The sequence below is a fragment of the Fictibacillus sp. Mic-4 genome (assembly GCF_049843615.1).
In the GTDB taxonomy this organism is placed as follows: domain Bacteria; phylum Bacillota; class Bacilli; order Bacillales; family Fictibacillaceae; genus Fictibacillus_A; species Fictibacillus_A gelatini.
Window position 1 is genome coordinate 1 of sequence record NZ_JBBHZM010000029.1, and the last position, 47,347, is coordinate 47,347.

General features: G+C 41.9%; 43 protein-coding genes and 4 pseudogenes. 32 read left to right on the forward strand and 15 right to left on the reverse strand.

Annotated features, from left to right (window positions below; all coding sequences use genetic code 11):
- The first annotated feature begins 352 nt into the window (after positions 1-352).
- The 4 genes from WD019_RS16310 to yhfH all read left to right on the forward strand — a co-directional run bounded on the left by WD019_RS16310 (position 353) and on the right by yhfH (position 2,405).
- On the forward strand, positions 353-532 hold the full coding sequence (locus WD019_RS16310) for a hypothetical protein (RefSeq protein ID WP_425712183.1): 180 nt from the start codon (positions 353-355) through the stop codon (positions 530-532).
- A 16-nt stretch (positions 533-548) separates the two neighbouring features.
- Entirely contained in the window at positions 549-1,034 is a 486-nt protein-coding gene (locus WD019_RS16315) for an SRPBCC family protein (RefSeq protein WP_026679541.1), read from the forward strand.
- Between the two features lie 176 nt (positions 1,035-1,210).
- On the forward strand, positions 1,211-2,074 hold the full coding sequence (locus WD019_RS16320; protein WP_026679540.1) for an AraC family transcriptional regulator: 864 nt from the start codon (positions 1,211-1,213) through the stop codon (positions 2,072-2,074).
- 202 nt (positions 2,075-2,276) lie between these two features.
- Positions 2,277-2,405 (forward strand): protein YhfH, encoded by a 129-nt coding sequence (yhfH, locus tag WD019_RS16325; RefSeq protein WP_081412789.1) that lies wholly within the window; start codon positions 2,277-2,279, stop codon positions 2,403-2,405.
- A 74-nt stretch (positions 2,406-2,479) separates the two neighbouring features.
- Here the strand turns inward: yhfH and WD019_RS16330 are convergent, their stop codons facing one another.
- Positions 2,480-2,809, reverse strand: coding sequence for a DUF3870 domain-containing protein (locus WD019_RS16330; RefSeq protein WP_035352078.1), 330 nt, complete (start codon positions 2,807-2,809; stop codon positions 2,480-2,482).
- 134 nt (positions 2,810-2,943) lie between these two features.
- Between WD019_RS16330 and WD019_RS16335 the strand changes: the two genes are divergently transcribed.
- The 3 genes from WD019_RS16335 (at position 2,944) to WD019_RS16345 (ending at position 5,525) form a co-directional block, all read left to right on the forward strand.
- Entirely contained in the window at positions 2,944-3,219 is a 276-nt protein-coding gene (locus WD019_RS16335) for a hypothetical protein (protein ID WP_026679538.1), read from the forward strand.
- A gap of 119 nt (positions 3,220-3,338) precedes the next feature.
- The gene (locus WD019_RS16340; RefSeq protein WP_425712184.1) at positions 3,339-4,601 is read left to right on the forward strand and encodes an alkaline phosphatase; all 1,263 of its coding nucleotides are present in this window, start codon (positions 3,339-3,341) and stop codon (positions 4,599-4,601) included.
- 147 nt (positions 4,602-4,748) lie between these two features.
- Positions 4,749-5,525 (forward strand): class I SAM-dependent methyltransferase, encoded by a 777-nt coding sequence (locus WD019_RS16345; RefSeq protein ID WP_425712185.1) that lies wholly within the window; start codon positions 4,749-4,751, stop codon positions 5,523-5,525.
- 204 nt (positions 5,526-5,729) lie between these two features.
- Here the strand turns inward: WD019_RS16345 and WD019_RS16350 are convergent, their stop codons facing one another.
- The gene (locus tag WD019_RS16350) at positions 5,730-6,722 is read right to left on the reverse strand and encodes a WD40/YVTN/BNR-like repeat-containing protein (protein ID WP_425712186.1); all 993 of its coding nucleotides are present in this window, start codon (positions 6,720-6,722) and stop codon (positions 5,730-5,732) included.
- A gap of 222 nt (positions 6,723-6,944) precedes the next feature.
- Between WD019_RS16350 and WD019_RS16355 the strand changes: the two are divergent.
- The 8 genes and pseudogenes from WD019_RS16355 to WD019_RS16390 all read left to right on the forward strand — a co-directional run.
- Positions 6,945-8,027 (forward strand): annotated as a pseudogene (locus tag WD019_RS16355) (glycosyltransferase family 2 protein); the annotation flags it as partial.
- Positions 8,028-8,477: 450 nt separating this feature from the next.
- A pseudogene (locus WD019_RS16360) lies at positions 8,478-9,710 on the forward strand (nucleotide sugar dehydrogenase); the annotation flags it as partial.
- Positions 9,711-9,832: 122 nt separating this feature from the next.
- Complete coding sequence (locus WD019_RS16365) at positions 9,833-11,359, forward strand: glycosyltransferase family 2 protein (RefSeq protein ID WP_035352074.1); 1,527 nt, start codon at positions 9,833-9,835, stop codon at positions 11,357-11,359.
- 96 nt (positions 11,360-11,455) lie between these two features.
- Positions 11,456-11,695 carry a hypothetical protein gene (locus tag WD019_RS16370; RefSeq protein WP_026679533.1) on the forward strand — a complete coding sequence of 80 codons (240 nt, stop codon included), beginning with the start codon at positions 11,456-11,458 and terminating at the stop codon, positions 11,693-11,695.
- Between the two features lie 213 nt (positions 11,696-11,908).
- Positions 11,909-12,307: a hypothetical protein gene (locus tag WD019_RS16375; RefSeq protein ID WP_026679532.1), complete on the forward strand. Its 399-nt coding sequence runs from the start codon at positions 11,909-11,911 to the stop codon at positions 12,305-12,307.
- A gap of 466 nt (positions 12,308-12,773) precedes the next feature.
- Positions 12,774-14,393 carry a spore germination protein gene (locus tag WD019_RS16380; protein ID WP_026679530.1) on the forward strand — a complete coding sequence of 540 codons (1,620 nt, stop codon included), beginning with the start codon at positions 12,774-12,776 and terminating at the stop codon, positions 14,391-14,393.
- The gene (locus WD019_RS16385; RefSeq protein ID WP_026679529.1) at positions 14,383-15,603 is read left to right on the forward strand and encodes a Ger(x)C family spore germination protein; all 1,221 of its coding nucleotides are present in this window, start codon (positions 14,383-14,385) and stop codon (positions 15,601-15,603) included. Before WD019_RS16380 ends, WD019_RS16385 begins: the two co-directional genes overlap by 11 nt.
- A 30-nt stretch (positions 15,604-15,633) precedes the next feature.
- Positions 15,634-16,731, forward strand: coding sequence for a GerAB/ArcD/ProY family transporter (locus WD019_RS16390; protein ID WP_425712187.1), 1,098 nt, complete (start codon positions 15,634-15,636; stop codon positions 16,729-16,731).
- 72 nt (positions 16,732-16,803) lie between these two features.
- Here WD019_RS16390 and WD019_RS16395 read toward each other — a convergent pair.
- Positions 16,804-18,203 (reverse strand): annotated as a pseudogene (locus tag WD019_RS16395) (amino acid permease).
- Positions 18,204-18,380: 177 nt separating this feature from the next.
- Positions 18,381-19,682, reverse strand: a complete 1,302-nt coding sequence (locus tag WD019_RS16400; RefSeq protein ID WP_026679526.1) for a S8 family peptidase — start codon at positions 19,680-19,682, stop codon at positions 18,381-18,383.
- Between the two features lie 344 nt (positions 19,683-20,026).
- On the opposite strand from WD019_RS16400, the gene WD019_RS16405 reads away from it, so the two are divergent.
- From WD019_RS16405 to WD019_RS16425, 5 genes are all read left to right on the forward strand, one after another.
- Complete coding sequence (locus WD019_RS16405; RefSeq protein WP_425712188.1) at positions 20,027-21,013, forward strand: SIS domain-containing protein; 987 nt, start codon at positions 20,027-20,029, stop codon at positions 21,011-21,013.
- Positions 21,014-21,183: 170 nt separating this feature from the next.
- On the forward strand, positions 21,184-22,470 hold the full coding sequence (locus tag WD019_RS16410; protein ID WP_425712189.1) for an ABC transporter substrate-binding protein: 1,287 nt from the start codon (positions 21,184-21,186) through the stop codon (positions 22,468-22,470).
- Between the two features lie 49 nt (positions 22,471-22,519).
- Positions 22,520-23,401, forward strand: a complete 882-nt coding sequence (locus WD019_RS16415) for a carbohydrate ABC transporter permease (protein WP_425712190.1) — start codon at positions 22,520-22,522, stop codon at positions 23,399-23,401.
- A 3-nt stretch (positions 23,402-23,404) separates the two neighbouring features.
- A complete protein-coding gene (locus WD019_RS16420; RefSeq protein WP_051291649.1) occupies positions 23,405-24,292 on the forward strand; it encodes a carbohydrate ABC transporter permease in 888 nt (295 codons plus the stop codon).
- A gap of 15 nt (positions 24,293-24,307) precedes the next feature.
- Positions 24,308-25,150 carry a fructoselysine 6-kinase gene (locus tag WD019_RS16425; protein ID WP_425712208.1) on the forward strand — a complete coding sequence of 281 codons (843 nt, stop codon included), beginning with the start codon at positions 24,308-24,310 and terminating at the stop codon, positions 25,148-25,150.
- 131 nt (positions 25,151-25,281) lie between these two features.
- Here the strand turns inward: WD019_RS16425 and WD019_RS16430 are convergent, their stop codons facing one another.
- The 4 genes from WD019_RS16430 to WD019_RS16445 all read right to left on the reverse strand — a co-directional run bounded on the left by WD019_RS16430 (position 25,282) and on the right by WD019_RS16445 (position 28,590).
- Positions 25,282-25,914, reverse strand: a complete 633-nt coding sequence (locus WD019_RS16430) for a FusB/FusC family EF-G-binding protein (RefSeq protein WP_425712191.1) — start codon at positions 25,912-25,914, stop codon at positions 25,282-25,284.
- A gap of 156 nt (positions 25,915-26,070) precedes the next feature.
- Positions 26,071-26,334, reverse strand: coding sequence for a CD3324 family protein (locus tag WD019_RS16435; RefSeq protein WP_026679519.1), 264 nt, complete (start codon positions 26,332-26,334; stop codon positions 26,071-26,073).
- 419 nt (positions 26,335-26,753) lie between these two features.
- The gene (locus tag WD019_RS16440) at positions 26,754-27,644 is read right to left on the reverse strand and encodes a hypothetical protein (RefSeq protein ID WP_425712192.1); all 891 of its coding nucleotides are present in this window, start codon (positions 27,642-27,644) and stop codon (positions 26,754-26,756) included.
- Between the two features lie 205 nt (positions 27,645-27,849).
- Positions 27,850-28,590, reverse strand: coding sequence for a GntR family transcriptional regulator (locus WD019_RS16445; RefSeq protein ID WP_425712193.1), 741 nt, complete (start codon positions 28,588-28,590; stop codon positions 27,850-27,852).
- A 298-nt stretch (positions 28,591-28,888) separates the two neighbouring features.
- Between WD019_RS16445 and WD019_RS16450 the strand changes: the two genes are divergently transcribed.
- Both WD019_RS16450 and WD019_RS16455 read left to right on the forward strand, forming a co-directional pair.
- Positions 28,889-29,506: a Crp/Fnr family transcriptional regulator gene (locus WD019_RS16450; protein ID WP_425712194.1), complete on the forward strand. Its 618-nt coding sequence runs from the start codon at positions 28,889-28,891 to the stop codon at positions 29,504-29,506.
- Positions 29,507-29,527: 21 nt separating this feature from the next.
- On the forward strand, positions 29,528-29,677 hold the full coding sequence (locus WD019_RS16455) for a hypothetical protein (protein WP_425712195.1): 150 nt from the start codon (positions 29,528-29,530) through the stop codon (positions 29,675-29,677).
- 328 nt (positions 29,678-30,005) lie between these two features.
- Here WD019_RS16455 and cyoD read toward each other — a convergent pair whose 3' ends face one another.
- From cyoD to WD019_RS16480, 5 genes are all read right to left on the reverse strand, one after another.
- Positions 30,006-30,311, reverse strand: coding sequence for a cytochrome o ubiquinol oxidase subunit IV (cyoD, locus tag WD019_RS16460; protein WP_026679516.1), 306 nt, complete (start codon positions 30,309-30,311; stop codon positions 30,006-30,008).
- Positions 30,312-30,905: a cytochrome o ubiquinol oxidase subunit III gene (gene cyoC, locus WD019_RS16465; protein ID WP_425712196.1), complete on the reverse strand. Its 594-nt coding sequence runs from the start codon at positions 30,903-30,905 to the stop codon at positions 30,312-30,314.
- Between the two features lie 2 nt (positions 30,906-30,907).
- On the reverse strand, positions 30,908-32,842 hold the full coding sequence (locus tag WD019_RS16470) for a cbb3-type cytochrome c oxidase subunit I (RefSeq protein ID WP_425712197.1): 1,935 nt from the start codon (positions 32,840-32,842) through the stop codon (positions 30,908-30,910).
- A 19-nt stretch (positions 32,843-32,861) separates the two neighbouring features.
- The gene (locus WD019_RS16475; protein ID WP_425712198.1) at positions 32,862-33,761 is read right to left on the reverse strand and encodes a ubiquinol oxidase subunit II; all 900 of its coding nucleotides are present in this window, start codon (positions 33,759-33,761) and stop codon (positions 32,862-32,864) included.
- A 199-nt stretch (positions 33,762-33,960) separates the two neighbouring features.
- Positions 33,961-34,380: a hypothetical protein gene (locus tag WD019_RS16480; protein ID WP_425712199.1), complete on the reverse strand. Its 420-nt coding sequence runs from the start codon at positions 34,378-34,380 to the stop codon at positions 33,961-33,963.
- 184 nt (positions 34,381-34,564) lie between these two features.
- Here WD019_RS16480 and WD019_RS16485 point away from each other — a divergent pair, with 184 nt between their 5' ends.
- The 4 genes from WD019_RS16485 to WD019_RS16500 all read left to right on the forward strand — a co-directional run bounded on the left by WD019_RS16485 (position 34,565) and on the right by WD019_RS16500 (position 41,007).
- Positions 34,565-37,771 (forward strand): SNF2 helicase associated domain-containing protein, encoded by a 3,207-nt coding sequence (locus tag WD019_RS16485; RefSeq protein WP_425712200.1) that lies wholly within the window; start codon positions 34,565-34,567, stop codon positions 37,769-37,771.
- A 31-nt stretch (positions 37,772-37,802) separates the two neighbouring features.
- A complete protein-coding gene (locus WD019_RS16490) occupies positions 37,803-38,780 on the forward strand; it encodes a helix-turn-helix transcriptional regulator (protein ID WP_425712201.1) in 978 nt (325 codons plus the stop codon).
- 115 nt (positions 38,781-38,895) lie between these two features.
- The gene (locus tag WD019_RS16495; RefSeq protein WP_425712202.1) at positions 38,896-40,071 is read left to right on the forward strand and encodes a macrolide family glycosyltransferase; all 1,176 of its coding nucleotides are present in this window, start codon (positions 38,896-38,898) and stop codon (positions 40,069-40,071) included.
- A gap of 324 nt (positions 40,072-40,395) precedes the next feature.
- Positions 40,396-41,007 carry a class I SAM-dependent methyltransferase gene (locus WD019_RS16500; protein ID WP_425712209.1) on the forward strand — a complete coding sequence of 204 codons (612 nt, stop codon included), beginning with the start codon at positions 40,396-40,398 and terminating at the stop codon, positions 41,005-41,007.
- A 226-nt stretch (positions 41,008-41,233) separates the two neighbouring features.
- Here WD019_RS16500 and WD019_RS16505 read toward each other — a convergent pair.
- Positions 41,234-41,783 (reverse strand): annotated as a pseudogene (locus WD019_RS16505) (IS1595 family transposase); the annotation flags it as partial.
- Positions 41,784-42,226: 443 nt separating this feature from the next.
- Here WD019_RS16505 and WD019_RS16510 point away from each other — a divergent pair.
- From WD019_RS16510 to WD019_RS16530, 5 genes are all read left to right on the forward strand, one after another.
- Complete coding sequence (locus WD019_RS16510; protein WP_425712210.1) at positions 42,227-42,577, forward strand: YwqH-like family protein; 351 nt, start codon at positions 42,227-42,229, stop codon at positions 42,575-42,577.
- Positions 42,578-42,610: 33 nt separating this feature from the next.
- Complete coding sequence (locus WD019_RS16515) at positions 42,611-42,892, forward strand: YwqI/YxiC family protein (protein WP_425712203.1); 282 nt, start codon at positions 42,611-42,613, stop codon at positions 42,890-42,892.
- A gap of 18 nt (positions 42,893-42,910) precedes the next feature.
- Positions 42,911-44,323, forward strand: a complete 1,413-nt coding sequence (locus WD019_RS16520; protein WP_425712204.1) for a ribonuclease YeeF family protein — start codon at positions 42,911-42,913, stop codon at positions 44,321-44,323.
- Between the two features lie 273 nt (positions 44,324-44,596).
- A complete protein-coding gene (locus WD019_RS16525) occupies positions 44,597-44,965 on the forward strand; it encodes a DUF4176 domain-containing protein (RefSeq protein WP_425712205.1) in 369 nt (122 codons plus the stop codon).
- Between the two features lie 11 nt (positions 44,966-44,976).
- Positions 44,977-45,186 (forward strand): hypothetical protein, encoded by a 210-nt coding sequence (locus tag WD019_RS16530; protein ID WP_425712206.1) that lies wholly within the window; start codon positions 44,977-44,979, stop codon positions 45,184-45,186.
- Positions 45,187-45,270: 84 nt separating this feature from the next.
- Here WD019_RS16530 and WD019_RS16535 read toward each other — a convergent pair whose 3' ends face one another.
- Positions 45,271-45,756 (reverse strand): DUF2798 domain-containing protein, encoded by a 486-nt coding sequence (locus WD019_RS16535; RefSeq protein WP_425712207.1) that lies wholly within the window; start codon positions 45,754-45,756, stop codon positions 45,271-45,273.
- 307 nt (positions 45,757-46,063) lie between these two features.
- On the opposite strand from WD019_RS16535, the gene WD019_RS16540 reads away from it, so the two are divergent.
- Positions 46,064-47,263, forward strand: a complete 1,200-nt coding sequence (locus WD019_RS16540; protein ID WP_425712211.1) for a S1C family serine protease — start codon at positions 46,064-46,066, stop codon at positions 47,261-47,263.
- Positions 47,264-47,347 lie beyond the last annotated feature (84 nt).

The window sequence follows — 47,347 nt, forward strand, 5'->3', positions numbered from 1 at the left end:
GTGGAATTTATCCAGGTTAGTTTGGTATTGCCTTTTTTACGAGAGAATCTGCACGGACCATAATTTATTTTCAGGATAGAACATTTACAAGAAGCCCTGATGTAGAACTATTTTCATATTTTCAATACAATAGAAGGTAATTGGGCTCTGGCACTATTCAAATGGGTTATTAGCAATTTGTCATTTTCGTCAGGAAAGAGTGAAATGAAAAAGACGAATGACTTGATCCAAAACAGGCGATAAAAGAGAGTGCGACTTTCGGCCGCCCATAGCAATAAGCTTGATGTACTCCTATATGAAAACAATCGCGTGAAGGACTTTTTATTCTTCAGTTGCCGACAAGGTCGATGACGTGAATCAACAGGTGAAACCCGGATCGGTCATTTTGCTTCATCCGATATATGGTCAACCAGGAAACGAATTGAAAACGATTGAAGGAATCTTAAGTTTTTTATCGAAAAAGGAGTATCAGTTTGTGACGGATAATGGAGATGCTAAAGAGGTAATACCGATCGTTGGCAAGCTTTCTTAAAAGGAGGAAGATGAAAATGCTAGCAACAATTGAAAAAGTTGAAGATGGGTATATTGCCCGCTTTGAACGGCTATTCGAGCATCCGGTCGAACAAGTTTGGGCAGCTTTAACGGAGAATGAAATACTGGAAAAATGGATGCCGAATCTGCAAGTGAAGGATCTTCGAAAGGGAGGAACCATTCACTTTGATATGAAAGATGGGTCGGGAACATTAATTGATATGGAAATTTTGGATTTCAAGCCCTTATCTGTCCTCGAATTCATCTGGGGTGCAGATCGGGTTCGCTTTGAACTATCGGAAAAACCAGACGGATGCCTGCTCGTTTTGAATGAATGGATCGGCACATTAACTGACCATACTCCAAAAGATTTAGCAGGTTGGCATGTTTGCCTGGATGTTTTGAAGGCTTTGCTCAATGGTCATGTAATGGACTTTCCAAAAGGTGAATGGGAAGAATGGCACAAAAAGTATGTAATGACAATAAATCGGATTCAAAACTAACTTCTGCTACACACTGCAAGGGGCTGTCACAAAAAGTCACGTTTCAATGACTTTCTGGACAGCCCTTTTCCTTTTCCAAAAACGACGGATTTGAAATGAAAAATTAGCCAATAGCACAAAAAATCAAAAAAGAGGCTAAATCGTAATGTATGATGAAAACAAGGACGGTGAACATTTTGGATTATTATAAACGCATTCAAGCGGGAGTGGATTTGATCGAAGAAAAGTTGAAAGAACCGTTGGCCATTCAAGAAATCGCTCTGGAAGCAGGATTTTCTCCCTTTTATTTTCAACGATTGTTCCAAGCGATCAGCGGGTTTTCCACGCAAGGTTATATTCGAAAAAGGCGGTTAAGCGAGGCGGCGAAACGCCTGGCACAATCCGATGAAAGAATCATTGATATCGCTTTTGATTATCAATATCAGTCACAGGAAGCGTTTACCCGTGCATTTACAGATCTTTTTGGAATCACTCCGGCGAAGTATAGAAAAAATCCCGGGTGCATTTCATTTCAAAACAAATTGAATTTTTTAGATTTCAATAAACGAAAAGGAGATGATTTGATGATTCCTAAACCAGTTTTTAAAGAATTGGAAACTAGACACATTTACGGATGCGAATATAAAACCAACTTGAACGATGGCCGGCATTATAAAGAGATCCCGGGTTTTTATGAAGATTTTAGAGTAAATGAGCATTATTTGAAAGTTCCTGATAAAACCCCCGATCAAGCGTATGGCGTCGCATGCCGTTTCCAGGATGAGGGAGAATTCTCTTTTGTAATAGGAGGGGAGGTCGACCGAGATACCAGAGTAACTGTGGAAGGATTCACTATTGTGGAATTGCCGGCCGGATTATATGCAACCTTTCCGAATACGGATGAAGTGCCTTCCATCAGGGACTATATTTATGGAGTATGGCTGCCGAATAGCCAGTATGAAAGAAGGGAAGGCCCTGATTTTGAAATAACCGATCTTACAAAAAGCATGGAGCAACAGCGTGTGGTAATGACAATTTATATCCCCATAAAAAATAAATAGTCCGTACAAAAGGTGAACCAGCTTGATCTGATTCGCCTTTTTGTGCTTTGGTTATAGGGCTTGAGTTCAGCCTTTGATTTGATCTACGCTGCTAAAAATCAAGTTTTCTAAATTTTTTTTAAAAAATAGTGTAACAGGTATTGAATTGTCAAAGTTGTTATAGTACAATGAGTGCAACAACGAAACAGAGGAGGAATCAAACATGGTGACATTGGAATTTTACCGTAACTTGCCAAAGAAAGTTTGTCGGGAATGTGGGTGTGAGATCGAAGAGCAACATGAATCATACATTTACGAATGCGAGCATTGCATGAGAAAACACGAAGAATAGGAGAAACAGATGAAAGTAGAAGAATATTTATGATGGCCCTGTTATTCAGAAGATGAATAAACAGGGCTTGTTTTTTATAAAAAAGATCCGGATTGCTCTTTAATATAAACGTACTGTTTATAAGCATCTTTAATGGCGGCAATTAATGCGGATTGAGCCTTGCCGTAATAATGGCTCCCAATTGCCTCCACAATCGGTTCGACACCATCAAGTAAACTATGCCCTTTCAGCAGCTGCCCGAGAAAATCCTGGGCGTGCCCAGTTGCGAGTGTACAAGAAGCATCGATAATGACCCAATATTTTAAATCTGCCTCGAGCGTAACCGTTAACGTATGATAAACGTCGCTTGCCGCCATCCCCTGTGGAAGCTTCGCATGTCCCGCCAGCATGACCGTTCTTTTCATTCCTAAGCCCCTCCTGATCTATCAGCGTTGTTTTAATTTAACTCTACTACAGTCCCTGTGAAAAGGAAATGAATTTGTAAAGCAGGCTTGATTGCGTTATAAAGGAAGTAAGTAAAATTTGGGAGGCAGAAATAATGATCGCTTATGAGTATGACCAAAATGATCTTTCCATTAAAGAGCAAATGAACGGGGATGATTTTGAATTTTTTATGAAAGCGAAAACAGAAGAGGTTGTCAGAAAGCTGCACGAAATCCGCGATTTTTTTGATAAAAACGATACATATACGGACGTGTTGTTTTATCCTTATCCGGACCACGAATATCAAATGATCGTCAGGAAAGATTTCTATGTAGATTTTCTAGTAAGCCTATTTAAGCATCAGTTACTTACAAGCTTGACGTGGAAATAATCACCTTCATTCCAGAGGTGTTTTTTAAATGATCCTTTACAATCACTCAACCTGGCCTTAATAAAACTCTTTTATAGTGATGGTAGAAAGAAAAAATCTTAAGGAGTGGAGTGGTACGAGTGGTTAAGAAGAAAGCAATGGCGGGTGCTGTATTATCTCTTGCGGCAATTGCAGGGCTTGGATTGAGCCAGATTACCGATGCCCACGGACCGAACAAAGCAAAATTTCATCATCCTGAAAAGGCGAAAAATGTCATTCTCTTTGTAGGAGATGGAATGGGGGCGGCTCACCGTGAAGCGATCCGGCTTGCTACTGTTGGACAAAAAGGAAAACTTGCAATGGACGATATGCCGTATGCCGGAATCGTCCATACAAGCTCTACATCCGCCGTGACGGATTCAGCAGCCGCTGCAACAGCGATGGCTTCTGGTGTCAAGACATATAACGGAGCCATCGGAGTGGATCCGAATAAAAAATCAGTAAAGACAATTCTTGAGATGGCACATGATGCAGGCAAGTCAACGGGTCTGGTGACAACGAGCCAGATCACAGATGCCACGCCGGCCGCGTTTGGCGCCCATGTAACCGATCGCAAGAAGCAGAGCGATATTGCCAAACAATACATTGAAAAGAGCAAAGTGGATGTGCTTCTTGGCGGAGGAGAAGATTATTGGTACCCGGCTGGCGAACCGGGCAAATTTGAAGACCATTCGGCAAAAGATGAATCCGAGCAAAGTAAAGGAACAGAGGGCAATCTAGTAAAAAAAGCGCAAAAACTGGGCTATCAATATGTGACGAATAAAGAGGAACTAGAGAAAACGAACAGCAAAAAACTTTTAGGACTTTTTGCGAATGAAGAAATGTTTGAACAACGGCCAGAAGGCGAGGGAGACGTATACGACCCTGTCGTGCCGCTGCCGGAAATGACGAAAAAAGCCATCGACACGCTTTCAGCGAATAAAAAAGGATTCTTTTTAATGGTAGAGGAAGAAGGAATCGACGAAATGTCCCATGAAAACAATGCGGAGAAAATGATTAAAGCGGGCAGGCAACTAGATCAGTCCGTGGAAGTTGCGAAAAAATATGCAAAAAAACATCCAGATACGTTAGTCCTTGTCGTGGCCGACCATGAGTGCGGCGGTCTCACGATTGAAGAAGTAAGCGGGAAAGATGAATCCGGCGATGGAATTTCGAAAGAAGACGGGCCGTTCAAAGTAGCTAACAGCACGAATCAGTTCACGATTGACTGGACGACGACGGACCATGGCGGAGTAACTGTGCCTTTAACGGCGACTGGCGCCGGTGCCAAACAATTTGAAGGCATATATGAAAATACCCATATTTTCAATGCGCTGAAAAAAACGATGGGATTAAAGAAATAATGATGCAGACGGCCACCCAATTGAGCGGGTGGTCGTTTTTATAATTTCATAAGAAAAAGTTATCAATAATCATAAAGTAAAAAACATTTAATTATGTAAAGGATTTGGTTAAAATGAAAATAGATGAAATGAAAGAAGGCGATTCATATGGCCATCGATTTTCATAGCAGGGAAAATCGTTCAAGCTATTCGACAAGGGCAGCGGATCCAACTTGGGTAAAAAAAATTAATGATTTATGTGATGTTAAAGGCAAAAAAGTTTTGGACATTGGCTGCGGCGGCGGAATCTATACGAAGGCGCTTGCCATGATGGGGGCCTCATCGGTTACAGGGGTGGATTTTTCTAAACAGCAACTATTATCGGCGAAAGAGAACTGCAGGGAATATTCGAATATCGACTTTCGATTGGGCGATGCATTGGATACAAAATTGGAAAATGGCCGGTTTGACATTGTCCTAGAAAGAGCCGTCATCCATCACATCAAAGATTTAACTTTGTGCGCCAATGAAATTTACCGCGTTTTAAAACCTGGTGGCATATGCATCATTCAAGACCGAACACCTGAAGATTGCTTGGTGGAAGGAAGTAAATCCCACATCAGAGGTTATTTTCTTGAAAAGTTCCCTCCTTTGATCCGTAAAGAAACATCAAGAAGACATTCAAGCGAGAAAGTACGCGATGCATTGCAAGAAGCAGGGTTCAAAGTTTGCAAAGAATACAAACTTTGGGAAGTTAGAAAAACTTATAATGACATAGAGGAATTAGTCAGAGATCTCATGAACCGAACCGGCCGTTCAATTTTGCACGAACTAACGGATCGCCAACTTGAAGAACTTGCAGTGTACATTAAAAGGCAGAATTTTAAGCCGGGAGAACCAATTGTTGAAAAAGACCGATGGACAATCTGGCATGCGGTAAAATAATCGAATCGTTTAATTTATCTACGCTTAAAACGACAGATGCCTGCCATCTGTCGTTTATTCTACATCTATCAAAAAAGGATTTTTTAAAGGATAGATAGATTCAGATTTTGATAGGTTTGGATTGAAACAGACGAACATCGTTTTTGATTCATGAAAAGGCTGCCGATCACGTCACCGGCAGCCCGAGGGAAGTTTCCCCTATAATTAATGGATGGTAAATTGAATTTCCTCCCAACTCTTCCCCCTGTTTTTTGTATGAAGAATGGATTTCTTCGAGCATGCCCATCCATTGTGTGGATCTGTAAAATGGAGGCAGCGCGTCCCTTTGAGAAGATCCGCTTGCGTCCAAATCTCCCACTTTTTGAACTCCTTCTTGCTCTTATAGACGGCTCCGGCCTCTGCATCAATCGCCCGGCCGTGGTGTGCATCAATAAATGAAAGAGCGCCTCCGCCAGTAAAAGGAATCTCGTTTGAAGCCTTCCATGTTTGTCCAAGATTATGAGAAGTAAAGAACATCAGCGACTTTGTTGAACCATCATCCGTCATGACAGGAACGATAAGCAGATCATCTAAAGAGACCGGTTTGAAACAGGTCATCGCCTGCGCCGGGGAAGTCTCTTCTGATGGAAATGGCAAGTTCACCAATCTCCAGTTCTTTCCCCCATTGTTCGTCTTATATAAGCACGAGCGATTGCTCTGAGCTTTTACAGCTACCCAGCCGTCCATTTCATTGATGAATCGAATTCCAACCGGGACACCCGCAATCGGGACATGTCCAACTTTTGCCCATGTTTTGCCGCCATTCCGGGTTCTGTACAATATAGTAGAGAAAGGATCACTTGAAGCCAGAAGCCAGCCATTTTTTTTGCAGCTAAAATCGATGAAAGCGCTCAATGGTCTTCCATCTTCTTCGATTGGGAGAAGAGAATGCCCCCAGCTTTTCCCTTTATTGTGTGTAAAAAATACAGTCGGCGATAAAATTCCCTCTACCGAAACATAGCCAAATAAATAGGCAGTCTCCAGCCCGAAAAAAAACATTAATCGAATCATCGAATGTTCGGGTGTCACGTTTTTCCAATTCGAGGCGCCATCTTCGGTATAAAAAATCTCCATTCCTTCATTTTCTTCATTTTTCGCTCCCAGCCAACCGGCTTTATTGCTCCTCATTTGTATGCATTGTAAATGTATCTGTGCCATTTCCTCACCTCATAAAATTTCTTTTCATCATGTTATGCAAAATGAAAGAATGATTCTTCTAGTATTTATCACGGTGAAACTAGCATCAAATAACCATTTTCACTAGATTGTATTTCTGTCCGAGCACGAACCTTCTCTCACTGTATACATTAGTATTACTTGAGTGAAGAAGATCAATAGACTGATAAAAACACTCAATGAAAATCGAAGGGAGAGAAGCAAATGAACGTATCTATCATCATTCCGGTTCAAAACGAAGAAGCCACTCTCGCCCCTGTTTTAGAAGAATTGCAACAGTTAGCGCCTTATGAAATCGTCGTCGTTGTTAATGGTTCGACAGATCGCTCCAGGGAAATTGCCGAAAACTATGGATGTAACATAGTTTATTTTAAAGAGCCTCTTGGAATTGATGTCGGCAGGGCTATTGGCGCAAAAGCAGCAAAGGGTGATATTCTTCTATTTGTAGATGGGGACATTGTGATTGGGCATCAACAGCTCATTCCTTTTATAAAAGCCATTGAAGAAGGATGGGATATCGCACTAAATGATTTAGATTGGACGCTTAAACGGAAAATTCGCCCGCATCCAACCGCTGTCGCCAAGTTTGCCGTTAACCATATGCTTGGCAGGGGGGATCTGTCAATTGGATCGATGGTAGCTATTCCACATGCGATCAAGAAAACGGCATTGGAGAAAATCGGCTGGCGGGCTCTTGCTTGTCCTCCACTTGCCTATTCCATGGCGGTCTTAAATCAACTTAAAATCGTCGCTCCAGCTTCCGTTGATGTCATCGGCACAAATAAAATCCGCCCAAATCATCATGGGAAAATGGAAGGATCGCCGTTTTCATTTTCAACAAGTGTCATTATAGGTGACCATCTTCAGGCCATATCCAGGCTTATTGCTGAAAGAGGGCCGCGCGGAGGGCTGACTGACGGAAACCGGAACCGATCCTTTCTCCACCATTATCCCCAACCCTCCAAGCCGCGTGACAAGAAAGCGAAATTCAGCGCCATAATACCGGCTGGCAAGGAGCCTGATACAATTAAAGGCGTTATTGATGAGGTGAAGAAAGCAGGAGTAGATGAAATCATTGTCGTATTAAATGGGGCAGATAAACAGACGAAACAACGAGCCATGGATGCGGGAGCTGAAATTGTCGAATTTAAAGATCCACTCGGCCATAACATCCCGCGGGCCATTGGGGCGATGCACAGCACGGGCGAAATTTGCCTCTTTATAGACAGCGATTTTATCGTTAAAGCTGAGGATCTCGTTCCATTTTTAAAAGCGGCGGAGGATGGCGTCGATGTGGCGCTGAATGACCTGGAATGTTTACTTGACCTATACCAGCCGCTTCATGCAGTCAGTGCTGCCAAATATTTGTTAAATAGCGCCTTGAAGCGCCCCGATTTAACGATGAACTCTTTAACCGCTGTGCCGCATGCGATCCGCCGAAACGTAATTGAAAGGATAGGTTTTGATTATTTAATGAACCCTCCGCTATTCCAGGCGAAAGCCCTATTAGAAGGGTTCAACGTGAAGCCCGTACATTACGTTGATGTTGTCAAGCCGAACCGCCTGCGCAAAGAACATATCCGTGTGAAAGGCCGGGTGGCATCTACGGATCGGATTCTTGGGGATCATGTCGAAGCGTTTAGCCATCTTTTTCATGTCATAAATGACCGATGTGGATATACGGACGGAAAAAGAAAATGGGAGTTCCTTGAAAATCATCATTCTGCTGAACGAAAAAAGGTCGCTGTTATCGGCCTCGGCTATGTTGGTCTCCCGCTTGCCCTTCATATCGCCAGTGAAAATTACGAAGTGGCCGGAATCGATATGGATCCTCGAAAAATTGAAAGTCTCCAAAAGGGGAAAAGCTATATTCCCGACGTTTCTGATTCAACAGTCGCCGAACGAATGAATGGACGTTTCAAAGCGATGCTTCCTGAAAACGGAAGCGAATCAGTAAAACAAGCATCCTATATTATCATCACCGTTCCTACACCGATTAATGAAAAGGGCGAGCCGGATTTAGAAGCGATGGTTTCGGCTACCCATTTTATCGAAAAGCATCTCCAAAATGGACAAACATTGATTTATGAAAGCTCGACTTATCCTGGAACGATGGAAGATGTGATTTTGCCCATTTTGTCCAAAAAAGGCATGAAAGTCGGGGAAGATTTTTTTCTATGTTATTCGCCGGAAAGAATTGATCCCGCCAATAAAAACTTTACGTTAAAGTCCATTCCAAAAATTGTGAGCGGCCAGACGAAGCAATGTTTAGAAAAGATCAAGTCGTTTTACGGAACGATCTTTGATCAGCTCGTGCCCGTCAGTTCGCCGAAAATCGCCGAATTAGCGAAAATTTTTGAGAATGTCCAGCGACTTGTTAATATTTCGCTCGTTAACGAAATCGATACATTATGCCGGAAGCTTAACATTGATTTTTATGAATCATTACAGGCTGCTTCGACAAAGCCTTTTGGATTTACGCCGTATTGGCCGGGTCCTGGCATCGGTGGTCATTGTATACCGGTTGACCCGCTCTATCTCCAATGGAAGCTCGGGCAACATGGCCTTACAAGCCAGCTGATTCAGTCGGCTTGCGAAATTAACGACAATATGCCAAAAGAAGTAGCAGAGCGTGTGAAAAATGCACTTGAGGAGGATGAAAAGAATATACTGGTGATCGGACTTACTTATAAAAAAGACGTAAATGATGTGCGAGAGTCCCCTGCATTGAAAATATTCAAAACGCTTTTAGCGGAAAACTATAATGTCTGCTATCATGATCCATACATTCCATCAGTTGTGCTGGACGGCAACATCCATCAGTCCATTCCATTGTCTGAAATGACACTCAATGTATTCGATCTTGTCCTTATACTGACCGATCACTCTGGCGTTGATTATGAACTCCTTTCAGGGGCAAAGAAGATCATCGATACACGCGGGGTGTTAGCAAAAAGACAACGCAGTTAACCTTTGCCTTCATTTCATAGAAAATGAAGGCATTTTTTTACATGAAAATTAGCAGCTTGCAAGTTTATGCATTTAAGAAAATGTTTTCCTAGACATTTTCATTATAAGAAAGGAGTATAGAATTGGATAAAAAGCAATCTATAATTATTTCCGTTTGTGATGATAGACCGGCATTTGAACGGGCCCTTCAGTCTTGCCGTCAGCTTTCCCCTTATGAAATCATTGTCGTTGCCCATCCTGCTTGCGAACAGTCGATCAAGGCCGCAGCCAAATATGCCTGCCGGGTTATTCCCTGCCATGATCTTGAAACTCATAAAGGCCATGCACTGGGCGCCAAAGAAGCTACTGGAGACATATTATTGTTCGTTCCTTCCGATGTTGCGATTACGGCAGGCACATTAAAAAAATTTCTTCAACCGTTAATAGAAGGGACAGCGGACGTGGCAATCAATAAAATGGATTATTGGTTTTATAAAAAAGGGCAGCCTCAAGAAGCCGTTGTCTTCCCGCAAATGACGAACCAATTTTTTCGGCGCCCCGATTTGAAAATGGACTCTACTGTATTCGTTCCTTATGCGATGACAAAAGAAGTAGTCGATAAGATTCACGCAGATAATCTCGCCCACCCGGTCATTGCCTATTTTAAAATGATCCAGTACTCATTTAGAATCGTCAATCAATTGCCAATCGGCGATGTTTCAATGTATTTAAAAAAGATGGCGGAAACAAACGGTCCTGCACGTTCTATTTCCGAAAAACGGATGATCGATTACCATCTGGAGGCGATTTCTTTTTGGATCAAACAGTCGGGGGATCCAAGAGGCGGCCATTTTGACGGAGGAAGAAGGCGGGACATCGTAGAAGGATTAAAGTCTCATGGAGTAAGGACAGGACCAAACATCATTCCTGGTTGGGGACATCAACCGGAGAATGACGAGGAGAACCGGCTCTCTATCATTATTCCCGCTCAAAATGAAGCGAAAGTGATAGGTTTTATTATAGAAGAATGCCGAAAATTAGAACCGTTTGAAATCATTGTTGTGGCAAATGGCTCAACAGATAAAACGGAAAAAGTAGCACGACAATACGGGGCAACGGTAATCGTTTATAAGCAAAAACTTGGCCATGATGTGGGGAGAGCAGTTGGGGCTTATTTTGCCAGCGGTGACATTTTGCTTTTTATGGACGGAGATTTTGTGATTCCTGCAGTTGATCTGTTTCCATTTGTCCACGCCGTCGAACGCGGAGTCGATGTAGCGCTCAATGACTTAAATCATTATCTTACTAGCCGCACTCCGCTTCATATTGTGACAGCTTGTAAATATGCGATCAATGTGGCGTGCGGACGAAAGGATCTGGGGGCTGGTTCTACCGTTGCGGTTCCTCATGCACTCAGTAAAAAATGCGTGGAACAAATAGGCTTTGAAGCGCTCGCCACACCGGTTTACGCTCAAATTCAAGCCATTTTAAACGGACATATCGTCCAGAATGTTCATCGGATCGAAGTGGATAAAATGAATCGAACTCGTCCAAGTCAACATTTTTCAAAGAAAAAAGGCGAATTAGCGCCAACTACCTCCCTAATTATCGGCGATCATATCGAAGCATTTTTCCACCTGGCGAATCACTGTCAGAAATCCTCCTCCTAAACTATTATCCATTATAAAAAAGGCAAATAGATTGATATAAATGCCGTTTCTCCCTTTTAAAATCGACATAGTATGTTGGATAAAGGGGGGAAACCAATGTCTTGCACAAATCAACATTGTTTTGATATATGTTTTAAGGTTGTCATCGACACGGTCAATGATAGTGTTGAAACATTCGTAGATTGCGGCGACCAATGTTCCGGCATAGATATAGACTTTCATGATGGAATCATTACCATTGTCTTGCCGTTAGTCGCCTGTGTAGATACAACCTTAAATGATGATTTAAGTGTATCAGGTCAATTAGTTAGTCTTTCTTTTCCGCATTACCTCTAAGCTCGAACTTGGTCATGTTGCAGAAAAAGGTGTGCTTTATATTGGCACACCTTTTTAATTGTACCTTTCGCCAAATAATTGATACCCGCACTGAATTGACGAATGGATGGAAAACAACAATAAGAGTAGTGCAGAACGACAAGCGTCCCATAACAGGTATTCATAAATCTGTTGATAAAAAATAAATATAGTTGGAGAAAGGGGTGATGGTGGATGAGTGAACAAAACGGACAGTACGTTGAACAAGAACGGGAGAGACATGTGCATTCGCTTTGCAAACAGCATATGTATTGCCATGTGGTCGTAACGATGCAAGATGGAACAAAGACGGATGGAATTATATATCAAGTCGATGATCAAAATGTGTATATGCTTATCCCGAAAAAGCAAGCTGGCCATGGAGGAAGCGGACAATACCCGGGCAGGCAAGAGGCGGAAGACCAAAGGTTTTTTGGTCCGTTCGGTGTTGGACCCTGGGGGCCGGGGGGCGGTGGAAGATGGTGGTATTACTATCAATGGTATCAACCCGCCACTTTTCCGCTCGCATCAATTACAGGAATCACATTATTCCCATTTCCATACTATTACCCGGCATATCCATATATCTGGTAACATAAGAAAACCAATCGTCAGCTGAACGATTGGTTTTCTCGCATTTAGGAATTGGTTTTGCTCTTTCTTCCTTGATATAGTGAAACTGCCGACTTGACTAGAAATAAAAAAATAAAAAAATAGAGAAGGACTAATTCTGGAAGTTCCATCAGACGAAAGGGGCTTAACGCATTTTTTAGGGAAGTTATCAGGTCAGAGCCCATCAGGATATCGATGCAAAGGGATAGGCCAGCTAATAATCCCATTAACAAAATGGCAATGCCGAAAATTTTCATGTTTTGATCACTCTCCACCGTCTATTTTATCCTTTCAGAGGCTGCAGTATTATACAAACTTGCCTTGATGCCGGATTCCAATAGGCAGCCGGGATATTTTTCATTTATGAAGTGAATAAAAAATTTCGTATACTCCAATAACTGGCAGGGGAAAATGGAAAATAAAAGCCGATGAAAGGAAATCATGGACCATGCCTTCATTTTTCAAGAATCGGAAAGAAAAAAAGGATGATCAGGACGAAAAAAACAGCAAAAAATTGCCCCAGTTCATGGGTGAAACGCTTGCTGGAAATCTTGAAATTATTAAACAAAGGACTGGAAACAGTACGGATGTAGTTATCCGCATATTGAACATTGGCTTTCAATCAGAAATCAAAGCGGCGATTGTTTATGTTGAAGGCATCGTGAATGATGAATCGGTCAATGATTTTTTAATTGAGTCAATAACGAATAATCGTGCGTTAAAAGAGCGAATGACGAAGCAAAATGTGCTAGAGACCATTGCTGAAGAAACAATTGCGCTCGGGAACGTCCAGACGGTAAACAAATGGGACGAGCTGTTGGTTTCATTAATGTCGGGCGAAACAATCATTATCATTGATGGAACAAATGAAGCGATAATTGCTGGCACGAAAGGCGGAGAAAAACGCTCAATATTGGAACCGAGTACCGAGTTGTCGGTCCGCGGTTCTAGATCTAGCTTTACAGAATCGATCCGAACCAATACGGCCATGGTGCGACGAATCATAAAAAACCCGAATTTATGGCTCGAGTCAATTAAAATCGGCAAAGTGACGAAAACTGATGTTTCGATCATGTATATAAAAGGAATCGCTAATGATGAAATCATCGAAGAAGTGCGCAAACGTTTAACTAGTATTGACATCGACAGCATATTGGAGTCGGGGTATATTGAACAGCTAATTGAAGACCAGACGATGACAACCTTTCCAACTCTTTACCATACAGAAAGGCCCGATATGGTCGCGGGAAATCTCCTGGAAGGAAGAGTTGCGATTTTTGTAGACGGAACTCCATTTGTGCTGCTTGTGCCAGTGGTTTTCATTCAATTTTTCCAGTCTGTCGATGATTATTATGTTCGTTATGATATAGCGACGGCCATTCGATTTTTACGAATTTTTGTTTTTTTTATATCCTTGATCGGACCCGCTTCATATGTCGCGATTACAACATTCCATCAGGAGATGATCCCGACGTTGCTGGCCATCGCTATAGCAGCGCAGCGAGAAGCGGTGCCTTTTCCGGCGCTTGTTGAAGCTCTCATGATGGAAGTGGCTCTTGAAATTTTAAGGGAGGCGGGAATTCGCATGCCTAGGGCCATTGGATCCGCGGTCTCCATCGTGGGGGCGCTTGTTATCGGACAGGCTGCGGTGCAGGCTAGCATCGTTTCACCGGCCATGGTGATTGTTGTCTCCATCACGGCGATCGCCAGTTTTGCCACACCATCATTTGCGATTGCGATCTCCGCCCGTTTAGTCCGGTTTCTATTTATGCTCGCGGCAGCAACGATTGGCTTTTATGGCATCATTCTCGGATTTATTATGTTGATCGTCCATTTGTGCAGCCTACGTTCATTTGGCGTTCCATACATGTCGCCGCTTGCTCCATTGATTCCAGTAAATACAGGAGATACGGTCGTCCGGGTGCCGTGGTGGACCTTGAGGCAAAGACCAAGATTGATCGGCAATAAAAATAATGTTCGAGAGGGGAAGGGACAAAGGCCAGTCCCCCCTGAAAACCGTGGAATGGTAAATAACATGATTGAAAAAGGTGATCGGGATGATTCGTAAATGGATAGTCATGTTATTAATGATGATAGGCGTTACGCTCATTTCAGGATGCTGGAGCAAAAAGGAGTTAACCGACCTGGCATTGATTGCAGCTTTTGGAATTGATCTAGACAAAGAAGGAAGGTATGTTGGAACGTTGCAAATTGTCAATCCATCAAACGTAGCTGGCAGCCAGCAACCCGGTGGAGGCGGCGGACAGGGCACGGCTGTTTCTGTTCTTTCCACAACTGGAGACAATTTAGATGAAGTAAGCCGGAGGGCGTCTACGAAAATCTCAAGAAGGCTCTATTACGCACATGCCAACGTTATTGTTATTAGCGAAAAATTGGCCAAAAAAGAAGGAATCAACAGCATTCTTGATGCGTTTGATCGCGATCCTGAATTCCGAAATACGGCGACATTGGTAATAGCTCGCGGTACGAAGTCGGCGGATATTTGCAGGGCGTTAACAATCATCGATAAAATTCCGGCCAATAAAATCATCAAGACATTAAAAACGACGGAAAATAGATGGGGGGAAAATATCTTCACCAACATTCAGGATGTTATGAAGTCGCTCGTTTCTGACGGAAAAGAGCCTGTCATCACTGGGATCCAGTTAAACGGGGATCCCAGGCAGGCGAAAAATCTGGAGAATCTCCAAGTTTCATCTCCAGAAGCGATTTTGCAAACTAACGGTCTTGGCGTTTTTAAAGATGGAAAGCTAATCGATTGGTTTAACGGGAAAAGAGCCAGGGGAGTTGTATGGATTCTTAATAAAATCAAGTCCACGGACGTGAACATCAATTGGAGAGAAAAAAAAGATGCCATTGCATATGAAGTGATCCGCGAAAAAACGAGCGTCTCCGCCACTATGAAAAACGGCAACCCCAGGATGTCGATTCATGTCCGTGCAGAAGGAAACATCGGCGAGGCAAGGGCTCCAGTCAATTTAACCGATCCGGGTGTCTTGAAAAAAATTGAAAAAGTATTAAAAAAAGAAATCAAACATGAGATACAGGATGCTGTTCAGGCTGCCCAGAAAAATAAAGCGGATATTTTCGGATTTGGCGAAGCGGTTCACCGTTCCGCTCCGGATGAATGGAAAAAAATGAAACTCGATTGGAACGACAAATACTTCCCGAAATTAAAAGTTAACGTCAAGGTGGAAGCATTCGTACGTCGTACGGGCTTACGAAACAAGCCTTATAGCTCTAATATCGGGAAATAGCTAAATGATCTTAAAAAAGGTTGTGACAGGGTGGAAAAGGCGAAACTCAGCGCATACCAGCTGTTTGTCCTCATATTATTGTTTGAACTAGGTAGCGCGATATTGGTTCCCCTTGCGATCGATGTAAAGCAAGATGCCTGGCTGGCCATTCTCCTCGGAATGGCGGGCGGCTGTTTCCTATTTTTAATTTACCTCTGCCTTTATTATTACTACCCCAACATTCCGCCGGCCATCTATATGCAAAAAATTATGGGAAAAGCGATAGGGAGGGCACTTGCCTTATTATACATTCTCTATTTTACGTACCTCGCGTCCCGGGTGCTTCGGGATTTCGGGGAAATGCTGGTGACTTTCGCCTATCCGGATACGCCGATGTTCATCGTGAACGCATTATTGATGATGGCGATCGTTTATACAATAAGCAAGGGAATTGAAGTATTGGCCCGGGCTGGGGAATTGCTTTTTGTATTAATTTATTTGCTTGCCATAACCGGCTTTATTCTAATTGTCGTATCGGGTTTGATCGACATCAATAACTTAAAGCCAATGCTGGAAGAGGGTATTTCGCCTGTAATAAAAGTCGTATTTACTCAAACGTTGTATGTTCCGTTTGGAGAAGCGATTGCATTTACGACGATTTTGCCTTATTTAAATAATCCAAAAAAGGCGAGAGTGACGGCTATATCATCACTCTGGTTAAGCGGCATCAATTTAGCTCTTGCCATGGCCATTAACATTAGCGTACTCGGTGTTGATCTTGCTTCACGTTCGCAATTTCCTCTTCTTTCAACGATACAGAGCATACAGGTAGCAGATTTTTTAGAACGACTTGATGTTTTTTTTATGCTAGCCTTGATTATTGGCGGGTTCTGCAAGATCGGCGTATATTTATATGCAGCGGTTTCAGGGGCGGCAAGCTTATTTAACGTTAAAAAGCCTTCGAAGCTTGTTTATCCAATCGGACTCGTCGTTTTAATTGTATCGCTCGCGATTGCCAGCAATTTTGCTGAGCACTTAAAAGAGGGGCTGCAGGTTGTTACGATTTTAATGCATTTTCCGTTTCAAGTAATCATTCCGTTGCTTCTTCTTTTTATCGCTTTTTTAAAAAATAGGAAAAAAACAGGGTGATGGAGATGGCCGGGTTTTCTGCTAAAGCCTATTTGGGCATGAAAAAAACAGCGCCGGCTAACGGCACTGTCCTTAAACAACATTTTCTTTCTTTTGGCCGGTTTCATTTAGCCGGCTGTTCCTATAGCCATACGTAAAGTAAATGATGAGTCCGAGTGCCAGCCAGATCAAGAATCCCTTCCATGTAAACGCCTGTAGCTGGAACATTAAATAGACGCAGAAAATAACGGCTAAGGCTGGTATGAAGGGAACCCATGGCGTCTTAAACCCGCGTTTGATGTCAGGACGGGTTTTGCGCAATACAGCAACGCCAAGAGAAACGGCGGAGAAAGCGAATAACGTCCCAATGTTCGTCAACTCGGCCAATTTATCAAGCGGAACCAGTCCGGCAAATGCAGAAACCAATAGCCCGGTTACCCATGTGCTCGTCATCGGAACCTTTCTTTTCGGATGGACGTTAGAAAGCCTCTTCGGGAGTAGCCCATCCCTGCTGATAGAATAGAACAAGCGGGTCTGGCCGAACATCATGACGATAAGGACCGTTGTAATTCCGACAATGGCTCCGAGTGAAATGAATCCTCCGCCCAATCCTGATGGATGAACTGCAATGCAAATGCAACCGGGTCTTTCACTCCTAGCTTTTGGAATGGAACAATTCCTGTAAGAATTAATGAAACAATAATATATAAAATGGTACATATCGATAATGCCGATATAATGCCAATTGGCAAATTGCGCTGCGGATTCCTCACTTCTTCAGCTGCCGTAGAAACGGCGTCAAAGCCAAAGTAGGCAAATACGACCACCGCAGCTCCCGTAGCCACTCCGGAAAAGCCGAATGGCATAAACGGAGCCCAGTTCACGGGTTTGACGTACCAAACCCCAACGGCAATAAAGAGAAGAACGACCGCGATTTTAATAATGACCATAATAGCGTTGAATTTGGCCGACTCCTTAACCCCTCTGGAAAGAATAAATGTAACCAGTAAAACGATGAGAACAGCGGGCAAATCAATGATCGTGCCTTTCGCCGGATCAAACGCACTTGTCAGAAAAGTCGGAAAATGAATCCCGAATCCTGATAACAGCCCCTGGAAATACCCGGACCAGCCACTGGCCACAGCTGATGACGCGAGGCCGTACTCCAGCACTAAATCCCAGCCCAGAATCCAGGCTACGATTTCGCCAAAAGCAACATAACTATAAGTGTAAGCGCTTCCAGACTCCGGCATCATCGAGGCAAATTCAGAATAGCATAGCGCCGCAAATGCGCAGGCTAAACCGGCAATTATAAACGAAAGGATGAGTGCAGGTCCTGCATATTTTGCAGCAGCGACTCCAGTTAAGACAAAAATTCCAGTTCCAATGATTGCTCCGACTCCGAGCATGGTTAAGTCCATTGCTCCTAGTACCTTTTTGAGCGAACTTTCTGAATTTTTTCCTCCTATTGTTTTTTTGCGAAATAAGTTCATGCCAATCCTCCTGTAGCAAAAAATATAGTCGATTTTTGTCAAATCTTCTACGAATATTTTATCCAAAACCAAACTTTTAGTAAAGTGGTAAATTTCAGAAAAATTTTACCATTACAAATAAAAAGGCAAGCTACCTATTCAATAGGTGCTTACCTTTACTTGGTCCAAACTATGGCGTTACGATCCGCTGCTTTCAACAGCTTTTTGAATATCCAAATAGCCTTTCCCTTGCGTGTTCGGCGACAATCCCCAATCTTCAGCGCCGGATAGCAGTTTCTGCTTCACTTCGTCAGGTGACAGTCCGCGATCGTTTTGAATGATCAATGCCACGGCACCGGCACAAATTGGGGTGGCCATTGACGTTCCGGATAACGAGAAGTAATTCTTGCCGACCCGGCTGGAAGAATTCGTTTTGTCTAAAAAAGAACCGGGAGAACGAGTAGAAATAATATTAACTCCTGGCGTAAGCAAATCAGGTTTGACCAATCCGTCGATGGTAGGACCACGGCTTGAGAAATCGGCGACAACATCGTCCTTCCTGTCGTTCGTATTGTTGTCTTTCATGGCGCCAACGGTAATAACTTTTGGACTGGTTCCGGGACTTGAAATGGTTTTTTGTCCAGGCCCGCTGTTGCCCGCAGCAACACAGACGACAATGCCACTGTCCCACGCTTTTTCAACGATTTTGACGACCGGGTCGTCCTTGGCCGATTGTGTAGCTTCACTTCCTAGTGACATAGAAATAATATCGATGTTGTATGTTTCTTTATTTTCTATACACCAGTTTACGCCTGCAATAACGGTCGACAACGAACCGGATCCCATCTTATTGAGCACTTTCACGCCGACAAGATTCGCCTCAGGGGCAGGTCCTTTATATTTTCCATCGGATAAGGACCCATTGCCCGCGGCATCCCCCGCGCAATGGGTACCATGGCCATTATCATCATAAGGCGCTTGTTTATTATTCACAAAATCTTTAAACGCGACGATGCGGTCTTTAAGATCTTCATGGGGATAGATTCCTGTATCAACGATGGCAATGGTAACGTCTTTGCCGGTAATTCCGGATTCATTAACGGCTGGAGCTTTAATGGATGCGCTTGCATTATCAAGCAAAAGACTTATTTTGCGGTCGTAATGGATCTTTTTAATGTGCTCGCAATTCTCTAGCACTTTTTCTAATGTTTTAATAGAAAGATGTGCGGAACAACAAGAAATGGCCGGGTATTCGTGCTTGATTTTCCCTTTATGCGATTTAAGGCTGGAGAGCCCGTTTGCAAACGCCTCCTCATTTAGCTCAAATTCGATAATGACCGGCAGTTTTTTCATTCTTTTTGCAACCATCTCAAATGGCCGATGAAGAAAACAGGGGATTTTCCGAAAAGGATGATAGAGTCCCACTAAATTCTTGCGCAACTCGTGATCCAGTTTATGGCTCATTTTACGCGCTAACTGGATGACCGAAAAACTAAACATGATGAATACCTCCTAGCATTCTAGTAATTGGTAATAGATTATGATGGCGGGGAGTAGAAGGTAACGGCTTTAGTTGATAGTTGGAAAAAGGGCTATTGATAGATTTATAAAGCATCCTGAAACGATTGACATCTGCTGCAAAAAGATTGAAAAGCGCCCTAAAATGATCGATAGTTCCTCTGAATTGTTTAATAAATACCAGGTTTATTTCTGGAATAGGAGATAGAAAACATAAAATTTTCAAAAAACGAATTGACGGGACTGAACTGCGGTTATATAATACATTACATAACATTATAGATTGTTATGTAATGTTATATAAAAGTAAAGGAGGAGTCATCCAAATGAGCAATATTCAAGTAGCCGTCAATAGTCAAGTGCAAGAGGTTTTAGAGGAACTGAAAAAACGCACGATTAAAAATGTGTTTTTTGTCGCTTGCGGAGGATCATCCGCTTTAATGTATCCGAGCAAATATGTCATGGACCGTGAAGCTGTTCAAATTGTATCTGATTTATATAGTTCAAATGAATTCATTCATAGAAATCCGAAAGGCCTTGGCAAAGAGTCGCTCGTCATCTTGTGCTCTCATTCAGGAACAACGCCTGAAACGGTGGAAGCGACGAAATTCGCAAAAGATAAAGGGGCGATGACAGTAGCATTAACGAACGAGCCACAGTCGCCGCTCGCGAAAAATGCAGATTATTATGTGAAATATGAGTGGGGCGATGAAGCGAAAGCGATCAATACAAACTACAGCATCATGTATCAATTAACGTTCGGATTATTACAAGTGGCTGAAAAGAATGACCAACTGGCAAAAATAATGGCAAGCCTTGAAAACTTACAATCGGTTTATGACAAAGCGCTAAAAAAAGAAGAGGACAGCGCCCGGCAATTTGGCGAGTTACATAAAGATGAGCCGATCATTTATACGATGGCCAGCGGATCAAACTATGGCGTAGCCTATTCTTTTAGCATTTGCATTTTAATGGAAATGCAATGGATTCATTCGCATGCCATTCACGCGGGCGAGTACTTCCATGGTCCATTTGAGATCATTGATGAAAAAGTGCCGTTCATCATTCTATTAGGATTGGATGAGACAAGGCCGCTTGAAGAACGGGCGCTGTCTTTCTCTGAGCGGTACGGCAAAAAGCTGACAGTTCTCGATGCGAAAGAATTTGATCTTGAAGGAATTGATGAGGAAGTGAAAGGGTATATCGCACCGCTTGTGTTAAATCGAGTGCTCAGGCAGTATGCCGACCGATTGGCGGATGAGCGCAATCATCCACTTAGTAAAAGACGTTATATGTGGAAGGTAGAATATTAATAGAGTTGTTGAAAAGTAGGGGAATCCCTTACTTGTCCCTTTTTGGACAAGGTCAATGCGCTGATCTATTAAAAATTTCTATCTTTTTTTGAAAATTATATTATAATGTTATATAACGTTATAATATAATTTTCTTTTATCCATTTAAAAAAAGAGGGGTGCCATGCTTTATGCGAAAAAGATTCGGAATATTGCTTGTTTTTCTCGTCGCCGTTTCCGCATTGATTGCAGGATGTTCCGGTGGGCAATCACCGTCCGAAAAAAATGGCGAAGTGACGCTAAAGTTTTTCCATCGCTGGCCGAAAGATCCTGAAAAATCGTTTTTTGATAACGCAGTCAAAGAGTTTGAAAAACAAAACCCGAAAATCCATATTCAAACGGAAGCCGTCCTGAATGATTCGTACAAAGAAAAAATTAGAGTAATGCTCGGAACGAATAATCCGCCGGACATTTACTTTTCCTGGAGCGATGAATTTGCAGACAAATTCGTGCGAGGAAACAAAGCGTTAGATTTAACGCCTTACTATAAAGAAGATGCAAAATGGTCTTCGCAACTTGTCCAGTCACAAATCAGCCCATTTACGTTTAACGGAAAGCAATATGGCGTGCCATGGACAATGGATGGAAAAACATTTTTCTATAATAAAAATATCTTTAAAAAACTGAATATTCAGCCTCCGAGGACATGGGAAGAGCTTATTAGCGTTTCGAAAGTATTGAAGAAGCACCACTATACACCGATCGCTTTTGGAAGCAAGGCTCCCTGGGCCATTTCACATTATATCGGCACGTTAAATCAAAGGCTTGTGGATGAAAAGACGCGTGAAAAAGACTATAACAGGGCAACGGGGGAGTTTAAGGATCCGGGCTATACGGAAGCACTGGAAAAATTCAAAGAGCTGGTGCCATATTTTAACGACCATCCGAATTCAATTGACCACGAGTACGCAAGACAGCTTTTCACAGCCGGGAAAGCGGCTATCATTTATGCCGAAACAGCGGAAATCAAGCTGGTGGAGCCAGGCATTAAGTTTAAGTTAGGATTCTTTGATTTTCCATCCATTCCAGGAGAAAAAGGCAGCAAGGATTTTCTGACAGGAGCTCCCGAAGGATTTATGATTTCAGCGAAAACGAAACACCCGAAAGAAGCGATGAAATTTTTAGAGTTTTTAACGTCGAAACCAATGGGTGAAAAACTAGTGAAAGACGTTGGTAAATACAGCGCGGTAAAAGAAACGACAAACCGAACGAATGCAACCCCTGAGCAAATCGAAGCGGTGAATAAAATTTTAGATGCAAAAGAGATGGTTCCATGGTTTGATACCGATGTCGACATTGAAATTGTTGATGCGTATCTCAACGGGGTGCAAATGATGCTAAACGGGCAAAAATCGCCGAAAGGCATCATGAAAGATGTCCGAAAGGCAGCCGCATCTCTCAGAGAATCTTCTCAATAAGGGTGGGGCTGTCTCCCACCTTATTTCTCCATTAAGGGGTGATCCATAAATGTCGAAGAACAGAAAACTGCTTCCTTATCTCTATCTTTTTCCGGCAATTCTCTTTCTCATCCTATTTGTCTATATTCCAATCATTCAAAACATCGGTTTTAGTTTTTATGATTGGAACGCGTTTTCGCCTGAAAAAATTTTCGTAGGATTGAAGAACTATTTACAATTATTTCGCGATCCGATTTTTTACGAGGCATTAAAAAATAACATCTGGTACGCTGTTATCTCCATTATCTTTCAAGTGTTCGGCGCGCTTGTCATTGCGGCGATCCTGGAGGATAAGCTCGTACGCCGGTTCTCGCCGGTTTTCCGGACGGTCTATTTTTTGCCCGTCATCATCTCAATGACCGTGATCGCGCTTTTGTTTACTTTTTTTTATAATCCGGATGTCGGGCTGTTGAATCAATTGCTCCGCGCCATTGGGCTCGATCATCTGGCGATGGCATGGCTCGGCGACAGCAAGACCGCTATGTTTGCCGTCATTGCCGTCTCCCAGTGGCAGTCGATCGGCTATATTGCCATGCTGTATATCGTCTCCATTCAGAAAATTCCAAATGAGCTTTACGAAGCAGCAGAGATCGACGGAGCCAATAAAATTAAGATGTTTTTTCATGTAACGGTTCCGCAAACGAAGGAGATGTCATTTGTCGCTGTCATTATTACTTTAACGGGAGCTTTTACCGTATTCAATGAACCTTATATTTTAACAGGAGGAGGTCCCGGTAACGCTTCTGAAGTGCTCAGTACGTACTTGTATAAAACGGCATTTTCTAAAGATATGATGGGCTATGCTTCGACGATCGCGACAGTCATACTAGCGATTACGCTCGTTGTTTCCCTTATACAAATGAAACTGTTCAAAACGGGAAAGGAGGGATAAATCATGAAAGTGTCGGGACAAGCACTCAATGTTCAGGTAAACGTAAACGTGAGAAAGCGCAAAAAGAGAGTGAAAAGCTATGCGGGGCTGACAGGAACGTACGCTTTTCTCATTCTTTATTTGCTAGTGATCGCCTATCCGCTTTTTTGGATGGTCATGAGTTCGTTTAAAGATACGGACGGCATTTTCAATCATAGCTGGTCGCTTCCAACAAAATGGCTCGTTGAAAATTATGTAACCGCATGGAATACGGGGATCTCATCTTACTTTCTCAATAGTGTCATCGTCACTTTTCTATCATGCTTGATCACTGTAGCCGTAAGCGCCTTTGGGGCCTACGCGCTATCAAGATTTGAATTTAAATTCAAAACGATCATCCTCGTTTTCTGCATGGGGGGACTGATGCTTTCACCGCAAGTAAGCTTGATCCCTTTATATAAACTTATTCAATCAATGGGCCTTTTTAACACGTATTGGGCGTTAATATTGCCATACGTTGCTTATCGCATCCCATTTACAGTGCTGCTCATACGATCGCATTTCCTTTCGATTCCAAAAGAATTGGAGGAAGCAGCCTATTTAGACGGATGTTCAACCTTTGGAATATTTTGGCGGATTTTCGTCCCACTTAGCAAGCCGATTCTTTTAACGTCAACTATTTTGACCGCTTATTATACGTGGAATGAATTCATGTTTGCGATCATTTTCATTGATGATGATAAACTAAGAACGATACCTGCAGGGTTAATGCAGTTCAGGGATGCTCTTCAGACCGAATGGGGAGTATTGCTTGCCGGTTTGACGATTTCAGCGGCTCCGATCATCTTATTATTTTTATGTATGCAAAAATATTTTATCCGCGGACTGGCAAACGGCGGTTTAAAAGGATAGAAGGGCGGGATGATGATGAAGATTATCGCGATTGGCGATAACGTTGTCGATTATTACAAACATCAAAATAAAATTTACCCTGGTGGAAATGCGCTCAATGTTGCTGTTTTATGCAAGCGCTTAAATGTGGAATATTCATCCTATATCGGAATACTCGGAAATGACATGGCCGCGGCGCATATTATCGACGTTTTGGAAAAGGAGAAGGTTGACTTTAGCAGGATCCGCCAGGGTTATGGGGAAAATGGGATGGCGGTAGTCAGCCTTGATGAACATGGCGATCGGGTTTTCATTGGATCCAACAAGGGAGGGATCCAATCCAGGCTCGGAATCCGCTTGACGCCGGAAGATTATTCATTTATCGAAAAGCACGACTTGCTTCATACTAGCGTTTACAGCAATATCGAGCATGTGTTGCCGGATTTAAAATATGCGGTTGCCATTTCTTTTGATTTTTCAACTCAAACGAATGAAGACTATTTAGAAAAAGTATGCCCGTATGTACAATATGCCTTTTTCTCCGGCAGTCATTTAACAGAGGAAGAATGCCGTGTATTAATGCACAAAGCGTACAGGTTAGGCTCGAAAGTCGTTTGCATCACCCGTGGGGCGGATGGCGTGCTCCTTTATAACGGAGAAAAAGTGTATCGGCAATCCGTTATCCCGACAGACGTTATTGATACATTAGGGGCGGGGGATTCGTTTATCGCAGGTTTTTTAGTGTCTTACATGGCGGAGTCCAGTATTGAAAAAGCTTTACGCAACGGGGCAGCAAACGCTTCGGAAACATGCAAAAATTACGGCGCGTTCGGCTATGGATTGGACTACTTTCCGAAAAATGAGCCGGCGGTCCAATAGCTTTAGACACAGAAAAGGCCGCATTCTTCCATCAGGAAATGCGGCGATTTCAATAATGGGCCAGACTCTGATCCCAGCATTCTCTTAATTGATCCTCACTTTTAGAGAAATCCATGATCAAACGGATCACCTTATATCAATCTGGCAATAAATTTATTTAATTTTTCAAGTGTAGTTAAATTCTGATTGCACCGGCGGCTATCCAGGCAAATGTGGTTTCCTCTTGCAATATAGCCGCTTTGATGTGATCCTTTTGTTTGGCACATCAACAAGCCCACTTCTTCATATTTGTTGCATATCGCGCAAATGCCCTTTTTATTTAAATAGTTAAATGTCCCCTCCAAACCGATGAGCCGATTTTGGTATTGAGCGACAATATATTTTTTCCCTGATCCTTTATCGTCCCAGCCTAAGTAGGAAATCTCCGCTAGATCGATGTTTTTCAAGGAAGGAATGGTTAATTTCTTTACTTTACGGAATAATTTTTTGATCATTTGTTCCGTTACCTGAAATGGAATTACATACGGCTTTAATGTTGACAAAAAACGCTCCTCATCCAACGAATCTTTAACCGTTACGATAGGGCTAATCAACTGTAGCTGCTCGTCGCCGGCGTCAGTGAACAAATTCAAGACTTTTTCCCTGGTGATCGATTGTAATGCATTAAGGACCCCTGGATCATTAACCGTCCGATGTCCATTAATAAGAATGCGTGTCTGGGCCTTAATGAAGTTATACTGATCGTTTCTAATAAAAGGTTCCATTTTACCACTCCTGTTCTCGTTTCATTGAAGCCTTCATCTTTCATTGTAAAAAAACAAATCATCTCAAGAAATGCAAAAGATGATTAACAAATAAACTCGCCATATAAAAAAGCACTGATCATCTCCTCATAAGATCATCAGTGCTTCAAAACTCATTTATTTAGAATAAACAATTTTTTTAATCGTTTCCGTTGCGAGAAAATATTCCCTGGATAATTCGTCAATCGTCTTTCCTTGTTTATATGCGATTTTCATCATGGCGTTTCGATCATCGACGAACTTTCGCGCTCCAGAACGCGTTCCCCATTTTTCGTGCTTCTCTGATGGCTTCGGAATATAAATCGTTTTGCCATGAACATACTTTTGGATTTCTGCGATCAGCTCTTCAGGCAAAATCGCAGCCGCATTTACATATTTCATTTCTGCCAGCCCCTTATTTTAAAATTGTCAAAGAAAATAAGGTGCAAAGCTGGTATTCGAAATGAGATACGTCACCCGGGCGATTTTAGCTCGGATCCGCCCCATGCAAAGTATCGCCCCCAATACCAGGCTTTGCATGGGCCGTTGCAGAATCAGGCAATGCAAACTTCATTGCCATTCTCATCACCTCCCAAAAGGCTAATGTAACTTATATTATATCAAGCGACCGATGGAAAGTGGATGCTAAAAATTGAAAGAAGAGGGAATGGCCGAAAAACATCCTGAAATGATTGATATCCGCTCATCAATTTTAGCGTACCCATCTATCATTTTATTTGCCTCCAAAGTTCATTTTTAACGCAATTCCAATTTTTGAGGAGTTCTATTCATAATCGATGGATTCCTTTTCACTTCAACCATCAATACTGAACGACATTTAGCCATTGACCATCAGGACCGATGGTTATATGCGGAATTTTATGGTCTTCGAAAATTTTGTATATGTTGACATTCTTTTTGTTTATTTTGTTTAAATGTTCTGATACATCAATGTTGGTAAAAACTAGATAATCCATTGAGGTAGACCGTAAAAAAAATTCGTAAACGTACCATTTGTGGATGTCATTCACATATCCCAAGTGACCTATTTCCCTTGGAAAAACCCGTGGCAACGGGAATTTATTAACTTCAATAAAATCATTTGAAAGATTGTTTAATAGTTCTAGTTCATCTTCAGGAATAATCGCATAAATATAACATTCTTGCGGGTAAATGTTGCTTATTATATGAACAAAGTTCTCTTCATCTATTTCTTCATCGAGAAATATCTCGCGTACCTTTGGACCGTTTTTTGTCGAAAGCAACATTTTTAAAGCTTCTTCCATATCTGTTTGTAAATCATTTTTTGATACGTCATATAATGTCCCGGAACCTTTGGAGCCCCCACTAAAGTAATACCATAATAAAATCGTATGAGCATAAAAATCATTATCAAATTTTGGCCCATCATAATCTATCGCTATTTGAGAGCGATACTCTTTTTCTAAGCATTTCTCACTGGTTAAGTTTCCTATTTCATCCCCATCAATATCTCTACAAATCCATATTTTGAGATTCTGTTTTCCTCGACTTTCGAATTCATTTGCATATTTTTTTTGAAAAACCTTGCTCCATTCCTCGCTTAATCTTTCCAATTCAATTATATTTCTTTTTAATTCTTCGTTGATCTCACTTTCTGGAACGAAAACGTACTTGTCATCAATCTCATTCTTTTCACCTTTTATTAGTAACTTTTTAATTTTATCAAGCAAATTTTTTCCTCCTATCTAACCAGAAAATAGGACAACTGAAGCACAATCTACCTATTAAACTAAAAGCGCCAATTCCTCAATATAGTTCTTCCAGAGGGAATATAGTACCAACTAGACTTAAATTTCGCTATAACGATAGGAGTTCCTTCTATATTCATAATAAAAAACGAGTTAGCATGTAACATTCGCTAGCTCGTTTTTAGCATTAAGGATTTTGTGGAATAGAGCTGTTAATCGTAAAGGTGACACGGTCAGCCGGGTAGTATAAAGCGGAAGTGTGGATCGGCTGGCGGTCAGCATCATAAGCGATTTTATCAATCTTGCAAAGAGGCGTCCCGACTTCGCAGTTCAAATATTTCGCCTCTTCCGCGTGTGCGGATATGACGTTGATCAATTCCGTTTTATGCGCCGGGTATAGATGATACCGATTTTTTAAAATTTCATAAGTTGAAATGGATTCGTGGATGTATTGATCCAAATTTGGCACTAATGTTAATGGATATGTGGAAACTTCGAATACAAAAGGCATTTCGTCATAAAATAAAATTCGTTTCATCTCTAAAATTTCATCACCGGGCTCAATGGCAAGACTATCGGCAATTTCTTCGGAGGCATGTAAAATATTGAGGGAAATAATTTTTGTATCTGGCTTTTTGCCCGATTCGACCATAAATTCGGAATACCCGGTAATCGAGATCAATTCCCGTTTAATTTTCTGGCGTTGGACAAATGTACCTTTACCCTGTTGGCGAATTAAAATACCGTCGTCGACTAAGTCAAGCACGGCCTTCCGAACGGTAATCCGGCTTACCCCGTATTTATCGCATAACTCCGATTCCGTCGGCATTTTTTCGCCGGGAGAATAAACCCCCCGGTCAATATCTTCCAAAATGATCTGTTTCAATTGGCTATACAATGGTACCGATGTTTGATTATTTAGCTTCATTCAAATGACTCCCTTTTTCTCGTTACTTAGATTATAACGTATTATTATGTTATATGACAAATTCATTCAAAAAATCAACGAATCTCCTATTGTCAAAAAATCTTACCAAATGATGTGATTTTCGTCACTTCCCATGCTTTGCGTTCCATTATAATAAAAATATACCAATTAAAAGAGAGAAGGGTATTTAATGGAACTCGCACGATCTTTCTATACTTGTCAGAGGCATTTTCCCAATTCAAATCTTTTTTCCACAAAACATTTCCATCAGTTGATTGGAATAATGGATGAAGTGAAAGTGAAAAAGGGAGCAAGTATTTATGAGGAAGGCGATAAAGCGAATAAATGGTTTTATGTAAAAAGTGGTACGGTGGAACTTTCGAAAACAGCGGACGATGGAAAAGAATTAACGATGAGTTATGCGCTCTCCGGTGATTTTTTTGGCGAATTAAAGGATGACAACCGTCCAACGCATGCATTGCGGGCAGAAGCAGTAGAACCGTGCACGATTGGCGCCATTCATCAAGAGGAACTGCAGCGCTTGTTTTTTTCGGACAAAGAGTTTGCCTTCGAACTAATGAATTGGATGGCTTACATTCAGCGCTCGATGCAGTTGCGAATGCGGGATCTATTATTTTACGGAAAGTACGGGGCCCTCAGTTCTACTCTTATCCGAATGATCAACACATACGGATTCCAGGATGGGCCAGCCATTCGTGTGAAAATGAAGTTGTCCCATGCACAGCTTGCGAAAATGATTGGCGCAACGCGTGAAACGGTTAACCGGATGTTGAACCAGTTGAGAAAAGATGGCATCATCGAGGTCGAAAAGAATACGATGCTTATTTACGACATTGAACATTTAAAGAACATGAGCCATTGTGAAGGATGCCCGGCATCGATTTGCCGCCTATAAGATAAATTGGAGTGATTAAACATGAATATGGAAAAAAGTGACCGCTTGCGCATGATGCTTCAAGAAGCGCTTGCCCCAATAATAGAGAAAATGGAAAAGCTTGAGGCGGAAATCGCGATGATAAAAGAAAATCAAATCGCAATCAAAAAGAAACTGGGAATTGACGAATAATTAAAGTGACGCTCTATGGGCTTAGACATAGGGCGTTTTTTTATCCCGGAATATTAAAAGAAGAGGAGAAAGGAATGAAAAACATTGCTCATTGATTGATAACCTGAGCCAATTGACCGATAAGTGAGTGGAATGGACTGAAATAGCGAAAGAAGGGGAGAAAAAGACCGAAAAACATCGCTCATTGATCGATAACCTGAGCCAATTGACCGATAAGAATGTGGAATGGACCGATATCTCTTTTTGAATGCATCACCAAAGATTAATTTAGGCATTAAGGAGATATAGGAAAAAGCACCTCCGATTGTGCCTGGAGGTGCTTCCCACTCTAATGAACTTGTTCATTAAATGACATAATCCAAATGGAGCCGGCGACGATCGTGAAGACGAAGATGATGCCGAGAACGAGAGCCATTGCGTTATATCTTGGTTTTTTCTCATCTTTTAAATGCATGAAGAAAAACAATTGGACGAACAGCTGACAGATGGCCATGCCTAAAATCGCAACTGTGAGCGTTCCTTTTTTAAACGTATGATTGACGACAAGCAAGAGCGGAATGATTGTCAGTACAATCGATGCGATAAACCCGGTAACATACGCTTTCAAGGAGCCGTGATGTTTTTCAGATTCCATTTACATCACCCCCATTAAATAGACGACGGTAAAGAGGAAAATCCAAACGACATCTAAAAAATGCCAGTATAAGCTCATGACCTGGACTTTTCGCTTCGTTACCGATTGTATGCCATGCTGTTTTAACTGAATCATAATCGCGATCATCCAGACTATACCGACGGACACGTGCAAACCGTGTGTACTCACTAAGGTGTAAAAGGATGATAGAAACGCATTTGTCGAAATCGTAGCGCCTTCTGATACCATTTTCATAAATTCATTGATTTCAAGACCGATAAAAGCGGCACCTAACAGAACCGTCACGGCGAGCCACCCGATGAGCGGCTTCACCTTTCCTTTATTCATGGCAAGGATAGCTAACCCGCTCGTGAAGCTGCTCGTTAATAAAATAAATGTTTCAGCGGTAAAGCCCGGAATTTCAAATAGTTCATTCCCTGTAAAAGGGAGATCGGTATGTGTGCGCAATACCGCAAAGGTGGCAAATAGACACGCAAATAATATGCAATCGGTCATGAGAAAGATCCAGAACCCGAACACTTTCATCGATTCATGATGTTCGTGTTCATGTTGAGGTGTAATCGACTGTTGCACGGCTAGGCCCCCCTTCTATACATCGCTTCTATCCGGCTTACTTCTTTTGCCGGGATGTAATACTCTGTTTTGTATTGGAACGAACGGGCCAATAAACAAATTCCGACACCAGCGAGTCCCGCTAGCCCGATCCAAATCCAATGGAATGTTAAGCCAAACCCGGCGATAAACCAGCATACTGACATTAAAAATGGAATGCCCGAGTTTTTCGGCATGTGAATCGCTTCATAGGAAGTGACAGTCGGCTTGATTCCTTTTTTCTTCATTTCCCACCAGGCATCTTGCCCGCTCACTTCAGGTATTTTAGCGAAGTTGTAGACCGGTGGAGGTGACGGAATCGACCATTCGAGCGTCCGCCCGTTCCATGGATCGCCTGTCAGATCACGTTCGCCGCGCTTGATGCTGTAAATAATTTGCCATCCTTGCACGACAAAGCCGATTCCCATGAGGAATGCACCGACCGTTGAGACAAGGTTGTACGGCGCCCAGCCCATGTCCCAGCCGTACGTGTACACACGGCGCGTCATGCCCATGAATCCGAGCGCATATTGCGGCATGAAGCAAACGTAAAATCCGATGTTCCATAGCCAGAACGCCCATTTTCCCAACCTGTCGTTCAATTTAAAGCCAAAGATTTTCGGCCACCAGTAATAAAGTCCGGCTAAATACCCGAAGACGACGCCCCCGATCAATGTTTGATGGAAGTGGGCGATCAGGAAATAGCTGTTATGATATTGATAATCCGCAGGCGCGACGGCAAGCATGACCCCGGTTGCGCCACCGACAAGAAAACAAGGAACGAAGGCGAGCGTCCATAACATCGGCTGGGTCATCCGGATCCGGCCGCGGAACATCGTAAACAGCCAGTTGAAGACCTTCACGCCTGTCGGTATGCCAATCGCCATTGTTGTAATTGCGAAGAACGCGTTGACATCCGCGCCGGCTCCCATCGTAAAGAAATGGTGAACCCATGTGAAATAGGAAAGAACGCTAATGATCATCATCGAGAACACCATCGACGTGTAGCCGAAAATTTTCTTCTTCGAGAAGGTGCTGACGACTTCCGAATAAATACCGAATGCCGGCAGAACAACGATATACACTTCAGGGTGCCCCCACATCCAGATTAAGTTCACATACATCATCGGGTTTCCGCCGCCGTCCATCGTGAAAATATGGGCGCCAAAGAACCGGTCGACAAAAAGCAGGGCAAGCGTCACCGTCAGTACAGGGAATGTAAAAATGATCGTAATGCAGCTTGCGAGTACCGACCAGGAAAAGAGCGGCATTTTCATCAGTTTCATTCCAGGGGCGCGCATTTTCAAGATCGTCACGAGGAAGTTAATGCCTGAAGCCAGGCTTCCGATCCCGGAAATTTGAATCCCCCAGATGTAAAAGTTTTCGCCAACGCCAGGGCTGTGTGACAGTTCGGATAGCGGCGGATACGCAAGCCATCCGGCATCAGGCGAGCCGCCGATGACAAATGAGATGTTAAATAATAAGGCTCCGAAGAAAAATAGCCAGAAACTGAGCGCGTTTAAGTAAGGAAACGCGACATCCCTCGCTCCAATTTGAAGCGGGATGACCCAGTTAAAGAGCGCAAACATAAATGGCATCGCCATAAATAAAATCATGATCGTTCCGTGCGTGGTGAAAATTTCATTGTAATGCTGGGATTCAAGAAATTTCGTGTCTGGCATCGCCAGCTGAAGACGCATTAATATCGCGTCAACCCCGCCCCTGAAAAGCATAAGGAGCGAACAAATAATATACATAATGCCGATTTTTTTATGATCGACGGTTGTGATCCATTCCCGCCATAACCAGCGCCATTTTTTGAAATATGTCAAAACAAACACAATGGCAACAACCGTCACGACAATCGCGGCATCCGCGCCGTAAATGAGCGGATCGCCAGTTACAAAGAAGTCTTTCATCCTAATTTCCTCCTTTCAGTTAGTTCTCGTCATGCTGATGCATGTGGCCATGTCCATGTTTCATTTCATGACTCATATATTTGCCGCCGTTTTTATCGACGATTTCTTCAAAAAGTCCAGCCGGGTAGGAAGAGAACGCCGTTTTTTCAGCAAGACCTTGCCGGGCGAGTTTTTCATACCCTTCTTTCGTTAATGCCGGGGCGGTTTTCTTCACCTGTTTCGTCCACGCGAGAAAGTCGGACTGCGGTTTCGCGACCACCTTGAATTTCATATGGGCGAATCCTTTCCCGGTAAAATTGGCGCCAGAACCGTAATATGTTCCTGGCTTGTCGGCCTGTAACCAGAGCCTCATCGCCATTCCGGGCATCGTATATTCTTGCCCTCCTAATTGCGGCACCCAGAACGAATTCATTGGCGCGTCCGACGTTAAGACAAATTGAACCGGCACACCGGCAGGAATTTCCGCATAATTGACAGTGGCGATTTTTTGATCGGGATATTGGAACAGCCATTTCCAATCGAGCGACGTCACTTGAATCGTCACCGGCTTCACGTTCGTTACCGGCGGCTTCACTAAGGCAAATGTCGTTTTTGCCGTATAAAAACCGAGAACGCCAATAATGACAATCGGAATGCCCCACCAGAAAACTTCAAGCCATTTGCTTTCATTCCATTCCGGCCGATAAGGGGCTTTATTTCCAGGCTTGTCCCGGTACCGGATAACAATAAAAACGAGAAGAGCCAGAACAGGGATAACAACAATCGCGCACAATAGAGCCGATAGGACGATTAAGTCATATTCCTTCTGCGCGACAGGTCCCTTCGGGTGAAGCAGGATAAACCGTTTGTCACATCCGGCTAATAAACATGCAGACAAGAGAAGCAGCAAAGAAGTTTTCGTCATTGCAAGCTTCTTCATATTGATTCAGCTCCTTTCAAAACAAAATGCTTCATAAAAGAAAGACACAGTCATCGTATACCTTTCTTTACATTTCGGATGTGACAAATGTCACAGGTTACATAACGTTCACCAATTGCACACAATTTCAAATAAGGAGGCGGGAGTGGGCAAATAAAAAAACGAAAGCGGTCATCGCCTTCGTTTTGCTAAGGGGAAATTACTTTTCAATTTTTAAACGATTGAGGTGGTGTTTTTCAAATTCAATCTCATATTTTTCTTTAAGTTCAATTCTTCTTTCCATGATCTCCTCATTAGACTTTCCTTCAATACCTTCTTTTGTTAAATCGCGCAGGGCCAATCGGTCAACGAGTTCGTCCCAAAAGGCACGGTCATCATACTCGGCGATCAATTCTTCCATGGAATCTTCAAATTCCAATGTCGGATAATAGCCATCCAGTCTTTTATCAAATTCAATAAAATGCTCTAATCCGAACGGTTTTGCGAACGAATAAATCAATTGCTCTACCTCATTATACTTTTTAATTTCCTCGTTCCGATGGCTATTAAGTATCCAGTGGCCAGCATATACAAGCTCAATCAACGTTTCAAATTGTTTTTTCGTAAAATTAATTTTCATTGTCGTTCACTCTCCTTTATTTCGTATTAGCTTACCATAAAAGGGAAAATAGAAAAATATTTAGTGTTCGTTCTTTAGGAGCTTACTTTAAATGGAAGAAACTGCGGGGACCAAAATAAGCTTATTCCAGCCCGGTTATTGTTATAATGAGAGATAAGAACACGGACGAAAGAGGAAATTGATCATGAATGAAACAATTGCTCGTTTGACGAGGCGGGATATCGAGGCGATGTTTTCACGTACGATCTATAAGCGCGGCCTGAATTATTATCAACAGGGGCGCGTTGTGGATCTGGAGGAGAAAACGGGAAATAGATGGTATGCAAAAGTTGAAGGAAGCGACGTTTATAACGTTGTGATTATAGAAAGTAATGGCTTTATTACTATGGGATGTAATTGCCCGGCCTTTGACAAATACGAGGAATGCAAGCATAGTGTCGCGGTTTTATTGGAAGTGGCGGATCGGACTCAAGAAAATTCGGCCATGCTTGAAGTAAGCAGAAAAAAGAGAGAGTTTGAAGCAACAAGAAGGCTGATTGAAAGTTTTGCCCACTACCAGCTGTCCGACGCAAAAAAAGTGACGGGAAGAGCGCGTACACCATTAAACGTAGAATTCATTTGCAAATCGCATTCGGCTTATGAAGGTCGGTATATGACGATTGAAATGAAAGTGGGCAGCCAGCGGCTATACGTCGTGAGAAAACTAAAAGAGCTGCTTCATAAAATTGAAACGGGGTCCACTTACTTTTTTACGGACAACTTCACATACGATCCTGAAAAGCATACCTTCAGCGAGCAGGATATGAACGGAATTCGCATCCTGCAGGAAATTGCGAATATCGAATCGGCATACCGCGATCGCTTAAATTCGTTTTGGCATAAAACAAATGAGCGGGAACTGTTTATCCCGCCATATGCCGCCAATCGTCTGATGGAGACATTAAAAGACTGCGATGTCCGCCTGGAGCATAATGGCTATTCGTATGAAGCCGTAGAGCTTCTGGATGAAGAGTCACCGTTTTTATTTCAGCTCGATCAAAGCAGTTCGGGGGATTTTGAACTGAAGCTCGAAAACTTTCATATCGAATCTCTCTTTCCGATGTATGGCTGGCTTTTTTATGAAGGGAATTTATACAAGCTTACGGCGAATCAGCAGGCGATGTTGAAAGAGCTTGCTTCTTCATGCAAACAAAACAGGAAGCTGCCGATTGCTAAAGAGCAAGTGGGCTCCTTTCTATCCAATGTCGCCCCGGGCTTAAAGAAAATCGGACAGCTTCACATCGCAAAAGCCATTTCCAATCAAATTGTAACGGCTCCTTTAAAGGCGAACGTGTATGTGGAAAGCGAAGAAGATCGGCTCGAAGTGAAGCTCGAGTACCATTACGGTGAATACGTAATCCATCCGTTTCATGGCGAGACACAAGAAAGAGGCGAAATTATTATGCGTGATGCCATTAAGGAACAGGAAATCATGGGGCTCATCGAAAGCTCTTCGCTGAAATTTAATGGCGAGCGGTTGTATACGGATGAAGAAGATGGCGTATATGAATTTTTGTTTGAAGTATTGCCTGAGCTTGAGAAAAAGGCGGACATTTATTTATCTGGCGCGGTTCGTTCGTACATGCTTCCGGAACAATCGACGCCTCAATTTTCGATTGATTTAGATACGGGCGGAAACTGGCTAGTGTTCAATTTTAACATGGATGGCATTAGCGAGGACGACATTCAGCATGTACTCCGATCCGTCGTGGAAAAGAAAAAGTACTACCGTCTGCAAAATGGCGCTTTCGTTTCTCTTGAAAACGACCAGTTTCAAACGATGGCGAAGATGATCAAAGACTTCCAGATTAAAAAAGACGACGTGACAAAAGGCTCGTTTCAGCTCCCGGTCTACCGCAGCCTTCAACTGGAAGAACTGATGGACACGGCCGGCGCGAAGAAAAAGTTCGGAAAAGCGTTTCGCCGCTTGATCAAACAATTGAAACATCCAGATGAACTGGATTACGAGCTGCCCTCATCTTTAAATGCCAGCCTGCGGGACTATCAGGAAACCGGTTTTCAATGGTTGAAGTCGCTCGCCCATTACCGGCTTGGCGGTATTTTAGCAGATGATATGGGACTTGGGAAAACGATCCAGAGCATCAGTTACATCCTTTCGGAAAAAGTGGAAAACCCGCATGCTAAACCGGTATTAATTGTTGCCCCGGCTTCGCTTATATACAACTGGAAGAACGAGTTTGAAAAGTTCGCTCCCGGGCTGCAAACCGAGGTCGTTGCCGGAACGCCGAAAGAGCGGAAGGAAGTGCTTAACCGGCTGGATGCACCAGACGTTTGGATCACGTCCTACCCGACATTGCGGCAGGACATCGATCTGTATGAGACGCGTGAATTTGATTCGGTCATTTTAGATGAAGCGCAGGCGATCAAAAACCATACGACGAAAACGTTTAAAGCCGTGCAAAAAATAAAAGCGCCGAAACGATTCGCGTTAAGCGGTACACCGATTGAAAACTCGCTTGACGAACTGTGGTCGATCTTCCAGGCGATTATGCCGGGCTTTTTCCCGAACAAGGAATCTTTCAGCAAAATGAGCCATGAACAAATTTCGAAAATGGTCCGCCCGTTTATTTTGCGCCGGGTGAAGAAGGATGTGCTAACAGAGCTTCCGGACAAAATCGAAACGAACCACCTATCAGAGCTGACGAAAAAGCAAAAAGAGCTGTATCTCGGCTATTTAGAAAAAATTCGAAGCGAAACGGAAGCATCGATTCAAACGGACGGATTTGATAAAAGCCGGATGAAAATACTCGCCGGCCTGACCCGCCTCAGGCAAATTTGCTGCCACCCTTCATTGTTTGTTGAAAACTATAAAGGAGAGTCCGGCAAGTTGGAACAGCTTCTTGAAACCGCCGACAATGCGATTGAAAACGGAAAACGCCTGCTGATTTTTTCCCAGTTTGCGAGCATGCTGCAAATCATTAGAGAGGCGCTCGAGGCAGCCGGGTATGACGTTTTTTACCTGGACGGGCAAACGCCGGCGAAAGAGCGGGTCGACATGGCGGAGCGGTTTAACGCCGGGGAAAAGGATGTTTTCCTTATTTCATTGAAAGCAGGAGGAACAGGTCTTAATTTAACGGGCGCCGACACGGTCATTTTATATGACTTATGGTGGAATCCGGCCGTAGAAGAACAGGCGGCGGGACGGGCGCACCGGATCGGGCAGAAAAATGTCGTGCAAGTCATTCGCCTCATTGCCCGGGGAACGATTGAGGAAAAAATTTACAAAATGCAGCAGCGGAAAAAGGAATTGATCGAAAAAGTCATTCAGCCGGGTGAAACGATGATCACAAGCCTGACGGAAAAAGAAATCCGGGAAATTTTAAATATATAGTGCATCGATGAACGAAAAGGGGGAGGTCCCGTTGAATACGAAGCAACGTTTACTGAAGCTGCTTGAGATATTTCAAAAAGAAACCGACGAGGAACATCAACTTTCAATAAAAGAGATAACGGAAAAATTAAAGCGTGACCTTGGCGAAGAGTATTCCGTGAAACCGCGGGCGATTAAAGACGATATTGAGGAACTGAAGGCATCCGGGTTTTACATTATGGAAAACAGCGGGAAGTATGGCCAGAAGCTGTACAGCCTGCAAGACCGGCTATTTGAAATCCATGAGCTCAGGCTGCTCATTGATGCCGTCAGTTCAGCCCGCTTCATTTCAAAGGAAGAAACGAAGCGGCTAATAGGGAAAATTAAAAGGCTGACGAGTGATGGCTTATCGAAGAAATTGCAAAACCAGATTTATCTTGAAGGCATGATCAAATCGGAAAACCGGCAAATGCGGTACTATATTGATGCGGTTCATACCGCGACAAGCGAACATAAACTGGTTCGTTTTCAATACGGCACTTACAATACGGAGAAGGAGTTTTGCCTGCATCGAAACGGTGAATATTACGATGTGAAGCCGTACGGTGTCGTCTGGCAAAACAACTATTATTATTTGATCGGTGAATATGTGAAGCTCGGTCAGGTTCGCCATTACCGGATTGACCGGATGCGAAATGTAAGCGTGGCGGAAGAAAAATTTACGCCCGGACGATTTGATCTTCCCGCCTATGTGAATCAAACGTTTAATATGTTTTCGGGTGAAGAAGACATCATCGATATTCAATTCCACATGAATCTATTAAATGCAATGTACGACCGATTTGGCCTTGATGCGGATATCCGGAAAGTCGATGACGAACATTTCCGCATCAAAACGAACGCCGCCATCAGTGACGGCCTCGTTGGCTGGATTTTAAGCTGGGGACGCCAGGCGAAAGTGCTGAAACCAGATCACCTCGTTGAAAAAGTGAAAGAAGAAACAAGAAAACTGTATGAGTTGTATGAGTAAGGTGTGCTTTTTTCGCATACCTTTTTTGCGATGATGAAAGGTACCAGGGCTTCGTTGTTTGAAGGCCGTCCTGTTAGATTGGGAAAAATATCCTTACCCTTAAGGAGTGGTTATCATGGCACGAGTTTTATTTATTAATGGCGGATCAGAAGGGCATGTCAATCCAACGATTGGAGTTGTAGAGGAGCTTATTTCGCGTGGAGAAGAGGTGGTGTACTTTACGATCGAAGCTTTTCGGGAGCGTATAGAGAAGACAGGAGCTACTGTTCGGACGATTGACGGCGAAAAATTTATAAAAGCCTTTATCTCAGGTGGAAGAACTTATTTACTCGAAAGAATCAACGGCCTTTTGCATACGGCAGATATAATGATACCCGGTGTTCTGGAGCAAATCAAAGGAGAACATTTTGATTATATGATCCACGATTCCATGTTTGGATGTGGACGTCTGCTTGCCCAAATCCTTAAACTTCCGGCAATTAATTCGTGTACTTCTTTTGCAGAGACAAAGGAATCATTTGATCACATGTTGGACCAACAAAAAATTCCTGCAGAAATATACGATGAATTCCATCGCCTGGCGGAATTGGTGAAAGCTAAATATGCTGTGGAGATCCATTCTCCATACGAAGTTTTCTGTAATCCTGCACCCCTTACAATCGTTTATACCACCAGGGAGTTTCAACCTTTTGGAGAAACATTTGACCCAACTTACAAATTTGTAGGGCCATCCATTTCTTTACGGCGAGCGCAAGAAAACTTCGACTTTACTGCACTCAAGGAAAAAAGCCTCATTTACATTTCACTAGGCACGGTCTTAAACCAGAATATTGATTTCTATAAGCTTTGTTTTAAGGCATTTGAGAACACGGATCATACGGTGGTCATGTCGATTGGGAATAAAGTTCAACGATCTGATTTGGGGGAGATCCCCAAAAACTTTATTGTGAAAAATTATGTTCCACAAACGGAATTGCTGAAATACACGAAAGCATTTATCACGCATGGCGGAATGAACAGCGCCCATGAAGGCCTCTATTACGGGGTACCGCTTGTTGTAATTCCGCTAAGCGCGGATCAGCCGATCATTGCCGGACAAGTTGCTAAACTCGGAGCCGGCATTCAATTACAGATGCAAAGCCTGACTGCTCATCAACTGCGTGAAGCTGTCGACCATGTGTTAAGTGACCCATCTTTCCATAAAGCCGCTGCAACTATTAAAGAATCCTTTCAAAAATCGGGCGGATATCGCCAGGCTGTGGATGAGATTTTTAAATTTAGGCTTTGTTAAAGAATAATGTTGATCTTTGATACCTTTTTAAACTTATAGTATAATCTAAATAAGAACATACATTCGGGGAACGTTATAAGAATGGAAAAAGCGTGTAGTAACCTTGTGAAAGCATACTATGCAACAGTTTAAAGAGTTTTTGCTAACATCATTTGTAGTTGAAATGACAGAGACTTATGATAGTTTGCGACTGTCAAAATTCAATGTGTAGTCCGTATTGTAGCGCAAGAGTTGTAGAATGGTGATATGCATAATCGTATCCTCAATAAGGACAAGCTTTTTAGTGGTAAGGCCTGGTTATCAAAGGAGATTGGAGTGTTAACAATGGGAAATACTGATAAGTTTGAAATGATAGCTAATAAATATGACACCCCTGAAAGAATCCAAATTGCAAAGGTTGCATCTGATGCCATCCGTAATTTTTTAGTTGACGCTAAAAGTAAGAATGCTATTGATTTTGGGTGTGGTACTGGTCTTGTCGGGATGAACTTATTAAACGAGTTTAATTCTATGCTTTTTCTGGATACATCACAAAATATGATTAATCAAGTCATGGGAAAAATAACAAATTTTAATATTCAGAATGCAGATACATTATGCTTTGATATTGAAAAGGAAAGTTTAAAGGATATACATGCCGACTATATTTTTATGAATCAGGTTCTACTCCACATTCATGATGTTAAATTAGTTTTATCAAGATTATTTGATGCTCTAAATGAAAATGGACATTTGCTAATCGTAGATTTTAATAAAAATGAAAAAATAGTTTCGGATATTGTTCATAACGGATTTAATCCAGAAGAGCTAGCGAATATAATGACTAAAATAGGGTATAGGGATATTCAATTCAAAACTTTTTATTCAGGAAGTAAAATATTCATGGGACACGATGCGTCTATGTTTATTCTTGACTCAAAAAAGGTTCAACAGTAAAGGATGTAGTTACTAACAACGAAGAGAACCGTTTTGACAAGAAAAGAGTTTATTGTTCAACTTACAATAGTAGAGGAAACCTAATTAATAGGGTTTTCTTTTATTTTTATACAAGGCTGTTTTGCGCAAAGTTTGTTGTTTTTAAAGGTGATTGATTAAACTGCGAAAAAAGATATATAATAAACATAGTTTAGTTTAACCGCTTTTAAGTCATTTGAGGCGGTTTTTATATTGCTTTCAACATCTCTACTGTGATCTCGTTTGATTTTTGACACGCTGAAGTAAGCATTTGCTCTACTCGTTTTTCAAATGCTAAGTTTTTCCCTATATCAAGCTATTTGAACCAATAGAGGTAGTTGTCCAAATAGTTCGTTGCAACTCCTTGAAACCGCTCCATTCACTTTTTCAGGCGATTATGAAAGTTATTAACGTGCTGAATGTGGTAAATTCCCTTTTTTACACGCCGTCTGTCGCCTCATTGACTGTTTCGTGCTGTAATCCTTTTATCTTGGCAAACTTTTTATAATTCGTTGCTGTATCCGTACATAACAAAGCAGATGGGTGAATATACTTACCTATCACAGTGTCAATTTCATCGGCTTTAACACGACCCGTTCCTGCCTTTTGAGCCAATCACACTACGATCGGTCTTGTACCATAACAACAGCGATTTTAAGGTTCGAAATACCTCTCAATTCGTCTTTCTCCCCACGCTTCTTGGGTTTTCTATGGGTGATTTCTAGCTCTTTCATAGACTCACGAAAAAAGGTTTCGTCTCTCAACGATGTCTTGTAATCGATTAAAATTAATCGTGTTGTTTTCAGATCCATTCTAATAGTACATGATACCAACTTTTTAAAGTAAAATCGTAATGGAGCCGTCAAAATCTTATTGATCAAGATCTCATGGTCAATTCGGTTACGGCTTTATTCGCATTTCCCGCGACATAATGAATGGACAAATTCCTCCTACAGAGCTTGCCTAAAACAATTTAGCGTAAGTAGGTAGTAAAAAAGACATGCATACTTCATTCTAATACTTTGGATATAGGAATTTAGAACTATTTCATTACCTAAAAATATTCATAAAAAAAAGTTTTGCTATAATGGAAAAAACAGCTATCCATGTTTCGATGGTAATTAGAATTGCATTGGCAAGATTGGACAAGAAATGACAGAAACAAACGAATGGGGTGATCGTTTTGGATCCACAAGAAAGTGTGTTCCGCTCTTCGCTTGCTTCATTACATTCACAGCTGCGAATTAGGCAAGAGGAGCTCATGATACTGAAATCTTGTGAAAGAGAATTACATAGCAATTACAACGAATTTCTCCACAATGAACGATTATGTTTAGAACCATCTTTATCTTCACATACATGGAGTGGTCACTGGGCGGAAAAATTTGACGGGATTCGAAGAGAGGGGATCCATAACCCGTATCAAAAAATAACGGGTAAACAGTTTAAAAAAACGTTTGAAGAAGTGGAGCGTAGAGTTCAAGAAATTCAAACGGAAATTGATTCTATCAAAAATTCTATCACATCTCTGCAAGCACAACTTCCAGATTAACGGATAAATTGCGGAAGAATGAGGAGTGAAGAAATGAGTACTGAAATTAAAATACATTTTTCAGAAGTGGAAAAAGCGTTATTAAAAGTAAAAGCCACATGCAAATCACTTGAAACAACCTTGCCAACGTCAATTGGGGGAGATTCTTCTCTCCAAATGCTTATAAGACTAACTGAACTTAATAAATCCCTTCAAAAAGTGACCGAATCGTATAAGGTTTTATTAAGTAGAAATGAAGAAGCAACGAACGGATCGATTGAATCAATTCGTAAACAGGATGAGCAAATTGCCACTGCTTCCATTCCTATTCCTTAAAGGAGGAGCTGGATTAGTATGAAAAGACTGGATGTTCAAAAAATGCATTTAGGCATTGATGAAATTATGAAGCAACTTGGCGATTTCAATATACAGATCAAACAACTCCAGAATGCCGTTAATGGAATTATAGCATTGGAAGATTCATTGAAAGGCAAAACCGGTCAGGCGATTCGTACTTTTTATCAAGAGTGTCATCTACCATTTTTGCTTTTTTTTGAAGCGTTTATTGAAGACTATATTTCGACTCTGAAGAAGATGAAACAAGCGCTCCAAGATTTTGAACCCGCACAGGATGGATTTATTGATGAATTGTTTTTGGAACATAACATCTTAAGAGGATTACAAAAAATAGAGGAAACAACCATTGATCTGACGGAAGAAGCAAACAAAATTATGCGCAAAGTGGATGATATTATCTATTTGCCCCGGCTAAATAACGAAGATGTCCTTGGCGGTATTCATGAAGCTAAAATGAAATACAAAAAGACCATCGAAGAGTTGAACCGTTTTGATTATGAACAAACTAAAGCTTTGAACAAGTTACAACATGATGTCGACACGATGGAAAATTATATCAGAAAAATCGAATCGATGTTTCAAAACGGTGATCTCGATGTATCCACCTATTCTGCCAGGCGATTAAGCGAAGTCCCAATGTATAATAAATTAGTTAGTGGAGCTCTACAAAAATCCGATATTGAGCTTCTACCGATGAATCCAACCAATTCACTTTTACCGATTGACAAATTGCTCCAAGCATACTCATTTTCTTCTGCCGATCTTAATCTACGTGGAAGAGCTTATTACAGCGGGGTGGAAAACAATAAATTTTCTTTTTGGGATACGCCCGGGATCGGTAACTTTAATGATGAATTAAAAGCTGATAGAGATCAATTAAAGTATAAATTTGAATCGAGCTTTCTAGATACCGATAATATCGCTGGTGCTATAGTTGATAAAAAGAATAATGTTACTAATTACGGATTGAATTCTAAGCTTTTTACTGCTTCAGGAGAGATTAATCTACCAATTAGTGAAAAGGAAGTAAAAAAAGATTTATATTCAGGCGCTTTCATTGGTGGTAAGGCTGAAGCAACGTTTTCCGAGAGTACATTTAAACATCCATTGAGTCCAACAGAAGTAAAACTTAAAGTAGGTACCGGAGAAATGAAAGCGGGTATTGAGAATTATAGTATAGGGGCGGGTGCGGAAGTAAGTGCGGTAAAGGTGGAGACAAAAAAGGAATTGTTTACGTTTTTCGGATATTCCCCGCTTAAGGAATGGTTCGGGATCAGCCCTTATGTTGGTTTTGACGTTTCACTTGGTGGTTACGGTATTGGAGGATCATTAGGCTTAGAAAATGAAATTTATGCTGCTGATCAAATTGGAGTGGGGATTAAATGGGGAGTCGATATTGAAGGCAATTAACAAACTGGAGGCGTTTCTTTGAATAAGGATCAAAAAGTTTATTTCTTGATAAGAATCTATAAAACTATACCATTGTTTATAATTTTGGCAATAATTTTTGGCTCAGTAATGTTAATATTAGCAATGAGACACGTGGAAACATCTTATCAAATGAAATTACTAATTTTCGGCATATCTGTATGTTTTTATTTGCCAAGTATAGTTTTTTACCTCATCCGTATGTTTTATTTAAAAAAGAAAATTGAATCGATCAAAAATCAGTAGGAGTAAATTATGAAAAAGTTAATCACAATTCTCTTGTTCATGTCACTTTTAATCGCAGGAGGGTGTTCGAAAATGGAAGAGAAAAAACAAACTGCAACCGTAGAAAAAATCGATACCAATCGGTTATTACCGATCGGAACAGTCGTTAAGCTCAAAAATATTGATAAAGAGGTCATGATATACGGAAGAAAGCAAACGCAATCCTCTACCAAACGTCAATACGATTATGTTGCTGTCCCATATCCGGAAGGAAATATTAGCGAAGACTATAATGTGTTCTTTAATCGGAATATGATCAAAAAAGTATTATATAAAGGCTATGAAACGAAACAAGAAATCGAGTTAAGAGAAAAAATCGAAAAAGAATCGAAACAATAGCAGGTGGTCATGTGAGGAACTTCTGGTTCAGTTATGGAAAAGTGTTTACAACGGCAATAGGCTTAGTTGTTGTCATTGGTTCGTTCCTCATACAGTTGCTTATCCCAATGAACTCAACCGCTCTTAAAATAAGTTTAATGGTTGGCACACTTATCCTTAATGTCGCAGTCATTACAGTTGCATATTTTCTGGTGGATCGTTCCTTTCGTAAAAAACAATAAAACTTGCATTCAGTTTTTCGTTAAATATGTAAAATCAGAGGCTCCAAAAGTAAGTTGTAGTGACTTTCTGGAGCCTCAAATGTCCTAAACTGTTTTCGCCACTTTATTTCTTTTTATAAAATTGACAAATACATAGCGTACGAGTGGTCCCATAATGATGAGCTGTAAAGGATAGGCAACAATGAAATTTTTCATAACAATCGTAAAGTAACTAGTAATCAGGGATTCGTTAGTAAGACTATTGTTTACATATTGTGTCATTAAACCATAGAATGACATGCAAAATACCATTCCTATGACCATGCATGTGGAAATGGAAAGAAGCACATAGATCTTCTTGGACTTATCATATGGTAATTTAAAGACAATTTTTTTGGCCAGAGGAGCGACAATTAATAAATCGACCAGGAGCGCAAGGGCAAATGTAGTAAAAAATTGAACAATAACATCCGTAAACGACATGACGCCAATTACACCACTCAAATACATATTATAGAACATCATGACTGCAACCATTCCAAAGCACATGATTATTGTAAAATATACACTTTCTTTTTTGGTTGTCGGCAATTTTCTTCATCCTTTCTCTTATCCCATGAGGATTAGTATAGCGATCAAAAAATTTGCTCGTAAGTGAACGTTTTGTGAACAATATCAAGCGAAAACCGTTCACAAAGTTCCCATTCCTCAATAGTTTACCGTTTAAATCCGGTGAACCAGGCCATTTTAAAAAAGAAATCAAAGGAAGACCCATAAGGAGTTGTTCGTCTCCTGAATGGGGGCTTCCTTTTTCTATGCCGTCCATGATTTCATCAAATTTTCATTTAAATAGAGTACGATACGAATGGCGGTAAGAAAAATGGGGAAGGTGAACGTTATGGGCTTTTATGATGAACAAGTTGAGCAAGCGCCGGAGCAGAAAAAGAAGCGGAGCCGGGCTTTTCCCGCAGGATTAGCAGGAGCGGTTCTTGGCGGTCTTATTATGGTCTTGTCCATTTCATTGTTAGGGGAAAAACATGCGACGAAAGCGCCTGAAGAGTCAGCAGGGGGCCAGACAAGCAGCCAGAGTATAAAAAACGTCGCCGTAAATGTCCATTCGAAGATGACGGAAGCGGTTAACAAGACAATGGATGCGGTAGTAGGAGTAGCCAACTTGCAAAATAAAAATTTGAATGATGCAACGGACGAGGAGAGCGGCTCCGGATCAGGCGTAATTTATAAAAAAGAAGGGGGAAAAGCTTATATCGTTACTAATCATCATGTCATTGAAGGCGCCAATCAGATTGAGGTCAGCTTACGTGATCACAAGAAGGTTCAAGCAAAGGTGGTTGGCTCTGATGAATTAATGGATCTTGCCGTGCTCGAAATCGACGGCAGCAAGGTGACAAAGGTCGCCGAATTAGGAAACTCCGATCATCTCCAAACGGGAGAATCCGTCATTGCGATCGGAAATCCGCTTGGCTATCTGGAAGGTACTGTAACGAAAGGGATTGTAAGCACTCCTGAGCGGACGATGCCAATCGATTTGAACGATGATGGTGTCGATGACTGGCAAGTGGATGTCATTCAAACCGATGCGTCCATTAATCCAGGGAACAGCGGAGGAGCATTAATTAATCAATCCGGGCAACTCATCGGGATTAACTCAATGAAAATTGCGCAAGATGGGGTTGAAGGGATTGGTTTTGCCATCCCGATCAATGAAGCAAAACCGATGATGAAGAGGCTCGAAAAATACGGCCATGTCAAACGGCCTTCTATTGGGATAAGCCCCATCTCTCTTTCTGAAGTTCAGGCAAACGATAGGCAACAAACGTTACATTTGCCGGAAAGCGTCAATTACGGAGCAGTCATTGTACAGGTTGAAACGCATTCACCCGCCCAACGAGCAGGATTACGGGAACTTGACGTCATTACTTCATTAGACGGACAAAAGATAGACGACGCGGTTGAATTGAGGAACTACCTGTATACGAAAAAGAAAATCGGGGATCAGGTGGCCATTGATTTTTATCGCCAGGGTAAGAAGCATTCCGTAAAGCTCACCCTTGTACAAAATGAAACCAATCAACAATAGCAAGCCATTTTTGATAAAATGATAATTGGTTCATAAAACGATTCGACACATATAAAGCGCTATTATTTTTCAGATGAAACTTTT

Bases quoted from the DNA above. Each gene is read 5' to 3' on its own strand.
- WD019_RS16370 (WP_026679533.1), top strand. From the start codon at position 11,456: ATGTCTTGCACAAATCAACATTGTTTTGATATATGTTTTAAGGTTGTC.
- WD019_RS16335 (WP_026679538.1), top strand. From the start codon at position 2,944: ATGATCGCTTATGAGTATGACCAAAATGATCTTTCCATTAAAGAGCAA.
- WD019_RS16420 (WP_051291649.1), top strand. From the start codon at position 23,405: ATGAAAGTGTCGGGACAAGCACTCAATGTTCAGGTAAACGTAAACGTG.
- WD019_RS16485 (WP_425712200.1), top strand. From the start codon at position 34,565: ATGAATGAAACAATTGCTCGTTTGACGAGGCGGGATATCGAGGCGATG.
- WD019_RS16410 (WP_425712189.1), top strand. From the start codon at position 21,184: ATGCGAAAAAGATTCGGAATATTGCTTGTTTTTCTCGTCGCCGTTTCC.
- WD019_RS16345 (WP_425712185.1), top strand. From the start codon at position 4,749: ATGGCCATCGATTTTCATAGCAGGGAAAATCGTTCAAGCTATTCGACA.
- WD019_RS16445 (WP_425712193.1), bottom strand. From the start codon at position 28,590: ATGAAGCTAAATAATCAAACATCGGTACCATTGTATAGCCAATTGAAA.
- WD019_RS16315 (WP_026679541.1), top strand. From the start codon at position 549: ATGCTAGCAACAATTGAAAAAGTTGAAGATGGGTATATTGCCCGCTTT.
- WD019_RS16515 (WP_425712203.1), top strand. From the start codon at position 42,611: ATGAGTACTGAAATTAAAATACATTTTTCAGAAGTGGAAAAAGCGTTA.
- WD019_RS16400 (WP_026679526.1), bottom strand. From the start codon at position 19,682: ATGTTTAGTTTTTCGGTCATCCAGTTAGCGCGTAAAATGAGCCATAAA.
- WD019_RS16380 (WP_026679530.1), top strand. From the start codon at position 12,774: ATGCCTTCATTTTTCAAGAATCGGAAAGAAAAAAAGGATGATCAGGAC.
- WD019_RS16405 (WP_425712188.1), top strand. From the start codon at position 20,027: ATGAGCAATATTCAAGTAGCCGTCAATAGTCAAGTGCAAGAGGTTTTA.
- WD019_RS16480 (WP_425712199.1), bottom strand. From the start codon at position 34,380: ATGAAAATTAATTTTACGAAAAAACAATTTGAAACGTTGATTGAGCTT.
- WD019_RS16500 (WP_425712209.1), top strand. From the start codon at position 40,396: ATGGGAAATACTGATAAGTTTGAAATGATAGCTAATAAATATGACACC.
- cyoD (WP_026679516.1), bottom strand. From the start codon at position 30,311: ATGGAATCTGAAAAACATCACGGCTCCTTGAAAGCGTATGTTACCGGG.
- WD019_RS16475 (WP_425712198.1), bottom strand. From the start codon at position 33,761: ATGAAGAAGCTTGCAATGACGAAAACTTCTTTGCTGCTTCTCTTGTCT.
- WD019_RS16525 (WP_425712205.1), top strand. From the start codon at position 44,597: ATGAAAAAGTTAATCACAATTCTCTTGTTCATGTCACTTTTAATCGCA.
- WD019_RS16470 (WP_425712197.1), bottom strand. From the start codon at position 32,842: ATGAAAGACTTCTTTGTAACTGGCGATCCGCTCATTTACGGCGCGGAT.
- WD019_RS16455 (WP_425712195.1), top strand. From the start codon at position 29,528: ATGAATATGGAAAAAAGTGACCGCTTGCGCATGATGCTTCAAGAAGCG.
- yhfH (WP_081412789.1), top strand. From the start codon at position 2,277: ATGGTGACATTGGAATTTTACCGTAACTTGCCAAAGAAAGTTTGTCGG.
- WD019_RS16375 (WP_026679532.1), top strand. From the start codon at position 11,909: ATGAGTGAACAAAACGGACAGTACGTTGAACAAGAACGGGAGAGACAT.
- WD019_RS16520 (WP_425712204.1), top strand. From the start codon at position 42,911: ATGAAAAGACTGGATGTTCAAAAAATGCATTTAGGCATTGATGAAATT.
- WD019_RS16435 (WP_026679519.1), bottom strand. From the start codon at position 26,334: ATGAAATATGTAAATGCGGCTGCGATTTTGCCTGAAGAGCTGATCGCA.
- WD019_RS16540 (WP_425712211.1), top strand. From the start codon at position 46,064: ATGGGCTTTTATGATGAACAAGTTGAGCAAGCGCCGGAGCAGAAAAAG.
- WD019_RS16430 (WP_425712191.1), bottom strand. From the start codon at position 25,914: ATGGAACCTTTTATTAGAAACGATCAGTATAACTTCATTAAGGCCCAG.
- WD019_RS16350 (WP_425712186.1), bottom strand. From the start codon at position 6,722: ATGGCACAGATACATTTACAATGCATACAAATGAGGAGCAATAAAGCC.
- WD019_RS16425 (WP_425712208.1), top strand. From the start codon at position 24,308: ATGAAGATTATCGCGATTGGCGATAACGTTGTCGATTATTACAAACAT.
- WD019_RS16495 (WP_425712202.1), top strand. From the start codon at position 38,896: ATGGCACGAGTTTTATTTATTAATGGCGGATCAGAAGGGCATGTCAAT.
- WD019_RS16385 (WP_026679529.1), top strand. From the start codon at position 14,383: ATGATTCGTAAATGGATAGTCATGTTATTAATGATGATAGGCGTTACG.
- WD019_RS16415 (WP_425712190.1), top strand. From the start codon at position 22,520: ATGTCGAAGAACAGAAAACTGCTTCCTTATCTCTATCTTTTTCCGGCA.
- WD019_RS16330 (WP_035352078.1), bottom strand. From the start codon at position 2,809: ATGAAAAGAACGGTCATGCTGGCGGGACATGCGAAGCTTCCACAGGGG.